The sequence below is a fragment of the Mucilaginibacter yixingensis genome (genome assembly GCF_041080815.1).
Taxonomy (GTDB): domain Bacteria; phylum Bacteroidota; class Bacteroidia; order Sphingobacteriales; family Sphingobacteriaceae; genus Mucilaginibacter; species Mucilaginibacter yixingensis.
Window position 1 is genome coordinate 1,326,444 of the sequence record NZ_CP160205.1, and the last position, 57,671, is coordinate 1,384,114.

36 protein-coding genes (2 of these 36 cut by a window edge) are annotated in these 57,671 nt (G+C 48.6%); 21 read left to right on the forward strand and 15 right to left on the reverse strand.

Features of this window, described 5'->3' with window-relative positions:
- The 5 genes from ABZR88_RS05505 to ABZR88_RS05525 form a co-directional block, all read left to right on the forward strand.
- A protein-coding gene (locus ABZR88_RS05505) for a sulfite exporter TauE/SafE family protein (protein ID WP_107828415.1) crosses the window boundary here: on the forward strand, positions 1-198 show its 3' end. It extends 549 nt beyond the left edge of the window; the window shows 198 of its 747 coding nt (coding positions 550-747); its start codon lies off the left edge, out of view; the stop codon is at positions 196-198.
- Between the two features lie 336 nt (positions 199-534).
- The gene (locus ABZR88_RS05510; protein ID WP_107828414.1) at positions 535-1,743 is read left to right on the forward strand and encodes an MFS transporter; all 1,209 of its coding nucleotides are present in this window, start codon (positions 535-537) and stop codon (positions 1,741-1,743) included.
- A 48-nt stretch (positions 1,744-1,791) separates the two neighbouring features.
- Positions 1,792-2,439 carry an START domain-containing protein gene (locus ABZR88_RS05515; protein WP_107828413.1) on the forward strand — a complete coding sequence of 216 codons (648 nt, stop codon included), beginning with the start codon at positions 1,792-1,794 and terminating at the stop codon, positions 2,437-2,439.
- 297 nt (positions 2,440-2,736) lie between these two features.
- Complete coding sequence (locus tag ABZR88_RS05520; RefSeq protein WP_107828411.1) at positions 2,737-3,555, forward strand: SDR family NAD(P)-dependent oxidoreductase; 819 nt, start codon at positions 2,737-2,739, stop codon at positions 3,553-3,555.
- 66 nt (positions 3,556-3,621) lie between these two features.
- On the forward strand, positions 3,622-4,512 hold the full coding sequence (locus ABZR88_RS05525; RefSeq protein ID WP_107828410.1) for an AraC family transcriptional regulator: 891 nt from the start codon (positions 3,622-3,624) through the stop codon (positions 4,510-4,512).
- Between the two features lie 23 nt (positions 4,513-4,535).
- Here the strand turns inward: ABZR88_RS05525 and ABZR88_RS05530 are convergent, their stop codons facing one another.
- The 7 genes from ABZR88_RS05530 to ABZR88_RS05560 form a co-directional block, all read right to left on the reverse strand.
- Positions 4,536-5,888, reverse strand: a complete 1,353-nt coding sequence (locus ABZR88_RS05530; protein ID WP_107828409.1) for a sensor histidine kinase KdpD — start codon at positions 5,886-5,888, stop codon at positions 4,536-4,538.
- Between the two features lie 67 nt (positions 5,889-5,955).
- Positions 5,956-6,615, reverse strand: coding sequence for a response regulator transcription factor (locus ABZR88_RS05535; protein WP_107828408.1), 660 nt, complete (start codon positions 6,613-6,615; stop codon positions 5,956-5,958).
- A gap of 12 nt (positions 6,616-6,627) precedes the next feature.
- Positions 6,628-7,428, reverse strand: coding sequence for a sensor histidine kinase (locus ABZR88_RS05540; protein WP_107828407.1), 801 nt, complete (start codon positions 7,426-7,428; stop codon positions 6,628-6,630).
- Positions 7,365-8,024: a hypothetical protein gene (locus ABZR88_RS05545; RefSeq protein WP_107828406.1), complete on the reverse strand. Its 660-nt coding sequence runs from the start codon at positions 8,022-8,024 to the stop codon at positions 7,365-7,367. Before ABZR88_RS05545 ends, ABZR88_RS05540 begins: the two co-directional genes overlap by 64 nt.
- An 11-nt stretch (positions 8,025-8,035) precedes the next feature.
- Complete coding sequence (locus ABZR88_RS05550) at positions 8,036-8,677, reverse strand: hypothetical protein (RefSeq protein WP_146166522.1); 642 nt, start codon at positions 8,675-8,677, stop codon at positions 8,036-8,038.
- A 125-nt stretch (positions 8,678-8,802) separates the two neighbouring features.
- A complete protein-coding gene (locus tag ABZR88_RS05555) occupies positions 8,803-18,204 on the reverse strand; it encodes a neuraminidase-like domain-containing protein (RefSeq protein ID WP_107828404.1) in 9,402 nt (3,133 codons plus the stop codon).
- 75 nt (positions 18,205-18,279) lie between these two features.
- Positions 18,280-25,989 carry a SpvB/TcaC N-terminal domain-containing protein gene (locus tag ABZR88_RS05560; protein ID WP_146166521.1) on the reverse strand — a complete coding sequence of 2,570 codons (7,710 nt, stop codon included), beginning with the start codon at positions 25,987-25,989 and terminating at the stop codon, positions 18,280-18,282.
- A gap of 271 nt (positions 25,990-26,260) precedes the next feature.
- Here ABZR88_RS05560 and ABZR88_RS05565 point away from each other — a divergent pair, with 271 nt between their 5' ends.
- The 10 genes from ABZR88_RS05565 (at position 26,261) to ABZR88_RS05610 (ending at position 37,157) form a co-directional block, all read left to right on the forward strand.
- Positions 26,261-28,654, forward strand: a complete 2,394-nt coding sequence (locus tag ABZR88_RS05565; protein WP_107828484.1) for a heavy metal translocating P-type ATPase metal-binding domain-containing protein — start codon at positions 26,261-26,263, stop codon at positions 28,652-28,654.
- Positions 28,651-28,812 carry a cbb3-type cytochrome oxidase assembly protein CcoS gene (ccoS, locus tag ABZR88_RS05570; RefSeq protein ID WP_107828402.1) on the forward strand — a complete coding sequence of 54 codons (162 nt, stop codon included), beginning with the start codon at positions 28,651-28,653 and terminating at the stop codon, positions 28,810-28,812. The genes ABZR88_RS05565 and ccoS overlap by 4 nt, the downstream gene beginning before the upstream one ends.
- A 95-nt stretch (positions 28,813-28,907) precedes the next feature.
- Positions 28,908-31,037: a cytochrome-c oxidase, cbb3-type subunit I gene (gene ccoN, locus ABZR88_RS05575; protein ID WP_107828401.1), complete on the forward strand. Its 2,130-nt coding sequence runs from the start codon at positions 28,908-28,910 to the stop codon at positions 31,035-31,037.
- A gap of 4 nt (positions 31,038-31,041) precedes the next feature.
- Positions 31,042-31,230 (forward strand): hypothetical protein, encoded by a 189-nt coding sequence (locus ABZR88_RS05580; protein WP_107828400.1) that lies wholly within the window; start codon positions 31,042-31,044, stop codon positions 31,228-31,230.
- Positions 31,227-32,162 carry a cbb3-type cytochrome c oxidase N-terminal domain-containing protein gene (locus ABZR88_RS05585; RefSeq protein WP_107828399.1) on the forward strand — a complete coding sequence of 312 codons (936 nt, stop codon included), beginning with the start codon at positions 31,227-31,229 and terminating at the stop codon, positions 32,160-32,162. The genes ABZR88_RS05580 and ABZR88_RS05585 overlap by 4 nt, the downstream gene beginning before the upstream one ends.
- A 151-nt stretch (positions 32,163-32,313) precedes the next feature.
- Positions 32,314-33,699 (forward strand): cytochrome c oxidase accessory protein CcoG, encoded by a 1,386-nt coding sequence (ccoG, locus tag ABZR88_RS05590; RefSeq protein ID WP_245917030.1) that lies wholly within the window; start codon positions 32,314-32,316, stop codon positions 33,697-33,699.
- 7 nt (positions 33,700-33,706) lie between these two features.
- Entirely contained in the window at positions 33,707-34,129 is a 423-nt protein-coding gene (locus ABZR88_RS05595) for a FixH family protein (protein WP_107828398.1), read from the forward strand.
- On the forward strand, positions 34,117-34,812 hold the full coding sequence (locus tag ABZR88_RS05600; RefSeq protein ID WP_107828397.1) for a sulfite exporter TauE/SafE family protein: 696 nt from the start codon (positions 34,117-34,119) through the stop codon (positions 34,810-34,812). The genes ABZR88_RS05595 and ABZR88_RS05600 overlap by 13 nt, the downstream gene beginning before the upstream one ends.
- A 161-nt stretch (positions 34,813-34,973) precedes the next feature.
- Positions 34,974-35,318 carry a hypothetical protein gene (locus tag ABZR88_RS05605; protein ID WP_107828396.1) on the forward strand — a complete coding sequence of 115 codons (345 nt, stop codon included), beginning with the start codon at positions 34,974-34,976 and terminating at the stop codon, positions 35,316-35,318.
- Between the two features lie 63 nt (positions 35,319-35,381).
- Entirely contained in the window at positions 35,382-37,157 is a 1,776-nt protein-coding gene (locus tag ABZR88_RS05610; protein WP_107828395.1) for a hypothetical protein, read from the forward strand.
- Positions 37,158-37,394: 237 nt separating this feature from the next.
- Here the strand turns inward: ABZR88_RS05610 and hemN are convergent, their stop codons facing one another.
- From hemN to ABZR88_RS05640, 6 genes are all read right to left on the reverse strand, one after another.
- Complete coding sequence (gene hemN, locus ABZR88_RS05615; protein ID WP_107828394.1) at positions 37,395-38,762, reverse strand: oxygen-independent coproporphyrinogen III oxidase; 1,368 nt, start codon at positions 38,760-38,762, stop codon at positions 37,395-37,397.
- Positions 38,759-39,814 carry a 2-hydroxyacid dehydrogenase gene (locus ABZR88_RS05620; protein ID WP_107828393.1) on the reverse strand — a complete coding sequence of 352 codons (1,056 nt, stop codon included), beginning with the start codon at positions 39,812-39,814 and terminating at the stop codon, positions 38,759-38,761. Before ABZR88_RS05620 ends, hemN begins: the two co-directional genes overlap by 4 nt.
- A 79-nt stretch (positions 39,815-39,893) precedes the next feature.
- The gene (locus tag ABZR88_RS05625; protein ID WP_107828392.1) at positions 39,894-40,943 is read right to left on the reverse strand and encodes a response regulator; all 1,050 of its coding nucleotides are present in this window, start codon (positions 40,941-40,943) and stop codon (positions 39,894-39,896) included.
- Positions 40,921-42,129, reverse strand: coding sequence for a PAS domain-containing sensor histidine kinase (locus ABZR88_RS05630; RefSeq protein WP_107828391.1), 1,209 nt, complete (start codon positions 42,127-42,129; stop codon positions 40,921-40,923). Before ABZR88_RS05630 ends, ABZR88_RS05625 begins: the two co-directional genes overlap by 23 nt.
- Positions 42,130-42,237: 108 nt before the next feature.
- Positions 42,238-43,029: a DUF4249 family protein gene (locus ABZR88_RS05635; RefSeq protein WP_107828390.1), complete on the reverse strand. Its 792-nt coding sequence runs from the start codon at positions 43,027-43,029 to the stop codon at positions 42,238-42,240.
- Positions 43,020-45,830: a carboxypeptidase-like regulatory domain-containing protein gene (locus ABZR88_RS05640; protein ID WP_107828389.1), complete on the reverse strand. Its 2,811-nt coding sequence runs from the start codon at positions 45,828-45,830 to the stop codon at positions 43,020-43,022. Before ABZR88_RS05640 ends, ABZR88_RS05635 begins: the two co-directional genes overlap by 10 nt.
- Positions 45,831-46,064: 234 nt before the next feature.
- Here ABZR88_RS05640 and ABZR88_RS05645 point away from each other — a divergent pair, with 234 nt between their 5' ends.
- From ABZR88_RS05645 to ABZR88_RS05665, 5 genes are all read left to right on the forward strand, one after another.
- Positions 46,065-47,144 carry a sensor histidine kinase gene (locus ABZR88_RS05645; protein ID WP_107828482.1) on the forward strand — a complete coding sequence of 360 codons (1,080 nt, stop codon included), beginning with the start codon at positions 46,065-46,067 and terminating at the stop codon, positions 47,142-47,144.
- On the forward strand, positions 47,141-47,869 hold the full coding sequence (locus ABZR88_RS05650) for a LytTR family DNA-binding domain-containing protein (RefSeq protein ID WP_107828388.1): 729 nt from the start codon (positions 47,141-47,143) through the stop codon (positions 47,867-47,869). The genes ABZR88_RS05645 and ABZR88_RS05650 overlap by 4 nt, the downstream gene beginning before the upstream one ends.
- Positions 47,870-47,987: 118 nt before the next feature.
- A complete protein-coding gene (locus ABZR88_RS05655) occupies positions 47,988-48,257 on the forward strand; it encodes a UBP-type zinc finger domain-containing protein (protein ID WP_107828387.1) in 270 nt (89 codons plus the stop codon).
- Between the two features lie 119 nt (positions 48,258-48,376).
- Positions 48,377-49,798, forward strand: a complete 1,422-nt coding sequence (locus ABZR88_RS05660) for a sensor histidine kinase (RefSeq protein ID WP_107828386.1) — start codon at positions 48,377-48,379, stop codon at positions 49,796-49,798.
- The gene (locus tag ABZR88_RS05665) at positions 49,799-51,457 is read left to right on the forward strand and encodes an FAD-dependent oxidoreductase (RefSeq protein ID WP_107828385.1); all 1,659 of its coding nucleotides are present in this window, start codon (positions 49,799-49,801) and stop codon (positions 51,455-51,457) included.
- A 185-nt stretch (positions 51,458-51,642) separates the two neighbouring features.
- On the opposite strand, the gene ppsA is transcribed toward ABZR88_RS05665, so the two are convergent.
- Both ppsA and ABZR88_RS05675 read right to left on the reverse strand, forming a co-directional pair.
- Complete coding sequence (ppsA, locus tag ABZR88_RS05670; protein ID WP_107828384.1) at positions 51,643-54,255, reverse strand: phosphoenolpyruvate synthase; 2,613 nt, start codon at positions 54,253-54,255, stop codon at positions 51,643-51,645.
- Positions 54,256-54,685: 430 nt separating this feature from the next.
- A complete protein-coding gene (locus tag ABZR88_RS05675; protein ID WP_107828383.1) occupies positions 54,686-55,702 on the reverse strand; it encodes a LacI family DNA-binding transcriptional regulator in 1,017 nt (338 codons plus the stop codon).
- Between the two features lie 364 nt (positions 55,703-56,066).
- Here ABZR88_RS05675 and ABZR88_RS05680 point away from each other — a divergent pair, with 364 nt between their 5' ends.
- A protein-coding gene (locus ABZR88_RS05680; protein WP_245917029.1) for a glycosyl hydrolase 115 family protein crosses the window boundary here: on the forward strand, positions 56,067-57,671 show its 5' portion. 1,278 nt of this gene lie beyond the right edge of the window; the window shows 1,605 of its 2,883 coding nt (coding positions 1-1,605); its start codon is at positions 56,067-56,069; its stop codon lies off the right edge, out of view.

Sequence of the window (57,671 nt, forward strand, 5' to 3'; positions counted from 1 at the left end):
TTAGTTAAAGGTTTGGTTACGGTGCAATTGGGCTGGTATTTTCTAATCTCGTTACCTGTGGTGGTGCCCGCAATTTTTCTGGGTCGATACCTTAATCATAAGTTAAAAGACGGTGCTTTCTTTAAATATGTTTACGCGGGTTTGCTGCTCATTGGGTTGAGCCTTATTGTGTTTAGCTTTTTGGGCGTTAAATCATAGTAAAAAAGAAAGCCGGCGACTGCCCCATTAGCCACCGGCTTATGCAGATTAATTACTTAATCAGCAATGACCAAAATACGATAAAATATAGCTATTGGTTTTTTAATAGTTAAATATTTCTCAATGGTTAACTGTAAGCTACACCAATTCCACTTGTTTAATAAATGACTTCGTGTAGTTAATCTGTCTTAACTATGGTGTAAATCTGTTTTAGTTCGATATAATTATCATACGCATCTCATAAAGCTGTCTGTTTAATATCATAAACCATATTACGGGTTTGAACACCATTTTTGAGGTTTTAATTTTGGCTCCTCAATCACTCCACTCAAACTTATGAATTCAACAGCTGTATTATCTGCCAAACCCATCAAAGAGCATCACCAGGGCATAGCCACCATATTGGCGTTTGCGCTGCTGCCTTTGTCGGGTTTTGCTACCGATATTTATATCCCGTCGTTACCCAGTATGGCGGGCCAATTGCAGGTTAGCAATATTCAGGTGCAAATGACCCTGACGCTGTTCCTGATCAGCTACGGTGTTACGCAATTGTTTATTGGCAGCTTGCTGGATAGTTTCGGTCGTTATCATATTGCACTCTGGAGCCTTATTCTGTTTGCCGCTGCCAGCTTTGTAATTGCACTAACGCACAACATCTGGGTAATTTACCTGATGCGCATTGTGCACGGTATTACAGTAGGAGGGGTTATTGTAGCCAAGCGGGCCTATTTTATAGATCTTTTTAGTGGCGAAAAGCTGAAAGGCTACCTGAGTATGTTCTCCATCATTTGGTCTACCGGGCCTATTGTTGCACCGTTTATTGGCGGCTACCTGGAGACTGCTTTCGGCTGGAAATCAAACTTCTATTTCCTCGGTGGATTTGCTGCCGTGCTGGCCCTGCTGGATTATGTTTACAGCGGCGAGACCCTCCAGAATATATCAGCTTTTAAGCTGAAGAGTATTGCCAAAACCTATGCCACCATGTTTAGCACCGTGAGTTTTACCATCGGGTTGATTATGATTGGCCTGGCCTATTCTATGGTGATGATTTACAACATGACAGGGCCGTTTATTATTGAGCATAAGTTTCACCAGTCGCCGGTAGTTGCCGGTTATAGCTCGCTCATCCTCGGCCTGGCGTGGATGACGGGCGGCATTATTGGTAAGGCCACCATCAACAAGCCTTTTATGGGGCGTATGGCGGTCAATATTACTATCCAGGTGGTGCTATCAATACTGATGCTGATTACCATTCGCTATGTTTCGGGCATTGCGGTAATGATTTTGTTCGCCTTCTTAATTCACGTGGCGGCAGGTTTCACTTTTAATAACTTTTTTACTTATTGTTTGAGCCTGTTCCCTAAAAACGGGGGCGTGGCCAGCGGGTTGTCTGGTGGTGTGAACTATGTAATTGTATCGGTAATGAGTTATAGCATTGTGGCCGCTTTGCCGGCTAAAGATGCCACCAACCTGGGCTGGAGTTACCTGCTGCTCATCATTGCATCGGTGTTGGCTATGTTCGTCCTCAAACTTAAAAAGGCCTGACGCTGGACCGGTTTTTGGAATTTGCTTAAAGGATATTATTGATAAGAGATGAAGATTAAATTTCAATGGTTATTTGTTTGCCTGTTTTGCCTGTCTGTTGGTTTGGCCAACGCCCAAAGCAACTGGACGTTGAAAACTCAGAAGGATGGCATTAGGGTTTACATGGCACCAGTGGCAGATTCTAAGGTAAATGCGGTTAAAGTGCTGTGCGAATTTGAGGCAACGCCAGCCGCATTGGTTGCGGTTTTAATGGATGTTAAAAGCTGTACCGAATGGGTTTATCATACCAAATCATGTACGCTGGTAAAGCAAAACTCACCCTGGGATGTGGTTTATCACTCAGAGATTAACCTGCCATGGCCTGTAGAAAACAGGGATTTTGTTGCCCACCTTTGGGTAACGCAAGACCCAAAAACCCATACGATAATAGTTGATGGCCCCGCTATTCCCGGTTTTGTTGCAGAAAAAAAAGGAACTTTCAGAATAGCTCATTCTAAGGGCCGCTGGGTTATCAATGCTATCAACTCACACACCATAGCTGTAGAATATACTTTGCAGGTAGATCCGGGTGGTAATGTACCCGCCTGGCTGGTTAACATGTTTGCCGCCGAGGGACCGATACAAAGTTTTAAAGGCTTGCGCCTGCAGTTGCAAAAGCCACGGTATCAAAATGCCCGTTTGCCAGAGGAGATTTAAGATAAATAATTACGTCATTGCGAGGAACGAAGCAATCTCTGTACATGCAAATCAGACATGCTTATCTATCATGTCCTTTGCAGAGATTGCTTCGTTCCTCGCAATGACGTGTTGGATTTATGATGAGAGGAAACAAGTCTATCTTGTTCTACTTTCCTGACGCCCTGCCCTCGATATGACACTGCGTTTACCAAATAACCGCCACCTGGTAAAAACGTATCAATCTTCCCCACTTCTGTATAAACCTGCCCGTGTTGGCCACCGTAATTTTGTTTCAACATTTAACAAAAGACAACAATGGCAAAAACAGTTTTTATTACCGGCGCCTCACGTGGTTTCGGTAAATTATGGGCCGAAGCATTATTGCAACGCGGCGATAAAGTAGTAGCAACAGCACGCGATTTAAGCGCGCTGGACGATCTGGTAACCAAATACGGCGATAACATTTTACCCCTGCAACTCAATGTTAACGACCGTGAGGCCGACTTTGCGGCCATAACCAAAGCCAAACAACATTTCGGCAGCATTGATGTGCTGATCAACAACGCCGGTTACGGTTTATTTGGAACCGTAGAAGAAACCACCGAACAACAGGCCCGCGAGCAAATGGAAACCAACTTCTTCGGTTTGCTGTGGTTAACCCAGGCGGTATTGCCGGTAATGCGCGAGCAGGGGCATGGTCATATCATCCAGCTATCAAGTGTGTTAGGGCTGGTTACGCTACCGGTATTGGGCCTATACAACGCCTCAAAATTTGCGGTAGAAGGTTTAAGTGAAACCCTGGCTGCAGAGGTAAAAGGTTTCGGTATTAACGTTACGTTGATTGAGCCAAACGGTTTTGCTACCGATTGGAGCGGCGCATCTGCCCTGCAAACCGAAGCTATGCCAGCTTATGATGCTGTGCGTGCGGCTTTCCAGGAAGGAGTGAGCGGCGATATTTGGGGTGTGCCAGAGGCAACTACCCCGGCGGTATTGCAGTTAATTGATGCAGAAAATCCGCCGCTGCGTTTATTTTTGGGTAACCAGGGCTACCCTTGGGTTAAACAGGTTTACCAGGGCCGTTATGCCGAGTGGGATAACTGGAACGAGGTTTCAACCGCGGCGCACGGTAAATAATTAATGGTTTGATGCTGACAAATCTACACCTGTTTTTGGTGTAGATTTGTTTTGATTTATAAAGCGATGAAGCACTATAAAACGATAGCCGATATGCACCGGGACAATGGTTACCCGGCACCCGAAAACCCGCTGTTCAGCGTTTTCAGGTGTACACGCACTTGCTCGTTGGGCAATACCGAGTTTACGACCGATTTCTACATGATCGGTTTTAAAAAGCTGAAATCGGGCCATATTTTATACGGACGCACTAAGTACGATCATGATACCGGTAGCATGATGTTTATCAAACCCCGCCAGGTGATTGAGTTTATGAGTCCGGAATTTGAGGAAGATGCTTTCATGATTTTAATTCATGAGGATTTTTTGAACGGACACGCGCTGCACACCGAGATGGGCAAGTATTCTTTTTTTGATTACGAGGCTAACGAAGCACTGCACCTTTCGCCGCGTGAGGAGAAGATTGTTTGGGAGCTTTATTCAAGCATAGAGGGCGAGTACCAGGATAATCCGGATGAATACAGTCGCGATATCATCCTGGCGCATATTGATTCGATGCTGAAGTATTCGCAGCGCTTCTATAAGCGTCAATTCATCAATCGTACTGAATTATCGGGAAGGACCGTGTCAAAGTTTAATGATGCTTTGGGTACTTATTTTAAAAATGGGTTGTTGCAAACCCAGGGATTGCCAACGGTAAGTGCATTGGCAGCACAACTAAATTTGTCGTCGCGTTACCTGAGTGATCTATTGAAACAAGAGACCGGGAAGACGGCTATAGATTTGATCCATATTTACCTGGTTAAAGAAGCCAAAAACCGGTTGATTGGCCAGGAGTTGAGCGTATCTGAAATTGCTTATGAATTGGGTTTTGAAAACCTGCCGTATTTCTCCAGGCTTTTTAAGAAAGAGACCGGCGTAAGCCCGAATCAGTTTAAGAAGCAGTTGTTAAATTAACAAACTGGGGCTGCTTAATCAGTCTAAGCTACTTTAGATTGGAAGGGAACTATTTTGGCGTCAGTGGCCGGGGCTGTGGCGGTTTGCACCAGCGGCAATTCAATGGTAAATACCGATCCTTTACCTAAAGTACTTTCAACTGAGATGCGGCCGCCTTGTCGTTCCATAAATTCGCGACAAAGTATCAGGCCCAAACCTACGCCCTTTTCATTTGCAGTGCCATAGGCGGGCACAATATCTCCGGAAAACAGGCTGGCTAATTGATTTGGCGTGATGCCTGTTCCGCTATCGCTTACATGCAATTGGCAGTAAGTTTCATTTACGTCGGTGCTTACGCTAATCAGGCCATTCTTCGGGGTGAACTTGATGGCGTTCTGCAATAGATTACGCACCACCAACTGCAGCATGTCGGCATCGCCAAGTATTTGAATAGCCGGATTGATATAGGTTTCAATTTCCACTTGTTTTTGCGCTGCCATGCCTTTTTGTATGGACAGCGTACTATCCAGCGTTTCTGCTAAATGTAATCGGGTCAGGTGCACGGCTGCGCCGTCCAATTGCGAGCGCGACCAGTGCAGCAGGTTGGTCACCATATCCAGTGTCTGATCATTGGCTTTGCGCAGGGTATGCTCCAGTTGCGCGCGTTCTGCGACCGACAACTCCGGGTCGTTCAGTAACTCAAGGTACTGGCGGATCTGGATAAGCGGTGCCCTGAAATCATGCGAGAGGATGGATAGCAGCCTGCTTTTTTCAATGTTCCGTTGTTCTGCTTTTGCCCTTTCTCGGTCATAACTTCGTCTAAATAAGCCAATAACCACCGCCATGCCCAAAACCGGCATAGGAAAGGCAGTAATGCGATCTATAAATTGCCCTTTACCCGGGCGAAACGGATAATGCACCAGCTCTGGATGCAGATGCTCCAGCAGATGCACCAGCCCAAACACCACCAGATAGGTAATTACCCAACCAATATGGTGCCTGTACGGACAAATAGTAAGCAGCAAAAGCAGGTAAACCGGCCATATTAAATCTGTAGACCCATTAATCCCCGAGTTGCAGAAATAGTTGACAGAAAATAGCGCCAGTCCTACAAAACCGAAAATAAAACTCCGGTGCGGATGCCCGCAATATCTGGAACGATAATACTCATACAGAAAGAAACCCGAAATGATAACGCAGGATGCAGCCGCTACATACAACCCGGCAAACAAATCATACGGCACATAGCACCACGCCAGCAATACAATACCCAGACTGATAGAGTGAAATATCCGGGCCTCAAGCGAGAATCCCGCAGCGCGGCCCGTTAGCACATGCCACTGCCTGCTTATACGCATAATTAAGGTGCGGGCATAGGTAAGTACAGTGTAGGGCATGTAGTAAATACTGGTTTAACACTAATTACGGAATAAATACCCAAATAGATGCTATATCTTTTTTATGTTACATAGCCTCGCCCAGTTGCACAATGTTTCTGCGCAGCGCCTCCAGTACCAATCCTACCCGGCTTTGCACATTGAACTTGCGGAACAGGGCCTCGCGGTAGCCATCAATGGTGCGTTCAGACAGGCACATTTCTGATGCTATTTGCTTGTAAGTAGCGTCTGAGCTGGCCAGTTGAAGAAAGCGTTTTTCGCGCTCATTGATTTCCGGCGCATCCTCCATTTTATATTTCAGTAGTCTGCGGAAGTTAACGTTGGCCGCATCGGCGTTATAAAATCCATTAGCGTATACCTCATTAAGGGCTTTTTCCAACTCATCAGGATGAATGTCTTTGAGCAGATAAGCGCAACAGCCGGCTTTCAGCATGTTGATGATGCTGTAGCTATCATCTTGCATAGAGAGCGCTATTATTTTTGTTTTGGGGAGTTTTTTGGAGAGATGTTTGGCCGTATCCTCGCCGTTCATCACCTGCATATTTACGTCTAATAACACAATATCGGGGATGAGCTGCTGCTTTTCCAGTGTATCTATCAGTTCTTTGCCGTTTATGGCTTCGGCAACTACGTGGAAACCAGCAAAGCCGCTCACCAGCATACTCAATGATTTTAAGAATAACTGATGATCATCGGCAATGGCAACAGCGACATTTTCCGGGTTCATAGGCAATGGTTTTTATAAAGGTAAAGTAATTTCAATAGTTGTTCCGCGGCCAATTTCAGACCGCCACTCTACGCGTCCGTTCAGCAGTTTTACACGGTGGCGCATGTTCATCATCCCCACGCCGCCGGGGCGGGCGTTCATATCAAATCCCTGCCCATCATCAGCAATGCTGATCTTCAGGTTGTTTCTACCCGAGCTGATAGTCATCCAGATGTTTTTTGCCTGCGCATGTTTGATGCTGTTATTCATGGCCTCCTGCACAATACGAAACAGCATCAATTGCTGATCTGCCTGCATAGAGAGCTGCTCGGCATCACTCTTAACATGTACTTGTAATTGACCGGCTGCATTTATACGTTCGGCCTCAACGTGCAGGTTCTCAATCAGGTTAAACTGACTAAGCCACTCGGTATTTAACGATTTGGAGAGCGATCTTAAACTTTGCAGCGCCTGGCCCAGAGTGTCTTGTGCTGTCATCAGTGTTTCGGGCGGGTCGCTTAGCTTTCTTTGCGTAATGCCCAGTAAAAGCTTGGCGCTGCTCAGTAGCTGACCAACATTATCGTGCAGCTCGCGCCCTAGTTCGCCAAAAGTTTGTTCCTGCACTTCTACTTTGGCCTGCATCAGCTGGTTATCAAACTCTTTCTGCATATGTTTTTGCCGCACAACCAGCCGGTTCTGCTGTCTTCGCGAAAAGATGAAGAACACCAGGAACGCAATGGCAAAGGTGGCAATCAGCAATCCGGCAATCCCTACAATTTCCGGAAAGAGCTTTCCCTGCGCGATAAAATTATACCTGATATGAACATACAACATAATAGTAAGTAATAAGAGGCATCGGTAATCAGTTGTAAAAAGAAGAACACCTTTTTGGCGTCGGTAAAGTGCCAGTACTCAGCATCAAGCCTTAAGGTAAACGTGAGTATCAAAATGCTGTGGTACAGTATACAGGCTGCACACATCCAAAACACCGGATCGACCGTTAGGTTGTAGTACTCTTTTTTTAATATCTCGTATAGGTAGATAATAGCCAGCAGAATAATAAAGCTCTCATAAACCCTGAATGAGTCTACATGCAGCACGTGCCAGCCTTTAAAAAAACATAACTCTACAAACGAGTACGCAAAGATGACCACGGTTAACGGCAGTATCAGCTTTTGCACCCTTCGCCCGGCATAGATCCTAAAAAATATATAGCACCAGATACCCATATCTATCAACGAGAACAGGTTGTAGGCAATATTTAGATGGATATGCAGCCGGCCGATAAGGTATACCGTAAACACCTGCTCATTAAACAGCGTAATGCCCAGTAAAATAACAATCAGCCTGAAATAGAATGGCCGGTAATAGCAACAGGCAATCAGGCCGGTAATAAACGCAACATAGGTAAAGCTATCATACAACCACATGGGCGCGTGTGTTATTGGCCGGTATCACACGTGTTTGGCGGACAAGTGCCGTTGTAATTGTACGCTTGATCTGATGACTGCGCAAGACTTAAACTACGCACAGTTGGCGTGCCAGATGCTGGCGGCGTGGCCGGTGCTTTGGTGCCATAAAAAACATCGTCATGCAAAGCTGCCGATCTTGCAGCCGGTTTGGTAGTGAAAATAACGATGGAGTTATGATTGTCCAATGCGCCACCGTCGGCTCTTCGCGGGTCTGGGTCTGTTTTTAATACCGGGTACCTGGAGTAGTAAACCCTGATGCCATCGCCATTGTTTTCAATAATGGTTTTCATCATGCTGCTTAGTGATGCGGCATCTACCCATATACTATTGGTTAAATTGGCGGCATTGTCTTCCATGCGCAGGGCTGTGCGCTGGTAATTGGCAATATAGCGTTTGGCAACGGCCACATTGATGGTGGTGCCGCCCTCGGCCGCTTGTTTGGGCCAGGTGGTGGCGCGCTCGTCAAAACGCTTTTCGAGCGAGTCGATTTTTTGCCATTTGGCAGCAGCAACGGTCAGATCTGTTAGGCGCGAATGGTCGCGGTACCATAAAACCGCTAATACAATGGCAACAGCCAATAGTATTAAACTAAATAGTGAAGAAGCTTTCATAAAGGTGTAGAAGGTTTTAGATGATTGATAGGATTGTTAAGCCAAGTTAATAAATATTAACTTTTAAATATATAATAATATCGCCGGCGTTGCCCGTAAAGCAACGCCGGCGATATAAGGAACCGTTAACCAAGGGTGTAGTTAAGCACCACCCACGCATCGGTAATCTGGCTTTTAATGGCTGCAAAACTTTGCACATTAAAAGAGGCCGTGATCTTATCGTCTGCACTCAGCAGGTTGCCGGTGATGGTATCAACCGGGTCAATAAACTGGATTTGGCTGCCAAAACGGGTGGCGTCTTTACCCAGTGGTGCGGCCGCCCCACCGTTAATGCTTACGGTGATTGGCGTGCTGCCGGTAGTGAGCACAAACAACGCCGCACTTTGTACCGTAACCTTTAAACCACTGTTTTGAGTATAGAACGGCAGGTTAGCCTTGCTGATATCGGCACTGAAGGTGGCCGAGCCATCGTTCATAAACGCGTACCAGTTGTTTGGCATTTCGTGTTTCAGATCAAACATGCGGTACAGACCGGCTACAGGTACGCCAGCAATCAGTTTTTTGAACAGCAGTTTCAGGTAATCTGTAGTGGTTTGTTTGAACGCGCCACCGCCTGGTCTTGAGGTGTAACCAACGTTAATGATCACATCGGTAATAGTCTGATAGTCAAATTGCGACAGTACGGATGGATCGGTCATTTCCAAATGCCATGAGCTTACGGCACCGGTGCCTTCAAACGGCAGGTAACGCTCATCGCGGAAGTTTACTTCAAACATGCCGGCATCATTTTGAGCGTGACTGGTGGCAATTGATTGGATGGAACCGATGTTGTAAACAAAGCGGTCATCGCCCTCGGTGTTTTCGGCATATTTGTCGTACGCGTCTGCTCCTGATGCTTTGAGCAGCGTGTTTTTGCGGTACTTGTTGCTTACCTGCGATAGGGTACAAGCTACCGTAGTGAGCGGACCGGCAACGCATGGCACCGTTAATGATACCGTTTTAATGCGACGCAGGTACTGGCCCGGATAATCCATATCAAACAGCATTTCGGGGATGCTGAAATCGCACTGGCCGGTATTGCGTAACTGCATCAGCGCTTCTGGCGACAGGGATGCTAACGAGACGCTCTTGGTCAGCTCAAACTCGCGGCGGTTGTTATCATAGTAGGCCGATTCCATTTTTTTGATATCGGTCAACAGCTGATCGCCGGAGAGCAGGCCTTTCTTCATGGTATCCCAATAACCGTACTGGATAAAAGTGCTATCATTAGCCAGTTCATACTGGTAGCATTGCTGTGCCTTTTGTGCCATATCAAACGCCAGTTTGTAGCTCTGATAGTAAACGGTACTCAGCTGACTCAGCATCCATGAGTACAGATCTTTATTGGTATACTTGGTTTTCAGGAAGGTATCTACCTCCTGAGCCTGACTGATGCGCGTTTGTTGCGTGCCGAACTCTTTGCTGGCAATATCCTTACGGATGTTGGCCACCACAATCTGCTGGTCTATCTGCGCCATATCGCCCGATGCAATATCGCGTTGCAGGTGCCAGTCGTCCATACGGCGTTGGTAGCTGCCAATGTTGCCTATCAAACCGGCGGTGGAGTGCAGGATACCTGCAATGCCACGGAACAAACTGGCAAAGCTGGCGGTTGAGCTACCCACATTATTACCACCAAAAGATACCGTTACCACCGGCGAGCCGCCGAAGCCTGCACCACCACCAGTGATGATTGGAATCATGTGTGTGCCGCCTGATGTGGCATCTAACACGGTTGCCACGATCTCTGAGATGATGGCACCGCCAGAGATACCGGCCTGTGCAATTTCCCAGCCGTTCATAAAATCGCGGCTATCGTAGAAATTAAAGCGGGTTTGGGCAACATCTTTGGTTTTGTTCAGCACCTCGATGGATTGCTTAGCCTCATCAATTTGCGATTGACGGATTTGCAGCACCTGCTGTTGCAGCTTAATTTCCTGGGTCGATTTCAGCAGCGCCAGGCTTTCGGCATCTTTCTTCTCCAGAACAGAGAGCAGCAGGTTGCCCAGCGCTTTTACCTGTTCGGTAAACTCGGTAGCTTTTTGGATCAGCACGGTAAAGCGGTAGATAGGCAGCGGCGCGCTCAACATGCTCAGCACAGAACTGATGTCCAGCCCGGCTGCAGTAGCACGCACCAGCATCCCCGGATCAATTGGCGGAGCAAACAATGCCAGCACACGGTGCACGCCGTTAATATCCTCGCTGTTGCGAATCTTGAACAACCTGTCGGCAATGGTATCCCAATAACCCAGCAAATTAGCGTTGGCAGGGATGCAGAAGTAAAGCGAGGACAGGGTGGCCGGTGGCGGCGGCAGTTCTGCGCCTTTGTGCGGCAGCAGGTTCAGGTCTGGCACCAGGTTTTCCAGGTCGATCAGCGCATTACTGAACGAGTCGAGCTTGCTTTCCAACTGATTGTAGGTTTCATCAGGCACCGGCACGGCAGGAGGGATGATCTGTGGTTTTGGTCCCAGCAGTTTATCGGCCAGTATGTACATCTGTGTTGCCTGCACCAATGATTCCATGGTGTTTTGCATAAAGAGGTTGTCGCCCCAGGCAATCAGGTTGTCCAGGTAGTTCATCAGCAGGGCTTTTTGATAAGCCAGCGGACGGGTGCGCGCCACTTCATGCGGCATAAACGGATTTTCGCGCCAGCTTTGTACCGCCTGGGTCAGATCGGTATAAACGGTACCGGTTGGATCACTCGCTATATCGTTCATAATGGTATCGATGCGCTGATCGGCATAATCAAAAAACTCATGGAATGGTTTAGTGATCCAGTATTTCTGCGGAGCGCTGCCGCCTGCGCCACCAATCGGGTTAAAAATGTAGTGGTACCATTTCCGGGCCTCTTCAAATTGCTGGTTAAGGCTCAACTGATTGGCTACGTAGAACGGCAGGTGATAAAACAGCTCCCAGTTATAAGAAGAATAGCTGCCTTCGGCGGTAAAATCAATGTCCTCAACAGGGTATGGGTGCGCCACTACTGGGGTAGGCTGATAGGTACTGTTGAAATTGAAGCTGTTCACTTTAGATTGCACCTCATACGTCATAATTGATTGGATGCCGCCATTGTAAACCGCGCTCTTGATATAACATACCAGCGGGTGGTAGAAATTGCGGAACATCATTTGCGGCTTGTGGTTTTTGTAATAATCCCACTCGGCAGCCAGCTTGGCGTATTCGGGATCGGCCAGGTATTCCTGTTTGATCTTGTTCAGGTCGTGAGCCGGATCTGCAATCAGCATCAGCAGATACTTTTTCACAAAAGCAATCAGATCTGTCAGGAACTGGTAGATATCGCTGAAGGTGCGTTCATTAGAGCCGTTTTCGTCAAAGAAACCCGGGATGATCACGTACTCTCTGTCGTTATCAGCATAGAAGAACGGCATAAAGCTGGCCATTGGCAATACAAAGCCGCGCTCTTTTACAAAAGAAGCTGACATATGCGATTGTTGCAGCAGGATGGTTTCCAGCGCCACATAGATCCAGTCGATCAGTGAGAACTCATGCGGATAGGTGATCCTGAACGTGCCTGGTGTGGCATTGAGAATAGTTTCATATGCAAACGGACTAAAGATATCTCTTGCCGCCAGTGTATCGGTTTCGCGGTTGTTTTTTTCTTTATACTGCATCTGCAGGAACGAGGTGTCCTTAAAATCCGGAATGAAATCAAGGTAAGGCATATCCTCGCTCCAGTTGGCTACCTCCGGATAACCCTTGCAGCCTGCCAGGTTGAACATGCCGATAGGGTAATCATTAAACGTGCACAAAATGCCATAACCAACGGTGCCCATACTGAAGTCGATCATTCGGAAAGTGTCTTTCTGGTTGTGCAGGTCCTGCTCATCCATAAAGTCAGTCACCAGGTAATCTTGCGAGGTGCGTTTGGGTTGCCATACGCCATCAATCAACTCGCTCACGGCCAGTTGGATCTGGTAGCGTTTTCTTGGCACCGGCGCTGCCTCACTGATTGGGGTTGACGGGATATCGATCTGCTGGGTGCGCTCCACCTCTTCAGTTGGCAGGTGCCAGGCAATAAACAAGCGGTTACTGTGCATATAAGCCAGCAGGTGATCGCCGGAGATATCTACATCAACCTTGGTCCACGGTTCCCATTTGCGTTCTTTGGTGCAGGTGCGGTAGTAGTAGGTGCTGCCGCCCCGTACACGGGCAATAACATGGGTGGTGTAGGTGTTGATGTCATAGTAACAAGCGCGTACATCAAGCGTGGCCACATCGTCTAGTTTTTCCAGGTAATGGATGGCGGCGGTTTCCACGTTGTTGTCGGTAATCTCGTTTTGCTGCAGTTCTGAGATGAGGTCTGAGAAGAAGTACGACTTATCTGTGCGCAATTCCGGCTCTATCCAGTTTTCCGGATAAAGGAATATTTTGCGGTTGGCCACCCAAACCTGGAAGTTCTTCATCCAGTCCCACTGTGCCCAGCCGTCATCGTCGGTAACATCGGCAATGGCATCGGGTTCCAGCGCCATCAGGCAGCGTTGTACAAACAGTTGCACCATGCCATGCGCCATCACAATGCGCGAGCTTGGCTGACCCGGCTGCATTTCTACATCCATCAGGAAGTAATCATACAAGTCATCGGTACTGGTCAAATCCGGGTTTGAGGCCAGCAGGTAGGCCACCAAGGCATCCCGTTTTTGCGGACGCAGGGCATCTTCTACCGGTTGGATAACGTTGAGCCATTGCGCCTCGTCATACTTGTTGCGCAGCGCCTGGGTAATCAACCCGGCCTCTGTTGCGGTTAGCACTGGTTTGATGAATTGCGATGCAATAGCAATTGGCACGCCCAGCAAACGTAGTGCAGCGGTAGCCTTATCTAATTGCAGGTAGGTTGATGAATCTTGATAAGCATCAGGGAATACATAGCCGAAGTAAGTATCCAGGTCGCTTACATCAGCCGCATCCCAACCGGTAAATTGTGCCAGCATGGTTTGCAGACCGGCTTTTGGGGCGCCGGTTACTACCAGATTCCAAACATCGGTCCATGACCAGATTATGGTGGCATCTGCCGGGTTAGGCGAGGTACCGTAGGTTTGCATCAATTGCAAAGCCTGCTGCAGTTTTACCCATTTCTGGTAATCAGCGGCGGTTACATCGCTTTGATACCTCAGGGTATCCAGTTCCAGCCAGCCCATGGCGGCGTTGTTTTGCAGCAGCCATTGCAGGTCTTTTGCGCTAATGGTAAGCTTGTTGATGTAGGTGGTCATCAGCTTCAGCAATCGCACGGCGCGGTACTGGCGATCAAACGCGGTGGCGTTTACAGCAGGTAATACCGGTGGGGTATTGGCTTGATCTACCAGTGTATCGGTGGTTAATACGCTAATCAGTTTTTCAACCGGCAGCGGTTCTTTTAACGAGGCATTATTGAGCAATACCTGGGTAACCACATCGGTGCTGCCAAAAGTGGCCCCGGTAGCGGCGTAAAGCGCGGTTTGCTTGGCCTGGGTATACAGGTAGGCAGATACGCTTGCGGCTAACGATGCAACCAGATTATTCTGTGCAGCCGGGATACCCGGATCGCCGCCTGGCAGGGCCAGCAGTGCAGTGATCTTGTTCTGTGCATCGGTGGTGTCAAAATAGGTGTTCAGGTTAGCAGCAACATATGCTTGCGGGGTAAGCACATCTGTAAACTGACCGCTGATGATGGCCATAATTTTGCTAACCACTTGCGCCGTAAGATTTGGCAATAAGGAGATGCTTTGTTTCAGTGCATCGGCATTTTGACTGGCAGGTAGCGTAGCATCAAAGGCAGATTTGTTAGCGGTATAAGCCTGTTGATAGGCCGCCTGCAAACCTTTAAGCCAGGTAGTAATGGTATCATCTGTTAAAGTTAACAGACCGGTGGTATCATCGTTCTGCAAGTACCAGCGTAGGTCTGCCGCGGTAAAGCCAGCCGATTGGATGAATTGTATGGTGCTGATGAAGGTGTTGGTATCTGCCGGAGATGTAAACAATGGCTGACCAGCAATTGAACTCAACTCATACATATCCTGCACCTTCAGCCCGAAAGTTTTGGCCAGCAAAGCATTGCGGTATAAGAAGGCCATGTTATCGCGGGTGAGCGTGGTATCGCCGCCGCTTATTTTGCTGATGAGGAAAGTTACATCATCTGGTTTTAACTTGAGGCTTAGCGCCAAATTGGTTAAATGGGCCGCCAGTGTATCGCGACTGGCAACAGGCAAGGCCTCGTTAGCGGCAATCTTAATCAGTGTAAAGGCATCATCAACCGGCTTGGTAACACGGCGATTGAGGTAAACTGATTGATAGAGCGCGGTATCGCTATCATCAGCCATGCGGCCGTAGAAAGCAATGGCTTGCTCTAAGGTGCCGCTCAGGCTGTTTTGCAGGTGCAGCAAGCCATAAAGCAGTACTAGTGTGTTGTCATTCAGTTGTTGGGCACCCAGGCCATCGTCCATAATAACGCGGTTCAGGTTAGCCATATCAATGCCGGTTCTGCGCATCAACCGCAGGAAACGGTGTATCCGGTCAAGCGCATCCAGATCAAGGTTGGCTATCAGTTTTTTGGCGGTATCGCAAGAGCTATCCAGGTGCTGGATAAACATGGTATCGCCCGGGTTGATAAAGCTTAGTGTCAACAATCGTTGCAAGTCTTTATACGTCAATCCGCTTTTGTTAAGGAAGATATCAACCTCTTGCAGGAAGGGGATTGGCGGCTGTGCGCCGGTACTCCAGAAAATGGTTTGGCTGGCGGCAGAGTTATCGGCATTAACAATCAGCGCTCTTTCTGCCGGTGGGATTTTTAGATAGACGGCCGCTATAGATGTGGCATCTGGTCCGGCGCTGTTAGCCAGGGTGTTCATCAGGTCGGCACGATTAACGCCCACTACCTGTAGTAAGGCATCAGCCTCTTGCTGGTACAGGTCAAATGGCAGACCGAAAGAGATGTTTGAGCTTTGCAGTGTTTGGTAAGCCAGATCGTTCACATACTCTGGTGCAGCGTTCAGTTCGTCGGCTGTCAGGTGTGTTTGTTTCAAACGGGTGGCGCGCCAGCCGGTGCCCTCTGCGGCTATTTTGGTGGTGCTTTTAGCATCGCGCAAAATGAAGGTGTCTACACCGGCCTCGTTGTATTTAGGATACAAAATGGCCGACGCAGTGATGCGATCAAAAGCATTGGTGGTTAAACCGCTCAGTAAATGCGGAGTGATCAGGCCCGCCACCATATCTGGGGTGTAGGTGCTGTCCAGCAGTACGCCTTCTTCGGGTGCTACAGCATCTTCCAATACCTCGCAAACCAGGTCTATGTAGGGGATAGGGGTGTTGGCGTTGTCGCAGTTCAGGTCTAGTTCTCCAATATCCGGGCGACGTTTAAATAGCACATCCTTAGCGGTTTTAGTGCCATTGGCCAGCATCCGGTTCTTCAAAAACTGCAGCACATCTGCCAGGTAAGCGGCCGGGCCATAAACTGAGCGGCAGTCATCGCATTCGCACAAATCAATCTCGCTGAACAGCGATTTCAGGTTAGGGAAATCTTTGGAGATCTGCTCAATTTTGGCCATGAGTACCTGGCCATTAAGTGCCTGCACACCGCCAGATGAAGCATAGTCTTTCAATTCGGCACCCAGGTGCATGGCGGCGGTATGCACATTTGCTGCTTTTTGATAAAGCGCCGCTGCTTCCTGCTCGCCAAAAGTGTTGTTGGCGGTATATTTTTTTACAAACTGTTTCTGGCCCATGCCCACCACCTGGTAGGCAGAGTGCAAGCCATCACTGTGCAGTTGTTTGGCTTTGGCATAATCAGGCGTAAGCTTGTACAACCTTTGCAGGGCGCGTAGTTGCTGGCGGGTGTCGTCATCCAGTTGCAGATGTTTCACCTGGGTGTCAATTGGTTTGCCGCCAAGGTCAACTTCCGGTGCTTTGTCAAGCGCGGCCAGCATGGTATCTTTTGAGCTGAACAGGTGGTTGTCATCGCGTTTAAAGCTGGCTTTGAACGCCGCGTTAGGGTATTGTTTGGCAAAGCGATTGCTGAGTATATTGGCATAGCTATTCAGTTGGTCTGCATTGGATGCAACACTGGCACGTAATTCCGGATCGGCTATGTTGGAGAGCATTTTTTTCCAGTCGTCTGCATGTAGCTCGGCCAGTTTGGGCAAGTCTTTTTCGTCGGTGATACCGGCCGCCGTTTTTACGTGGTTGATCACACGATCATCGGTACCCAAAATTCCTGCCAGATTAATGTTTATTTTGGTGTCTCCGGCCGACTGCGCGTCTTTAAACGGATTGGCCGCCAGAATGCTATTCAGTAGTTGCGGCAGGTTGCCGTAAGCATTTTTGCTGATGAGTTGTACCACGTCCTGGTAACTGCCTTTGTCAATACTCTGCATCACCAGGTTGGCCCATTGTTGCGGGCGTTCCTGCTGGATGTATTTGGTGGCTTCGTCTTTCAGTGCAGTTACAGCCTTCAGCATTTCGGGCAAACGCTTGCTGATATCAGGGATGATGTTGGCTTTGATGGCGTTTGCAATATCGGTTTTAATGGTTGCTTCTGGCATTAAAGCGGTCTCGTAAACCAGTTCCTTAATGTCTGATTGTAAAGTGATCAGCACGCGGGTGGTGAGCCACTGGCTCAGATCAGTTTTTAGTAAAGAGCCTTGCCTGAAGATGGCGTAAAAAAACTGAGGCAGAAATTTAAACTGCTGTTCAATTTTAAACGATAGCACCAGGTATTCCAGATAGGCATAATCCAAGCCGGTTTCTTTAGAAAGGAAGGTGATATCAGCATGAGTAGTTGTTTCCTCCAACTGGTCAAAGCTGATTTTGCCGGTTAGGGGAGAGATGCGTTGCTGATAAGTTTCAAACTCACTTAGTTTGGTTACCGGATCTTGCGTAAGGCGGATATCGATCTTAACCTTCTGTGCAGCGTTGTATAAAATATCGCCGGTTGGTGTTTCAAACAGTTGTTTATCGCCATCGTAAACGCGCATCAGTATATCGGCAGTATCATACTCGTTATTGGCAAAGCGCTCGCGGGTATAGCTAATGCGGTAGGCGCCTTTTTTGTCGGTAACGGCTTCGCCAAGCGGCTCTTCGCTGCGTAAGTCGCGGTCAAAGGCTTTTACCTGCAGGCCGCTCAGTTTTTCGCCGCGAGAGCTGTAAACCGTACCTTGTATGGTACAGGCCGCTCGCGTTGCACTCACTGATGATGCATCTACTACGAGGTGAATTTCTTCTTTTAATTCCAGCACGTTCCACGTTTGGGTAGTGTAGCTGCCGGTTAAAATTTCATTGTTCAGCGATACGTTGAAGCGGATGTTTGGAAACTGTTTGACCACCTCCGGCGGGATGTTTGCCGGAAATTTAAGTTCAAAACGGCCGTTTGCATCGCTTGTTGCTGTGGCCACCGGCGCATTAAGCGCGGGGGAAGTGCTCCAGGCTGCTACGTTAGCGCCCGGCACTGGTTTGCCTGTTTGGGCATCGGTTACAATACCGAGCATGTTATCTGCTTTCATAACTGATTGATGTTAGGTGTGGATGAATTGTCTGGTTATAGATTTGATGATTTATAATGATTTTACAGTGATTGACTAGCTGAGGAGCCATCTGCCCAGGTGGAATAACCCCACGCCGAGTGCCGCAATAGCACCCCCGATAAGCAGGGCCGGTGCGCTGAAAACAACGCCTGCCACAATGGCTATGCCGGCTGCAACGCCTATCAGGTCTACCGTGCCGCCCAGGTTATCGCCCGCTTTAAACTCGCGGTAGGCTGATATGCCCGAACCTATGGCTATGCCCGCGCCCGCCAGCACCATGCCCGCGCTTGCGGCGCTCACCCCGGCCACTGTTGCGCCAGAGGTGGTAAAGGCATAGATTTCCAGTCCGCCACCGGCGGTAGTCAGCGTATCTGCGGTGGCCATTGGTGCGTCTCCGGCCCTGATATCGCGATAGAGCGAGTAGGCCGATAAACCGGTGCCCACTACTGATAAACCTCTGGATGCAGCGCCCCAACGGCCAGGTAAACCTCTTACCTGCTCTGGTGGCAATGTTGGGTTGTTCAGCGTTCTTCTGCTGCGTGCCATTGCACCGGCTATATCCGCATCTACCGATGCAGGTGCATCAGTTGGGGTAATGATAATGGCCTGCGCACTTTTGCCGCCCATGGTGCCGGTTGGGTTGGCGGTTATGGCCACGTCGGCATCGCGGGTGGCATCTCTTACCGTTTGGCCAACGCGGCCATAGGCGTCGGTTGATTTGATTTGCTGAACCGCTGTGCCTGTTTCTATATCATAATTGGCGGTGTTGCTGCGCCAGTCGTTACCATACATCCATTCCAGGATCTGGCCGCGACGGCTACCGGGAATGCCCTGGTTAGGGAAGTCATAATCCCAGATAAACCGCTCGCCTGCCGGGCCTGCTATGCTTTCGCCGCCGCCGGTTGGGTTGTCAGCAGGGGGCTGACTGCTGTTGGCATCGGCCGGTGTTGCGCTGGCATCGCCTTGCTGTGTGCTGCTCCCATCACCAGTACCTGTGGTTCCATCACCACTGCCCTGACCGGAGCCGGTGGTATCTCCTGTGCCGCTACCAGAACCGGTACCATCTCCATCGCCGTCCCCTTCGCCGTCACTATCGCCGCTGCCATCTCCGGTGCCGTCACCATCGCCAGTGGCGGTCGGGCGGTCAACCAAATGGAAGGAATCTACAGACCACGAGCGTGTTTGGGTAACAAAGTGCATGCGGTCTATCACCATGTTTTTGGTCTGGTCACGCAGCCTGGCACTGAATACGCGTTCCAGGTAAGCCCTGGCTTCGGCCATTCTGGATGGATCGCGCAGGTACTCTGTTTCTGGTGTTGCGCCTACCAGGCTATTGGGGTTATCATCTTTCCCGTTAGGATCTTGAAACAAGACGGGACTGTTAGAGCAGTATTTGAACAGGTTGAACCCGCTTACAAACCCGCCCGGGTCACTGCTGGTCCACCGGCCCAGCCAGGCTGCATAATACCTGGCGCCGAAGTAGTAGAACCCGGTTTCGTCATCGCGCTCTTTACCGCTAAAGCGATAGCGTTTCAGGCTGAAATCAGTCCCCGGTTTTGATACCCGGTAGGCCGAGGTGCCGAAAGGATGGTACTCTTCATAAGAAATAATATGACCGGCATCATCGGTTTCCAGCGTGGCCGAACCCATGTGGTTGCTCAGCTGGTAACGGATGCTATTCTGGTTAAGCTGATTGACGGTATCTTTATGATTAACGTCGATGGTTTTGGTATCTACCTGGGCAATGTTGCCGGTATTGTCTGAGATGTGGAGCGTGTATCTTTCCAGGTCGGGCGCGTTATTGCCTTGTCTTTCGCGATAAATTTCTACAGCACCTAGGTAAATGCGTTCTACCTTCAAACCGCCCTGGCGTTCAATTACTTTACGTGTGCGCTGGCCATTTACGGTGTAAGCATAGTAGGCCATGCCGCCGCCGCCCAGGTTCACTGATGTGAGCTGATCAAGGAAATTCCACTGCATACTATCGGCTGCAGAGAGGTGCGGCATCGATGTAAGATTACCATGCAGGTTATGCGTATAGGTGGCAGAAAAAACACCATTGGCATCGCCAGGCAAACTGGTTGCTTTCAGGCGGTTGGTGAGATGGGTAGGGTCAGTTTCATAGATGTATTGGTAACGCCTGTTCCAATTGGCGTTGTTGGCTATGTGTTTTAGTAGTTTGATATTGCCGCAATCATCATACTCGTACTTTTCAGTATAGTTGCGTACGGCTGTGGTATTGTTGGCCTCTGGCAATTGATTGATGAAGGGGAAGTCTGAATGGTCAGATTGATTGTCTGTAGAAAGGCTCACATGCTCGCGACCAGTAGCTTGCACCAGTTGATAAAGGGCGTCATATTGATACCTGGCTTCAGGATAAACTACCGCGTTTTGGAAGAAATGCGTTTGCTGTGCATCATCCCTGATCTGGGTAATGTTGCCCACGGGGTCAAAGGTGTAGAACAGATCCTGTATGCTATCGGTATCTGCGTCGGCCTGGTGGAGTTTGGTGATGAGATTGGTTAGGCGGAACGTAAGCGGATCATAAAAGTAATTGGTTACCGTACCATTACCATATGCCGCAAACTGTCGTTGGCCTTTTGCATCATAATCTTGCCCGGCCAGGAAATTGACAAAGCTGCCGACCCCGTGTATCTGCACATCCAGCGAAGCCAGAAAATTAGCTTCGTTATAGATTGGGCGGATGACCGAATGATCGGGCAAAACTACGGTAATTGGCCGGCTCAGCGCATCCAGCGCTGCTGCTGATTCAAATACCTCGGTTTCCAGGAACGGTGCGGCAGCCAGTTGGATGGCAGTAATATCAGTCAGGCCGTGCAGGGGGCTCCAGTCAACCAGTTGTTTATATTCTGTAGCCAGCTGCCGGTTGGCTGCGGTAACATTACCCTTAAAGTCCACGCCGGTAACAGTTACCACGCCAGACTGGTCATAAAGCTGATAGGCTTTTCCCTTCAGGTTTTTGGCAGTAGCGTCGGCATCGGCAAAAAGATCACCGTAAACAATGTGCGAGAAAAGCGTGCGATTACCACTCTGGGTTACATAGGTGCTTACCGGCCTGTGCAGCTGATCATAATCGGCATCAATTTCGGATAGATCATTGTCCCAGGTTTTCACCATGCGGCCCATTACATCGGTAAACACCCAGCTTTCGCCCTTCTCTGCAGTAACCGTATAGATGGCTTGTTTAACCAGATTAACATGGCCCCGGCTGATGTTGCGGCCCAACTGATCATACAGTTTTGAAAAACGCTGAATCAGATCAGTCTCCACAAAAACGGCCGAGGTTTTGCCATTGCCATGATCGGCCATGGTATGTATGGTACGACCAATGGCATCGTTAAAGTTTCTGGCCGGGGTGTTGGCATGTGAGGCAGCCAGCCAGGCGGCACGGGTTTCGGGGTCGGCAGGCTCAGGATCAGCAGGGGCGGGGCTGCCACGATCTGCATACCACTGGCTTTCCAGTACGGTATCGTTGGCATCATAAGCGGTGCTTCTCCAGGTATCAAACTCCACTTTTGAGAAGGTTCCGTTGGGCATATCCGTGCGGATGTTGCGGCCAACGGCGTCATAATAATTGATGGCGGTAACACCGGTTTCTACCAGGTCGCTTTCGGTTTCATAGTTAAAATTGTCGCTGAAGTAGGGTTCGTATCTTTTTACCACATTCCCCTTGTTGTTTACAATGGTGCGGCCGTTGCCCATCCAGCGCGGGTTGGCATTTATGTTTATTACCGTTTTGGTAGCCTCATCCCACTTTTTAGCGATGCCGGGATTGGTCTGCGTTTTAGTCATGATGGCGCCGCCGCTGCCATCGGCATAACTAAAGCTTTCCTGCCAGCGGGGATTGGCGGCGCCATGTTTTTCGCGGGCGTAGGTATGGACGTAGTTGGGCTTGCCGTTGGTTTGCCAGTTAAACAGGTTGTACTCGGTTTTTACGGTAGGATCGTCAAGCGTATCGCCCTCACCGGCGCCTTGCTTGCCCATTACCGCCGATTTGATGACCATCCCCAACTCGTCTGTTGTTACAGCTGTACGGTTTTGGTTAATGTCGGTTACTATGGCCGTGTTTAAAACCCGGTAATCATTCTGGGCAGTGGTGACATGATTGAGCGCATTAGTGGAGGTATGGATAAGCAAATGATAGGCATCCCACTCCACATGGCTCTCATTGCCAAATACATCTCTTGAGCCCACCGGCATATAGAAGCTATCTTGTGGGTTTGCCGGAAAAATCCTGTCGCCGGGTTGTGTCCACCAGTTGGTGTCGCCTTCGCTGTGCACGTATTTGGCGTCCTGCAGCATGGTATCGGTCACTTTGGTGCCGTAATGTTGGGTAACCAAGCCCGGCGTAAACGCCAGTTGATAGGATTTATGAGTGATGCCAATGGCAGATAACTGCCCCAGCGCCAGCGGGCCGCTTAGGTCGTCTTTATAAAAATAGCCCCTGGCATGCATGCCCAGCCTTTTTTGGAGCGAGCCATTAAACTCATCTTCAAATGAAACAATGGCGGCAGTGTTTACTGCGGTACGCAGATCATTAGGCTTAAAAAAGAAAGTTGCGGGTTGTGCCAGGCCATTCAGCTCGTATGAACGGTTTTCATAACCGGCCCGTAAACGATGCGCGTCATCTGTAGAAATATCGTTAGTGTATAATGCCTCGTTGCAAACAATATGCAGTTTATCCTGCTCAGTCCATACCTGATCTGGAATGGCATCGGCACCGGTAGGGCGTTGCAGGCGCGGATAAACTACGGATGCTGCCTGAAGGATATTGCCCAACTCATCGGTATCTAATGTAAACGTTTGGGCAATGCTCGGGTCTGCCGGGTTTCTCTCATAGCTGTAAGAAATACTTTCTGAAGGCACCACCAGGAACGACGCATATTGCTGGCCGTTGCGGGGCTGTACCAGCTTAATTTCAATGTTGGTTTGGGCTGCGTTGTAGGGGAAATCCTGTTGAGCCGAACCATCTGCCGAGTAAACTTCTGTGCGTAGGGTCAAGCCTTTGCAGGCGCGCAGGGCTTCATGCAGTTCGTCCGGCGATAAGTTATCAGGTAGTATCGGCTCAGGTATTTCATATTCGGTAAATGCAGGGTTTTTGAAATATTCTGACTGGCATTGGTGCAGCAGTTTCTCATTCATTAAATAAGCACCGGTATGGAACCAGGAGATGGCTTTAACCGGCGGCTGATGCAGGTCTGCTTCCACCACGTTTTTGGCAGCGTTGAGTGCAAAATCGGCAAAGCTTTCGGTGTCGTTTTGTTCAACCCGGGCAAAGCCGCGAAACTCTTTTTCGGTAAAATCATAATACCCGTGGCGGTAGCTGTAGGTATTGATAAACACGGTTTCGCGCACCAGATCGCGGTTGGTGATGCGTGAAATACAATGTACCGGGAACGGTAGTTTGGTGATCCAGGGGATGCCGGCCAGTTTATCATCCAGGTAATATTGGGTTGACGAGCGATACTCAATGGCTACTTCTTTACCGCAATTATTTTTGTAGCCGATAAGTAAGGCTGGTTTTTTGCTGCCCATCAGGTCAATGTACTGCAGTGGCTGACTGGCAATGGCTGATGAATAAACGATGGATGCTGTGCCGGTGCCCAAAAAGTCAAATACAGCCACATCGGCCACGTTATCCAACTGCGGGAAACTGCTGATCACTTGTGGTTGGGCCGACCATTCGTTACCGTTCTGGTTCATCCATACCCTGAAATTGTTTTTGCCCAGGTAGATGACATCTATGGTCCCCGAACCGTCAATATCTGCCAGACGCAGGTAGGAAGGATTGAAATTGTCCGAATGATCAAACACCGGTGCATTGTCCATATTCACCTTTGCGCCGAAGTTGCCATAGCCTTTGTTGGGCCAGTAACAAATCTCGCCGTTGCGGATGCGAACAATATCGGTCAGGCCGTCGCCACTCATATCGGCCAGGAAGATGCTTTGGCTGGCATCGGCAAAAACAATGGCGGGGCCTTTTTCCTCGTCAACGGCTTTGGCAACAGTTTGCGATACGCCGAAACCTTTCTCGCCCAGACCATGATACCAGCGTAGCCTATCGTCCTCTGTTTGCAAAATGTCCGGACGGCGGTCGCCGGTCAGGTCAATAAATCTCAGGTTGGGGTCGGATGGATTTACATTGGGGTTGTTTTCAAAATACTGCATTGGCTCCCATTCATCCTCCTCGTTCAGTTTAAAAAATCCCTGAAGCGAGGCATCCATCTGTACCAGATATTTTGTTCCGTCGCCTTCCAGTTCGGTTAAGGCCATTGATTTACCCAAGCCAGAGAATGATGGTTTTACCCCCAGTTTTTCAGCCGGTGTAAAGTGTCCCTTACCCAGGTTTGATTTATAATACCAGGCGTTATTCTGTTCGGTAAGTATACCGCCAATGCCTTCGTTAAACAGATCAACCCATAGGTAACTCTTATCATCAATACCAACAGGTGCGCCGGCCAGTTGGTCTGGCGCTACGGTTTGGACGGTGGTATTCCACTCATGCTGTTGATACTGTAATTCAGTTTCGGGCAAATACTTGGTGCTGTAGTGCCCGGCATCGGCATCCCACAGGTGGCCGTTTTGCCTTATTTTCACCAGGAAGGAGAATCCGTTTTCTGTGCCCGTGTTACCTTCCAGTGCCAGCGTTTCATCATAAAATAACTGTAATGATCTGACCAGGTAAGGATTTAGCGGCAACTCGTTATCAAAACAATGAAACATCATAATGCGCTGGCAACGGCGATAGGTGCGTACCTCAAAACCGGAGCGGTATGACGAGAACGGATCTTTTCTACAGGCCCAGGGCTGTATCTCGGTATCGATATTTTGATGGATGTTGACAGCCGGGTCGTGCTCGCCGTAATCAAATACGGTTTTAAATAAAAAGTCACTTTCGGCGGGTAAAGTATCGCCGTTATAATATGGCTGCTTGTTGCCATACATTATCTTTTTAAGATACAGCTGGGTGCAATTATCAATGCGGTTGGTCTCGTTCATTTTGCCGGCTGCGCCTGCAAAATCCTCTTTCTTGTAGGTTAATAAAGTGAGGTTCCCCTTATCGTCATGCAAATAACTCAAGTGCCATTCAAACACGCGGGAGGCATCTGCCGGATCGCTCAGACGACTTTCATCTGTCAGGCCATAATAGGCAGTCAGGTTATCGCGGGTAATGGTTCGCCAGTAAACTTCGGCGGTGGTATTGTTTTGCCATTTTTCTATGCGGGCAAAGCTGCCCTCGGTGCGGGGGCGGTATTGCGTAATGGTGTAATTTACGCCGTTCAGCGTTCTTTGCTTTACGGCTTTTTGCCAGTTGCCGCCCTGCTTTTCCAGCAGCGGTACCAGGTCTTCCGAGCCGGAAATAATAAAAGTATCGCTTTCCAGCGCATCCTGGTAGGTAGGCAGGCCATTCTCCGTTTTGCGCGAGATGGACGGAATATCCATTTGCCAGCCCAACCCAAATGCGCCATTACCGGCGCCTGAGTTATAGGTTAAGGCGAACGATGGCGCCACGCCACCCCGGCCGGGACTAAAAGGTATAGGGATACCCATAGACGAGGTGCCTGTAATGGCATTGACGTTAAATTTTTCTTCGATGCCTTTGATGGCGCCCCCGCCTGTGGGTAAACCAACAGTGGGCAATGCGCCGGTAATGGCACTGTTTTGGTCTGCACCTTTATCATTACTTTGAAAAGGGCCAGATGGCTGAGGTTGGGATGTTGAGCTTTTAAATAGAGGGTTCATAACTGAGCCGGTTTGATGCTTATTGAACAGGTTGAACACTGGGTTAAGCAAGAGGCTATGAAATACATGGATACCTTGCGTCGTGGTATTTCTCGCTTGCTTATAAAGCAAATTTAGGCCGGCAGCAGGCCCTCCATCAACGGGAAATTTCCCGTATTTTCGGGTGTAAATTCCCCCGGAAAATGACGTTGGTCACATTTTAGCAAAATCACGGTCATTTAGTTTGGGGGCCGTGGGCTGCACCTTTGAGTATCAAAACATTGATACCATAATGGCTGCCAAAACACTTACCCTAACCACCTGTTACCACTGCGGTAACGACTGTGCAGACGAGCACCTGCTGCTTGACGATAAAGACTTTTGCTGCAATGGCTGCCGCGAGGTTTACCGCGTTTTGTCTAAATCGGGCCTCGATAATTATTATGCTTATAATGATCACCCCGGCGCCAATCGTACAGCCAAAGAAACCCGGTGGGATTACCTGCTGGAGCCGACCATTGCGCGCGATCTGGTGGAGTATACTGATGATCAGCTAACCATTGTTACATTTTACATCCCGCACATCCATTGCTCATCGTGCATCTGGTTGCTGGAGCAATTGAACAAGTTTAATCCGGCTATCGCTTATAGTAGGGTAGATTTTCTGCGCAAGCAAGTCAACATCCGTTTTAATAACCAGGATATCAACCTCAAGCAGGTGGTAGAAGTGCTGAATAGTATTGGCTATGAACCGCTCATCAGCCTGCAGGATGTGGTGAAGAAGCAAACCCTTAGTCAAAAGGATGACCTGGTGCGCAAAATTGCCGTGGCCGGTTTTTGTTTTGGTAACGTAATGCTGCTCAGCTTTCCTGAGTACCTGGGTATCTCATCGTTTGAGGAATCTTTTAAGGTCTTTTTTGGCTGGCTTAATATGGCCTTTGCCATACCTGTGTTTTTTTACAGTGGTTTTGGCTATCTGCGCTCTGCGTGGACAAGTTTGAAACACCGTACACTTACCATAGATTTTCCGCTGGCACTGGGCATTATTGTGCTGTTTGTGCGTTCATTTATTGAGGTATATACCCATGCCGGTTCTGGTTTTGTTGATACACTTTGCGGACTAACGTTCTTCATCCTGGTGGGCAAGTTTGTGCAGCGCAAAACCTATTACCATTTATCGTTCGAGCGTGATTACCGTTCGTTTTTTCCGGTAGCGGTGCAGGTGATTGAAGAGGGAGGCGAACGCCCCGTTCCGCTGGCAGATTTGCAAGTAGGGCAGCGCATCCGTGTGCGTCATCAGGAAATTATTCCTGCTGATGCCATTTTGCTGAAGGGTGAGGCCATGATAGATTTTAGCTTTGTGACCGGCGAATCTATCGCCGTCAATAAAACTCTTGGCGAGGTGATCTATGCTGGCGGCCGCCAAACCGGTGGTGCGCTGGAATTGGAAGTTGTTAAACCTGTATCTCAAAGTTACCTGACCCGCTTGTGGAACAACGAGGCTTTTACCCGTAGTCAAGATCAGCGTATAGAAACCTTTAGTCAGCGCGTTAGCAAATACTTTAGTGTGGCTTTGTTGCTGGTAGCCTTTAGTGCATTGGCTTACTGGATGCCTACTGACACTACCCGCGCCTGGGCATCGTTCACAGCAGTGCTGATTATTGCCTGCCCTTGTGCGCTGGCGCTGAGCACGCCGTTTACTATGTCGGCAGCGTTAGGCATTTTTGACCGAAACCTATTTTACCTCAAAAATGCGGCAGTGGTAGAGCAAATAGCAGCTATTGATACCATTGTGTTGGATAAAACCGGAACCATCAGTCTTAACAGTGCCAACACGGTACAATTTAGCGGGTTTTTAAATGATGATGATAAACGATTGATCTGCTCTTTATGTGCCAACTCATCGCACCCTTTGAGCCAGCTGATTAGTCGCAATTGGGTGTGTGCACATCCGGCTTTTGTGAGTTCTTATTATGAAGTACCTGGCCGTGGTATCCTTGGTGAGATAGAAAACTGCGAAGTAAAAATAGGCAGTGCCCGTTTTGTGTTGGATCAGGATAAAGATGTCAATCAATCTAACAACACCGAAGTGCACGTAAAAATTGCTGGTCATTACCGCGGCTATTTCAGCATCCAGCATCATTACCGCGATGGCTTTGCCGATCTGAAAAAACTCAGGCAGCAATATAAGCTATACCTGCTCAGCGGCGATCATGGGCATGAGCGGCAAGCGCTATCCGACGTGTTTGAGCTGCCGGGAACCATGTACTTTGAACAAACTCCGCAAGATAAACTGGATTTTATCAGCACGCTGCAAACCACCAGCCACAAGGTAATGATGCTGGGCGATGGCTTGAACGATGCCGGTGCCCTGAAACAAGCCGATGCCGGCATAGCCGTGACGGATAACGTCAATAATTTCTCGCCCGGTAGTGATGCCATTTTGGATGGGCGGTCATTAAAAAAGCTGCCTGCGTTTCTTAAGTTTTCTAAGGATGCGGTGCGGGTGGTGTATTGTTCGTTCGGGATCTCGTTAACCTACAATGCGGTGGGTTTAAGTTACGCGGTAACCGGCAGACTCTCACCGTTAATTGCAGCCATTTTGATGCCTTTAAGCACGGTAACCATTATATCATTCACCAGTTTGGCCACACACCTGGCCGCCAAAACCCGAAAGTTGTTATGAGCATTCTTTATTTCCTTATTGGGTGCAGCGTATTGCTGGCCCTGGTATTTCTGTGTGCATTTTTCTGGGCTCAGCGCGATGGGCAGAATGACGATCTGTACACCCCGTCGGTAAGAATACTGTTGGACGATAAGCCTCCGGCCGGAGAAGAAAAATGATCATCGTCATGTTTGGCAGAAACGGCCGTCATTCCGCAGGTTAGGGCCTGCGGGTAATTTTACCGCATCAAGAATTCACACCCTTTTTAAACAATATGCAACCCGAAAAATTTTACTACGACAACAAGATTGTTCGCAATTTCGGTATCGCCACCGTAGTGTGGGGCGTCATCGGTATGACGGTGGGCCTGCTGGTGGCTATCCAGTTGTACCATCCCGGCGCAAACATGGGCAGCCAGTACACCACCTTTGGCCGTATCCGTCCGCTGCACACCAACGCAGTTATTTTTGCCTTTGTGGGCAACGCCATTTTTATGGGCGTTTATTACTCTTTGCAGCGTCTGCTCAAAACCCGCATGTTTTGCGATGCGCTGAGCAAAATCCACTTTTGGGGTTGGCAGCTCATCATCATCTCGGCTGTAATTACGCTGCCGCTGGGTTTTACCACATCACATGAATATGCCGAGCTGGAGTGGCCTATTGATATTGCCATCACCATTATTTGGGTAGTGTTTGGCATCAATATGTTCGGCACTATTTTCCGCCGTCGCGAGCGGCATTTGTATGTGGCCATCTGGTTTTACATTGCCACGTTTGTTACCATTGCGGTGTTGCACATTGTTAACTCTTTTGAGTTGCCAATATCTGCCTGGAAAAGCTACTACCTGTTTGCCGGTGTGCAAGATGCGCTGGTGCAATGGTGGTATGGGCACAACGCGGTAGCCTTCTTCCTCACCACGCCTTATCTGGGGATGATGTATTACTTCCTGCCCAAAATGGCCAACCGGCCGGTGTACTCTTATAAACTGAGTATCCTGCACTTCTGGTCGCTCATATTTATTTACATCTGGGCCGGTCCGCATCACTTGTTGTATACCACGCTGCCGGGCTGGGCACAATCATTAGGCGTTGCCTTTTCAATCATGCTCATCGCGCCAAGCTGGGGCGGTATGATTAACGGTTTGCTCACCCTGCGCGGCGCATGGGACAAAGTGCGCGACGACGTAACCCTGAAATTTATGGTGGTTGGTTTAACCGCCTACGGTATGGCCACTTTTGAAGGCCCTATGCTGTCACTCAAACAGGTAAACGCCATTGGTCACTTTACCGATTGGATCATCGCTCACGTACACGTTGGCGCTTTGGGTTGGAACGGTTTCCTCACCTTTGCTATTCTGTACTGGCTCATTCCGCGCATTTATAAAACCGAGCTGTACTCTAAAAAACTGGCTTCGTTCCACTTTTGGATCGGCACATTGGGTATCTTGTTTTATGCGGTGCCAATGTACTGGGCTGGTTTTACTCAGGGACTGATGCTGAAAGAGTTTACGCCAGAGGGCATGCTGAAATATCCAAACTTTCTGGAAACCACCATGCGCATTATACCTATGCACGTAATGCGCTCTATTGGTGGGGGTATGTACCTGTTGGGTGTCATTGTAATGGCCTTTAACCTGTGCAAAACCATGCTGGCCGGCAAACTGGTAAGCAATGAGGCTGCCGAGGCCATGCCGCTGGAAAAAGCACCAGCCGTTATTAAAGGCGAAACCTGGCACGGCCGTTTAGAACGCATGCCTATCAAAATGATGATTGTGGCACTGATCACTATCCTCATCGGTACATTCATTGAGCTGATGCCAACGCTCACCATCTCATCAAACATCCCAACCATTGCCAGCGTGAAACCATATACGCCGCTGGAGTTGCAGGGCAGGGATATTTACATCCGCGAGGGTTGTGTAAACTGTCACTCACAAACGGTGAGGCCTTTTCGCTCTGAAACCGAACGTTATGGCGAGTACAGCAAGGCCGGTGAGTTTGTGTACGATCACCCATTCCTTTGGGGCTCAAAACGTACCGGACCAGATCTGGCGCGCGAGGGCGGTAAATACGGCAACTCATGGCACTATAATCACCTGATGGATCCAAGGCTGATGTCGCCGGGCAGTATCATGCCAAACTATGATTGGCTGATTACTCAAAAGCTGGATACCAGCACAACGGCCATCAAAATTGCCGCCATGCGCAAACTGGGCGTACCATACCCTAAGGGTTATGAGAAACGTGCCAATGCCGATCTGGACAAGCAGGCCACAACCATTGCCACCGATCTGGGCGCGCAGCACATCAAGGTGATGAGTAACAAAGAGATCATAGCCGTTATTGCTTACCTGCAGCGCCTCGGCACAGATATTAAAGCTGATAAAACCGCTAATAATCACTAAAGCCATGTTTAAACAATTTACAGAGCACATTAACGGTAACCAGGTTTACCTGCTATGGTCTTTAGCCATATTCTTCGTCTTTTTTGTAGTGGTAAGCGTGCTGCTGGTGCGCATGCGTAAAACTTATGTGAACCACATGAGCGATATGCCCCTCAATGATAGTGTTTCAACTCTTGATCCAGCCAAACTATGAAAAAGAAAGCTTTAGTATTTACGCTCGGGCTGCTACTGCTTAATCTGTCAGTTTTTGCAGAAGACGGCGACCCCGAACTTACCAGTGGCCAGTTAATGAATTACGTGGGCTACGGTGCCATTATATTTACCCTGCTGCTGTTTGTGATAGCCATGCTGGTACTGCTGCGCACCTTTAAGGTGATGACCAAAGTGCTGATGGGAGCCAAAGCTTACAAAGCTATGCTGGTCGATGAAGCCGCCGAGAAGGAAGCAAAGAAAGCCGCCCGTAAGAAAGAGAAGGGCAGTTGGGCGCTCCGCTTTATGTCGCTCAAGCCAATGTCTGAAGAGCATACACTGGTGATGGAACATAGTTATGATGGCATTAACGAGTTGAATAACGCTACACCAAAGTGGTTTATGTACCTGTTTTATGGTTCCATGCTTTTTGCAGCAGGTTATCTGCTTAACTATCACGTGTTCCATTTTGGGCAGTTGCAGTATGAAGAGTATAAAACCGAGGTAGCCCTTGCCGATAAAGCCAAAGCCGCCTGGCTGGCCAAATCTGCCAACCAGGTAGATGAGAAAACGGTGAAACTCACTACAGATGCCGCGGTGCTGGCCAGTGGTAAAGCCATCTTTACCGAGCGTTGTTCACCCTGTCACGGTGACCACGCGCAGGGTGTGGTTGGCCCAAACCTGACCGACGATTATTGGCTGCATGGCAATAAGATTAACGATGTGTTTAAAACCATCAAATACGGTGTATCTGCCAAAGGCATGCCTACTTGGGAGAAACAGCTGTCGCCCAAACAAATTGCCGATGTGGCTAACTACGTAAAATCACTGCATGGCAGTAATCCGGCTAATCCAAAAGAACCGCAGGGAGAAAAGATGGCCGAAGTGGTTGATAAGGGTGAGCCGGCTAAGACGGCGATGGTGATCAGAAAGTAATGATTTGAATATGTCATTCTGAGCGATAGCGAAGGATCTCTGTAGGTATGTCAAAAGGAACGTCCTCAGAGATGCTTCGTTCCTCAGCATGACAAGATGGAGATTTACATCGGAATATAATATAATACATTCCCCAAACCCCCAAAACACCATGATACCCCAGGTAGATACAGCCGACCCGCAGATGGAAGCGACGGAGAGCAACAAGCGCAAATGGATCTATCCGCTGATACGGAAAGGTAAATTTTATCATTATCGTAGTTGGCTAAGCTACGGTTACCTGGCACTGTTTTTTGCTGGTCCGTTTTTGCGGATTGGCGGGCAGCCCTTGTTGCTGCTCAACGTAATGGAGCAAAAGTTTGTACTGCTGGGTCAGGTTTTCTGGCCTCAGGATTTCTTTCTGTTTGTGCTGGGTATGCTGGCCTTTATTGTCAGCATTGTGCTGTTTACCATAGCGTTCGGGCGCATATTTTGCGGGTGGATCTGTCCGCAAACCATTTTTATGGAGATGGTTTTTCGCAAGGTAGAAGAGTGGATTGAGGGCGATGCCCGTAAACGTAAAAAGCTGGACGATGGTCCGTGGGATTTTAACAAACGCTGGCGCAAAGCGCTGAAGCATGTGGTTTTCCTGTTGATCTCGTTCCTGATTGCCAATACGTTTCTGGCCTATGTTATCGGCAGCGAGGGTTTGCTGCGCATTGTTACCGAGCCGGTAAGCAGGCATTGGAGTGGTTTTGCCAGTATCTGGGTATTTACGCTGGTTTTCTATCTAGTATATAGCCAGGTACGCGAGCTGGTTTGCACCATGATTTGTCCGTACGGTCGCCTGCAAGGCGTGCTGACCGACAAGCATACGCTCATGGTGGCCTACAACTACCTGCGCGGCGAGCCGCGCGGTAAGGTGAATAAAAAAGACACCCAACGCAAAGGCGATTGTGTGGATTGCGGCCTGTGCGTAGATGTGTGCCCAACAGGCATCGATATAAGAAAAGGGCCTCAGCTGGAGTGTATCAATTGCACTGCCTGTATAGATGTTTGCAACGAGGTGATGGGCAAAATAGAACGCCCGTTAAATCTCATCGGTTTTTACTCAGAAGAGCAGATCAAAGAAGGTAAGCCGCCACGCTTTACCGCCCGCATGGCAGCCTACGGAAGCGTGATATGTGTGTTGATGGGTGTGCTTACCTTCTTTGTATTGCAGCGCAGCGATGTGGATGTTACCGTGATGCGCTCGGCAGGCTTGTTATTTCAGGAGCAGCCGGGGGGCTATATCAGTAACCTTTACAATGCAGATCTGATCAATAAGACCGATCATCCGCAGCAAATTGTGATCAAACCTGTTGATCCTGCTATCCGCTTAAAATATGTACAGGCACCCGGTGTGATTGATAGGGCGGGCAGTGCTAAGGCTATCTTCTTTGTAGAAGTGCTAGGCAAAAACATTCATCAGCCTAAAACAGAAATAAAGCTGCAGGTAATTACCCATGGGAAGGTAATAGCCACCATCAGCACCAATTTTATAGGTCCCGTAAACTAATAATACAATGAACTGGGGAAAAGGAATTATTATAGGGATGGCCATTTTTATGGCATTTATTCTGGCCATGGGCGTGCGCATGTTCAACAATCCGACGGATGATTACGACCATGATTATTACGAGAAAGGCCTGCGCTTTGATGCCGATTACCGCAAAGAAAAACAGGTAACGCTGGATGACGCCAAACCCAAAATTACGCTGACTGCATCTGCAATCGACATTAAATTTAAGACAGCGGCCACTGGTCAGATCCATTTTATGCGCCCGGCCGACAGGCGCCTGGATCGCCAATTGCAATTTAAAAGTGATGCTACAGGGGCCTACAACGCCAGCCTTGGTTTACCTGCCAGCGGCCGCTGGCAAGTGCAATTGAACTGGCAAAGCAACGGCAAACAATATTTATATCAGCAAGAAGTATGGGTCCCTTAAGTGATAATGCGGTGGCCTTTTACATTGGGCTGTTTGGCAGCATCCATTGTATAGGCATGTGCGGGCCGCTGGCTTTCGCTATCCCCGCAGGGCAGGGCAGCAAATGGCTGCTGGTATGGGATAAGCTGATTTATCAGTTTGGTCGTGTTTGTAGTTATGTTTTGTTGGGATTGATCATTGGTTTGATGGGTAAGCAACTGTGGTTGCTGGGCCTGCAACGCGGACTTAGTTTACTGAGCGGAATGCTCATTATTTTGGCGGCCATGGCGCGTTGGTTAAAACTATCCATCTTTCATCCGGCTAAACCCAACCGGGTACTGGGCTCTGTTAATAAGCTGATCGTTTATGCGTTGCAGCATCGCTGGGGGCATTTTGCCGTTGGTGCGCTTAACGGTTTGCTGCCTTGCGGGTTTGTTTATATAGCTCTGCTGGGTGCCGCAAATACCCATGGGGTGGTGGCTGCCGGTAAATATATGGTCAGTTTTGGCGTGGGTACGGTGCCGCTTATGTTGCTGGCAACGGTGGGGGCCGGTTTTATTAGTCAGCCCTTGCGACGCAAGCTAAACAGGGTGATCCCTTATTTTATGGTATGCCTGGGTTTTTGGTTTATTTTAAGAGGGCTCAATTTGAATATCTCGTATTTAAGTCCGCGGATTGAGGCGGGGGCGGCGGCTTGTCATTGAATCTTTTGTCAATTGCGAGCAGGATTGCGGGAACAGGACTGAGCGCGAAGCAATGACAAATGGGGGTAGAATTATGATATCCGTCATATTTCCTTCTGACCCCCATCATGGCGCGGGTAGTGCTTTTGGCGGAACTTTGAGGTATCAAAAAACAAATAATTATGGCAACCTTAATAAATACTCCCGCCGTGTGGACCGCTCAAATGAGCACCGAGGAAAAAGTTACTGTATGGACCAAACTGGTAAACTTTGTAGCCACTCAAAAACAAAATCACACACTTTGGTTCTTTATTAACCTGGTGGTACAGGGTGTGCTGGTATTACCCATCCCTGTGGCATTGATCTACTACTTCAACGCGCCAGATTGGGTGCTGGCAGTAACCATGATCTGCTTCTTTGCCAACATCATTGTTAATATGGGTGGCGAGGGCATCAAAACCACCATTGGCTTTTTTGCTGCATCTATTGCCATCCACCTCATCATGATCCTTGCATTTGTACTTTAATAATTAATTTAAACACTCCGCGGCGGCTCTCTGGTAGAGCCGCTTTTTTTATCCCGCTGTTTTATGCATCAATTTCATATCCCTGTTTTAGGACTGGGTTTCTCTATTGATACCCCGCTCAAAGTTGGGCGCTATGGTATATCATCGGTAGTTTCGGTTGTGGATGATGAACTGATTGAGCGTATGCGCAAACATCATTGCCGCCAAAGCCAGTTACCTTTTGAGCCCATCCATAAAAATGCGCCCGATAGCCGTGCCCGCCGCATTACCGCTTACCTTAATCTGTTAAAGTATCTGGTTGATGAGCAATTTGACGAACTAAGGGCACAACAGTTTTATGCCGATACCGATCTGGACAGATATTTTAACCTGCTGCCGGATGACAGTCAGCTAAAGCAAGGCTATGACTTGCTGCGCGAGTTTCCGGTAAATGTGCCGCAGCGTGCCATTTTTGAAGCAATCTTACGCGGCATGATGCGCCCTGGTGCTATCGACGTGAATATTATGGCCAAGATTGACAAGATGAACTTTGACGCCAAAGGCCATTATACTGGCGATGCCAATACCGATGCGCTGGCCGCATTGCGTGGTTTTGCCGAAAGTAATCTATCATCATCGGTCATCTTATCAGCCGGACTAAATCAGCGCCTGTATGGCTACCTGGAAAGCTTCGAAGATTTTTATCCCGATGAAAACGGTGTGCTGAAAAAGAAGATCATCTTGAAGGTAAGCGATTTTCGCTCGGCACAAGTGCAGGCCAAGTTATTGGCCAAGAAAGGCCTGTGGGTGTCAGAGTTTAGGATTGAATCTGGTTTGAATTGCGGCGGCCACGCCTTTGCTACAGATGGTTTACTGTTGGGACCGATATTGGAAGAATTTAAACAAAAGCGCGACCTCCTGCAGGCTGAGCTTTTTAACTTATATCAGGATGCACTGATAGCCAAAAACAGGCTCACCAATATCATCCTTGATCAGCGCATCAGTGCCCAGGGCGGCATCGGTACAGCCGCCGAGCAGCAGTTTCTACGTAGCCATTACAGGCTGGATGCTACCGGCTGGGGCAGCCCTTTCTTGTTGGTGCCGGAAGCTACTAATGTTGATGACGAAACCTTGCAGCGTTTGACCAACGCCACGCACGATGATTTTTACGTGAGCAACGCCTCGCCGCTGGGTGTGTTGTTCAATAACTTCCGCAATAGCACGGCAGAGCAGCAGCGGCTAGCACGTATAGCTGCCGATAGGCCAGGCAGTCCCTGCACCAAGCGATTGCTGGTTAGCAATACCGAGTTTACGTCAGCACCGTTGTGTACGGCGTCACGGCAATACCAGGCGTTGAAGATCTGGCAGCTTAAAGCATCAGACCTGCCTGATGATGAGTTGCAAAAGCAAATTGAGGCCGTTACCGAGAAGCTTTGCCTGTGCGAGGGCCTGTGCGCATCAGCCTATATTAAAAATGATATGCTCAAGGCGCGCGAGAACAAGGCTGTAGCCATTTGTCCGGGACCGAACCTGGTGTACTTTTCTAAAGTGTACTCGCTGGATGAGATGGTAGGTCACATTTACGGAAAGACTGATTTGCTGCAAGGCATAGAGCGCTCGCACGTATTTGTTAACGAGTTGAAGCTCTATGCTGATTACCTGAAAAAGCTGATAGGCAACCTGGTTACCAATGCCGGCGATAAACAGTTAAAATACATCCAAAAGTTTAAAGCGCAGATGCTGGACGGCATCGGCTACTACCAGCGCTTGTTTGCCGACGTGGCAGACGCAGCTTTGGCGGAGATTGAAAATTTGAGGAAGGAAATCGCAGGTTTTGAGACGATGCAATTGGGTGATTGATAAGAAGATAGGTAATTATCAAAAAAAGTTGTCATTTCGATGAAGCAGCGGAGGGTGTGAGGGCTGGGGCGACTGAGAAATCTTTTCGGAGCGATTTGCCGGGATGCATGATCGAAAAGATTTCTCCTCATTCCAGGCTCAGCCCACCTCTTCATTCGTCGAAATGACATGGTTTCAAAATCGAAGAGCCACAAAATTTTGTGGCTCTTCGATTTTGCAGATATTACTATGGCAACCTTACCCCGCCAAGCTAAATAACTGCGTAGCTGGCTTATCTGCCCATAAACGCGCATCAAGCGCCATGCAGATATTGCGAAGAAAACGTTTACCCGTGTGGGTTACTTTTAACCGGTGCGAGTCCAGTTCTATCAGTCCGTCATCGGCCAGGTTTTGCATGCGTTCAATGCTGTCAAACAGGGCCATAAATGGCTCCTGGTGGAAGTTCCAGCTGGTGCGGCCTTTGCACATAATATCCAGCATGTGGCGGCGGATAATGAGGTCTTCACGGTTTAAAAAATGGCCTTTTGCTACGGGGAGGATATCGTTATTAATCAACTCCAGGTATTGCTCTACCGTTTTTACGTTTTGCGCATAGGCACTCCACGCATCGCTGATGGATGATACGCCCAGGCCAATCAACAGTTGGGTATATTGATGGGTATAACCCATGAAATTGCGGTGCAGATGCCCATTGGTTTGGGCCTTGTACAGGTTGTCGGTTAGCAAGGCAAAGTGGTCCATGCCAATTTCGGCATACCCCATATTGATGAACGCGTTGCGCCCAAATTCATACAACGCTGCTTTCTCCATCACGCCGGGCAGATCATGCTCGGTAAACTTGCGCTGTCCGGGTTTTATCCAGGGCACGTGCGCGTAGCTGTAAAAGGCAATTCTGTCTGGTTTTAGCTGCTTTATTTTGGCAAGCGTATCCGCCAGTCCGCACAAGGTTTGCAGCGGCAGGCCATAGATCAGATCGAAATTAACGGATGTATAGCCAATCCGGCGGGCTTGCAGCGTTACTGCTTTTACCTGTTCAAAACTTTGTATACGATTAATAATGAGCTGTACCCGCGGATCAAAATCCTGTATCCCCAAACTCAACCGGCGGAAACCCAGATCATAAAGCGTTTGCAAATGATCAACGGTGGTATTGGCCGGGTGAGCCTCAAAGCTGAACTCGGCCTGCGGGTGGATGTCTGCACCGTTCAGTATGCCATCCAGCAAAAGTTTCAGGTTGGTCGCCTTAAAAAACGTGGGAGTGCCACCACCCAAATGAATCTCTTTGATCACCGGTCGCGCGCCCAGTGCTTGCTTGTACATGGCCCATTCTTTTAGCAGTGCCTTGATGTATGGCGTTTCTACTCCGTGGTTTTTGGTAATGCGGGTGTTGCACCCGCAATAGGTACAAAGGTTCTCGCAAAAGGGGAGGTGCAGGTACAGGCTGATGCCATCGCTGGTGTTACTTTTTTCAAAAAGGGCTTTTACCGTTTGCAGCCATCGGGCTGGGTCAAACTCCTGCTTGTCCCAGTACGGTACGGTAGGGTAGCTGGTGTAACGGGGGGCGGCTACCGCATATTTTTTAATCAACTCATCCTGGCTTATCATAGCAGGTAATTGTTAACGTTATCTTCCTGAGGTTTTGAGGTGGCGGGTGTTGCGGTGCGACAGCCGCGTGCACAGGCACAGGCGTCGCCTACACATTTCTTGTCTTGCCACAAGTCCAGGTTTTTGATGGTTTGCTGGGTGATCTGCTGCAGCGCCTCTTTGGTTAAAAATGCCTGATGCGGTGTTACCAGCACGTTGGGGTGGTTAAGCAACTGCTGTAGCAGTGGGTCCTTATCGCGGTCATACTCATGATCGTCAAAAAATAGGTTCTTTTCGTTCTCGTAGACATCCAGGCCCAGGTAGCCAATGTGGCCGCTATAAACGCCTTCCACTACATCCACTGTTTTCATGAGCCCGCCGCGTGAGGTGTTGAGCAACATTACGCCTTCTTTCATGGCGGCAATGGCCCGGGCGTCTATCATGTAGTAAGTTTCGGGCGTAAGGGGGAGGTGTAGTGAAATGATATCAGCCTCATGATAAAGGGTTTGCAACGATACTTTCTCTACAAAATTCAGCTCCTGGGCGGTGTTGGCGTCATAGCCAATTATCCGGCAGCCAAAGCCTTTAAAAATAGCAGCCGTGGCGCGGCCGATGTTGCCCAGGCCAACGATACCCACCGTTTTCTGGTGCAGGTTGAAGCCCATCAGGTCATCCAGCCTAAAATCAAAATGATGACTTTGTTTGTCGGCACGCGGCAGACGGCGGTTTAGCGCCAGGGCCAGGGCAACGGTATGTTCTGCAATGGCTTGCGGTGAGTAAGCCGGTACACTGGCCAGCTTAATGCCGTGCAGGGCAGCGGCCTGTTTATCAATATGATCTGTACCTGCGCTGCGGGTGGCTATAAAGCGTACCCCCAGTTTGTTCAGCTCCTGTATAACGGGGGCCGAAACATCATCGTTTGTGAAGACAATCACGGCGTCTTTACCCTCGGCAAAGCCAACGGTTTCTGGTGTAAGCCGGTTAGATATCAGGGTGATATCGTGTTTCTTCTGATTGGCCTTGATTAAGTATTCTTTTTCAAAAGGCTTTATACTGTAGGCAACCACTTTCATGTTCTTTTGCTTTTATACAAAGCTACGGTGATGGTTGCGGGTGGGCCATGCGCGCCGTCAGCCCAAAAAATGATCAATATCAGTTTTTCATGCGGGCCAGCCGCTGCAGGTCAAGTATGCTGATGGTGCTACCTTTCTTTTCAATCAGTTTTTCGTCTTTAAAATCGCTCAGCGTACGGCTCACGGTCTCTGTAGCCATGCCGGCCATAGCGGCCAGCTCATCGCGAGAGATGCGGAACTGGTCTGGCGACGGCAGCTGATTACTCAGCCTTACCAGTGTTTGTGCCAGGCGCTTGCGTACAGAGTTGTAGGCCAGCTCCAACAGTTGCTCTTCTTTGTCTTTGATATTGTTAGCCAGTAGTCGAATGAATTGCCCGCTCACATCAGGGTAACGATCCATCAGGCCAATTACTGCATCTTTGGGCAGCAGGCAAATGGCGCAATCTTCCAGCGCTTCGGCGGTTTCGGTATAAGGCTCGTCTAACAGCAGCGCGTGGATGCCCAGGTAATCATCAGCACGGTACAGATTCATCATCAGTTCGCGCCCGTCTTCGGCCATTTTGTAGGTGCGCACGGCGCCTTCCATTAGCAGGTAAAGGCCTTGCGGCATGTCGCCCTCATAAAAAAGTACCTGTTTTTTCTTGATCTGACGGATCTTTCTGCCCGCAATCAAGTTCTTCAGCTCGGCAGCACCTTTGCCCTGACCTGCGGCCAGTTGCTCCAGGTTTTGGAGTGATTTACTGTAAAACTCTTCCTGCCGTTGTTTTTTTGCCAGGCGGCTTTCAATCGCGTTGAGCAGTTCCAGATCGTCAAAAGGTTTGGTCAGATAGTCATCGGCACCCATTTCCATTCCTTTCCTAAAGTCAACACGCTCGGCTTTGGCAGTCAGAAAGATAAAGGGGATGTTCATCGTGTCGGTGTTCTTACTCAGCAGGTAAAGCACACCATATCCGTCCAGCTCAGGCATCATAATATCGCACAAAATCAGATCGGGTTTGTGCTGGGTAGCCAGGTCTACACCCGTGCGACCGTTATCGGCTTCCAGGACGCGGTAATCGGCCAGGGTAAGTATTTCGGCTGTGCTTTCGCGGATGTCGGTATTATCCTCAATGATCAGTATTGTTTTCATGACGATTAGGGAAAGAAAGTGTAAATGATGTGCCCTGGTTCAGTTTGCTTTTAAAATCTATTTGTCCGTCCATCAGCGATGCATAGCGCAGCACAATGTTCAGGCCAAGGCCGGTGCCCGGAATGCTACCGGTGTTGTGCGCACGGAAGAAGGCCTCGAACAAATGCTTCTGGTCTTCATCGGGGATGCCGATGCCGTTATCTTTAATAATAACGATGAGCCGGTCTGCAACCAGCTCGGTATTAAACTCAATAAAAGTGTTCTCGCCCGAGTATTTGATGGCATTGCCAATAAGATTGATGATACAGTTTTTAAGTAAGCTTTGATCAAGCATTACAGAGCGTGCCGTGCCGGTATGCTGATAAACAATGTTTTGGTTTTGCTTGGCTATCAGCTGCATTTCTTCGGTAATTTCTTCGCCAAACTTTACCACATCAAATGCCTGAAACTGGGGTTCAACCTTGCCGGCTTCCAACCGTTCTAACGAGAGAAAATCATTCAGAATGGCGGTAAGGTTGCTCACCGAGTTTTTGATCTTGCCGATGTGTTTGCTGATAGCCGCCTGGTCATTCTGCTGTACGTATTTATCAATCAGTACGGCCGATAGCTGGACGGCGCTCAGCGGCGTGCGAAACTCGTGCGAGGCCATTGACACAAAGCGACTTTTCAGGTTGCTCAGTTCTTTTTCTTTTTCCAGCGATTGGCTTACCTCTTCTTTGGCCAGTTCCAATTCGCGCACGGTTTCTTTGAGTGAGAGGGTGCGCTCTTCTACCTGGTCTTCCAGGCGCGAGGTGTATTCTTTGAGTTTTTCTTCGGCTTCTTTTTCGCGGGAGAGATCATGGATAAAACCCGTGTAGATCTTCCGGCCAGAGAATTGTACCTCGCTCACCCCCAACCTGAAGGGGAACACCGAGCCATCTTTTTTCAAGCCTTTTACCTCGCGGCCTATGCCGATGATATGCGGCCGGCCGGTGTGCTGATAGCGTTGGATGTACTCATCATGATGCTCCTTGTCTGGCGGCGGCATCAGTACGCTCACATTTTTGCCAATTACCTCATGCGGTTCATACTGAAAAAGCGCACAAGCCGATGGGTTGATGGTCTCGATATACCCGCGGCCATCAATGGTGATGATACCGTCAATGGCATGCTCAATAATGGCTTTTAATAAGGCTGTATTCTCCATCGGCTATAAAAATGATCTTCATCACAAATATGCTAAATGAGGCCCTGATAATAAAATGACGGGCAACGGATCAGGGTGTGACGAAGATCATTTTTATAGTTCAAATATTTATTGTACAGAAATGGCCAATGTATCTGTTTGGGCTGATGCGAAGATGCCATAGCCGTTCACCACGTTTGTTGGCGGGTCTGTCAGTTCTTGTGAGGAGGTGTTGGCGTTGCTCTTTAGTGCATCGGCATAAACTTTATCTACGCTGTAAAGTATAGCGCGATAGGTGCCATAGTAGTTAAAGCTACGCGCATATACCGCCAGCGATGAGGCTTGCTTGGCATCAATGGTAAAGTTAACCGGCGCGTTAAAGCCCCGCCCGCTCACACTTGGCGGACTAGCCTCATCATTCATGAAAACCACCACATGGTTTAACGAGTCGGGGTTATCCCAATGCAAGGTAAATGCCGGCGGTAAAATAATACCGGGACTATTGGTGCTGCTGGGGTAAGCATAGTTAAAGTCTGTAGTGTAACCGGTAGGTTTGGCAGGCATCAGCGTGCTGGCGGTCACGGTTTTGCCGTCGTAGGTAAAGCTCAGTTTGTAGGTTTTTCCAGCCGATAGGATAGATGCATCCGAATAAGTATAGGTGCCGGTTGCGGTCTCGCTCAGTGAGTAGCTGCGCGTGCCATCGTTTATTGATAGTTTGAGCCCTGCAATAAGCGGCCCGTACACAGCGGTATCGGTAATGTCTTTCTGTTCGTAAACTTTTACGCTGATGGGCTGACCGGGAATGAGGTAGCCCACTACCACCGGTAGCACGCTGTTATCAACCGCTTGTTTGCGGCATGCAGTAAGACCGGCAAGCAACGCAAACATCAGTAATGTTGCTCTTTTTATAGTTATTTCCATTTTAAGCTGAGGGTGATGTTGGGGGTAAAACCTAAATATTTAACCACGGTGGTGTAAACCTGATTGTTGCGGATGTAGTACTCGTTATACCAGGTGTTTACGTGGTTGTAAACGTTAAATAATGACAGGCCGATGCTCCCGGTTTTGATGCCGTCAATCCGCAGCAGATCATAAGTGGCCGATAGATCAAGGCGATGGTAATCAGGCAATCTACCCGCATTTTTGCCACTGATGGTGAGGTAAGATGTTTTGTTGCCATCGAGCGTTTGCACCGTGTAAGCGCCCAGCGGAGCGGTATACGGGTGCCCGGTGCTGAAGATGAAGACTGCCGAGAAACTCCAACGCTGCCAATGATACATGTTGATGGATTTTACCTCGTGGCGGATGTCCTGATCAGAGTCGTAATAATCGCTTCCATAAACCGGGAACTTATTTTTGGCTTGTCCCAGCGTATAGCTGAGCCAGCCGGTGTAAAGTCCTGCCTTTTTCTGTAGTAAAAATTCTATGCCCTGGGTATAGCCTGATCCCTGGTAAAAATTCTCGGTAAGGGTAGTGGTGCTGCTACTGCCGCCGAAACCGCCAGGCCCGGCGCCGCCATCCTGCCGGATGGAATACTGGGTTAAGCCATCAAGTCTTTTATAATAGCCTTCTACATCAAACAGAAAGTCATCGGTTTCATAACTGCCGCCGGCAATAAAATGGTAGGCACTGCTCACAGGGATGTTGCTGTTGTTGGCCAGCACCCAGAAGTTGCGGTTGCCGCCGGTTACGTCCTCGCGCACCACCTGGTTGGTAAATTGGTAAAAGCGACCGGTGGCACCCTTCAAGCTGAACTTGTCATTCAGGTGGTAAATAAAGTTTAGGCGCGGCTCGGTATAGGCTTTGCCCGTGGGGCCATAGTAAGTGGTACGCAGTCCCGGTTGTACGTGCCATTTACTGTTCGGGTCATATTGCAGCTCAACATAGCCGCCGCCGGTCAAACCCTGGTTATGCTGATTGATGAGTTGGGTGGTATCGCTCTGGTAAGTATAGTCTATATGCAGTTGCGAGGAGAAACCGCCAAACAACCATTTCATTTGCTGGTTGGCCCGCCATTCCCAATCAGATTTTAGGCTAACATCGCTCAGGTGATTGTTTTCTACCGTTCCATTCAGCACGTTGCGGGTGGCACCGCTGTCGGTCAGCATGGCGTTGGTACCGCGGGTACGGTCGCTGTTAAAATCGGTGTAGCTAAAGGTGGTGTTGGCAAACAGCTTACTGCCAATGGTGCTGCCCCATTTAAGGCTGGCGCCGGTATTGCCCGATTGCTGATTATCGTTAATCTTTAAACTGGTAGCGTTGCCCGTAGCCATTGATGGCAGGTTCATTTGTCGGCCGTTATCAAGGTAGTCACTGCCATTATAGAAACTTAGTGCCAGGTTGTTGCGGGACGAGAACGTGTACGTGTACTTGGCGTTCACATCGTAAAAATAAGAGGAAGGGGTAGTTTGATTGCGGAAGCCACCACCACCAAAACCGCCACCACCAAAGCCGCGACCGCTCAGGCCGCCGAAGCCACCGCCAGACGGGCCGGTGGCTTCGGTAGTGGTGTTGAATTTGTTGAAGATCTTATCGTACAGCGGCCCCTGGTATGAGCGGCGCACCGCCACAAACACCGAGCTGTTTTTACCCACTGGTGTTTCTGCAAACAGGTTGGTACTGAGCAGACTGATATCGCCGCCAAAATTGGTTTCGTTCTTATTGCCGTCTTTACCGCGGATGTCTGTAACGCTGGACAAGCGGCCACCGTATTTGGCAGAGAAGCCACCTTTCATCAAATCCACATCGCGTACGGCATTGCTGTTAAACGCGCTGAAGAAACCATACAGGTGATCTACCTGGTAAACGGTAAAGCCATCCAGCAGCACGAGGTTTTGATCTGGCGTACCACCGCGTACATAAGCGCCGGATGACGACTCATTGGTGGCGCTCACCCCCGGCATCAGCTGAAAGGCGCGCATAATATCACGCTCGCCAATGTTGGGCAATTTATCCAGTGCCGATGGGGCCAGTTGCAGTACGCTTACCTGTTTGCTATCGGTATTAAGTACCCCGCTTTTTTTGCCGGTTACGGTTACCTCGTTCAGCGCATTCATGCTGGGGTAGAGGGAGAGTACCAACGCACTGTCTATCATCTTACTGTTCAGCCTGAAGGCATCGGGTTGATAGCCCACAAAAGATACATCAAGCGCAACCGTGTCTGATGGTACATTAAGAATGGTAAAGTTACCGCTGGTATTGGTGAGGGTAACCAGGTTGCTGCCGCGCACTTTTACGGTGGCGCCAGGCAGGGCCTCGCCGGTGTTCATATCCGTTACCTTGCCGGTGATGGGGAAGCTGAGGCGCTCCGGAGGTCCTTTAGGAGCCTCTAAGGTTATCACGGGTTTAAGGGCAGACGCCGTTCTGGTTAGCTCTTTCAGTCGTTTAAGCTTAGGCAGATCGTCCGGGCTTTGCAGCATGTAAATGGTGCCATCGTTCTCAATCCAGTATTGCAGCTTGTTAGCCCGGCAAACGTTCTGGAAAACTTCTTGCAACGATTCATTGAAGAAGTGGTTGGATACATCCATCTCATGCAGCGGTTCGCGCTCAAAAAAGATGGGGATGTGGTAGGTGGCAGCAATGGTATCCAGCATCTCATCCAACCGGCAGGTATAAAAATGATCGATAATGGTGTTCTTCAATACCTTTTTAGTGTGCTGTGCACTGGCGGTAGAACAGGCCAGAAAAATAAGCGGATAAAGGCAATAGTAAATTTTCTTCATACAGGGGTAATAGGCAAATAGTGACGTTTAGTGTTGATTCATACAGTGCAGTAAACAGTGTCTTTCGGGCTTTATTATGGGGGCGGGAGGATGTATCGACGTAAACCGGAAATTTATCGACAGGAACTAAAAATGGCGCTCACAGTGCGGCAAATGGCCCATTCGTCGACGGATTTTGCCTAACCGTAGATGCCTGTTTGCGGGCTATTGTCAATAAGCGTAACCTTGCCGGTAATGCAACAAACGCTTTCTTTCAGTCCGGGTAAACCCATCACCCTGATGAGCCATATTTTGGTATGGGCCATTGTGGGAGTGGGCTTGTTTTTTGATCAGCCCATGTGGCTCAATTCTATCATCCCGCTTCAGTTCTGGATCAAAAACTTCGTATTGCTGGGTTTATTGGTAGCTGCTTTTTATTTGAACGCCTATGTGCTGGTGCCCCGCTTTTTATTTAAAGACCGTACGCGTGAATTTGTAGCATTGCTGCTGCTCACACTTGCTGCTGTGCTCTTGCTGCTGAGCGTTACCGATACCGAGTTACGTATCCCGCAGTTAGTAGAAGCAGCATTTAAACAACATCGCCCGCCGCCGCACGCGCATGGGCGGCATTTTGATTTTCCGCTGCTGGTCATCACCGCGCTCATTTTGGGGGTAAGCACCACCATTACCGCTATACAAAAATGGCAGACCGATCAGCAATTGCGCCGGGAGTTGGAGCAGCAGAAAACTATTTCAGAACTCTCGTTCCTCAAAGCGCAGATCAACCCGCATTTCTTTTTCAATACGCTGAATAATATCTATGCGCTTACGGCGGTAGATGCTCAAAGCTCGGGCAAGGCGATCCATAAGTTATCGCGCATGATGCGCTACCTGCTGTATGAGACCGAGCATCAGTCTACGCTGCTGAGTAAGGAGATTGGTTTCATTAGTGATTATATCGAATTGATGCAGCTGCGTCTGAGTGATAAAGTGAGCCTCCTGTTTGACACTCCTGCCCGGTTGAATGATGTAGAACTGGCGCCCATGCTGTTTTTGCCACTGGTAGAAAATGCCTTTAAGCACGGTGTTAGCAGCCTGCAGCCCAGCAATATTCACATCAGCATTAAGCAAGATCAATCGTTGTTGATACTAAAAGTACGCAATACACTGTTTGCAGACTTGCCGTCAGGACGTACCACTGAAAGCAGCGGCATTGGTTTGGCTAATACCCGCCGCCGGTTAGATCTGTTGTATCCAGAGCGGTATCGTCTGGAGGTTAATCCCTGTACCACAGATCTGCATTATGAAGTTCAACTAACCCTAAGTTTACAATGATACTGCGCTGCATTGCCATAGATGATGAGCCACTGGCGTTAAACCTGCTTAAAGGATTTATTGAGCGCACGCCGTTCCTGGAACTGGAAGGCAGTTTCCTGAGTGCGGTTGATGCGCTGAATTTTGTGAGGCGCACGCCGGTTGACCTGATATTTTCAGACATTCAGCTACCGGATATGGACGGTATTGAACTGGCCCGGGCTTTGGAGGCCGAGTCTCACATTTCTCGCGTCATTTTTACCACGGCCTACAACCAGTTTGCATTGGAAAGTTATAAGGTTGATGCGCTGGATTACTTGCTCAAACCATTTGATTATGATGACTTTTTGAAAGCAGCACAAAAGGCAGAGCGATATCAATCATTACTTAACCGGGCCGGCGGGGCAGAAGAGGAGCAATACTTGTTTGTGCGTGTAGAGTATCAGCTGGTGCGCGTGCCGCTGAGCGATATTCTGTTTATTGAAGGACTAAAAGACTATGCCAAAATCTCGCTTAAAGATACGCCCAAACCCTTGCTTACGCTGATGAGCCTTAAAGCGCTGGAAGAAAAGCTGCCGGCCAAGCGTTTTATGCGGGTGCACCGGTCGTTCATTGCTTCGCTGGACAAGATCAGTTCTGTTACCCGTAATACCCTGCATATTGGCGACAGGCAGGTGACCATTGGCGAGGTGTACAAAGAAGCTTTTAACCAGGTGACCGGCAAATGGCTGGAAAAGGCCGATTAGCATCGTTTTTTAATCGTTAGCTTTTTAGCAAAAACAAAGTTAATTTTGGGTAGATAAACTACCCTGGCTGGAAGATAACCCCCTCATCTCCGCCGAAAAACTTTTAACGATTAATACCATGGAAACAAAGATTTGCGAGCACCTCAATAACATTGAAGAAGTTAAGATTGGTGATGATTACGTGTGCGAAGAGTGTGTTAAACACGGCGGCCATTGGCTGCACCTGCGCACCTGCCAAACCTGCGGTATTACGTTGTGTTGCGACTCATCGCCTATGAAACATATGACGGCGCATTTCCATGAAACGGGGCACCCCGTAATTGCTTCGGCCGAGCCGGGAGAACGTTGGTTGTGGTGCAATGCAGATGGTATTATGGTAGAGTATTAAGCTTTACAATTTTACCGGCTTACCTTGCCCGTTAACCAGGAGGCAGGGTTATTGTTGTTGCATCGCAAGCAATAACACGCTATCTTAGATTAACATTTTACCTCAAAACAAATCTTGCCATGCCCCAAATTACTGTCGACCGGTTACAGGCGGTAGAAGCTTTACATGAAGTGCCGCCAGAACAGCTGGAATGGATGATAGCCGCCGGCAAAGCCCGCCAAATTGCTGCCGGCGAAATATTGTTTAACATGGATGCCGCGTTGGATAAAACCTATTTCCTGCTGGAAGGCAAGGTGCGCCTCGGGCTCATCCAAAAGAAAAATTTTAAAGAGGCAGCCATTATGGAGCCCGGCGCAGTTATGGGTTATCTGCCTTTCTCGCGCGGCAAAACCGCTGTGGTAAATGCCGAGTGTATTAAAGATTGCCTGGTGCTGGAAGTGCCAGCGGATGAGATCAGGAAGGCCATCCGCCTGCACTTTGAGCTGACCGAAGCCCTGGTGCACGTAATGACTAACCGTGTGCGCATGTATACCACCCAGCAGCAGCAGATTGAAAAAATGGCGGCCCTGGGTAAACTGTCTGCCGGTTTGGCGCATGAGCTGAATAACCCGGTAGCGTCTATCATTCGTAACGCGGCGTTTTTGTTAGATAAGTTAGACCATTTTGCGGAGATGTTTGAGCAATTGGCGGCACTATGTATCGATCCGGAACAGGTAAAAGAACTGGAACATAAGGTAACTGCTCTGCTGAAACAACCGGAGAGACCTGCGCTGTCTATGATGGAGCGTGCCGAACTGGAGGATGAGCTGAGCATGCAACTGGAAAGCTACCAGATAGCCGACTATTGCCTGGTAGAAACATTGGCCGATTGTGGCTTTCAGCCGGATGAAATTACGTCTGTAACCGACCTGGTGCCGCCCGAAAGCGTGGAAACCGTATTGGGCTGGGTGAACCATCAGCTCAATGTGCGCAAAACAGTTAAAGATATTAAAGAGGCTTCCGAGCGTATCTCGGGACTGGTGACGGCCATTAAAGGTTTTAGTCACATGGATCAGGGTACGGACAAGCAGGCGGTAGATATTCATGCAGGCCTGGAGAATACCCTCATTATTATGGAATACAAACTGCGTAAATCTAAAATTGAAGTAATACGTGAGTTTGATCAGGGCTTGCCGCGCGTAATGGCCGTGGTAGGGGAGATGAACCAGGTGTGGACCAATATTATAGATAACGCTATTGATGCCATGGAAACTAACGGTACTGGCAAGCTCACCATAAAAACCGGAAAGGACGCGCGTAACGTTTACGTACAGATCAGCGATAATGGTCCCGGTATTCCCGAGGATATCCAGACCCGTATTTATGATCCGTTTTTTACCACTAAAGAAGTGGGCAAGGGTACCGGCCTGGGGCTGGATGTGGTGATGCGCATTGTTACCCAGCACCGTGGTGCTATCAAACTAAAAACATCTGATCAGGGCACTACATTTTTTATCTGTCTGCCCGTTCAGGATAACTTGAATCAACATTTATCAGTTTAAATGAAATTACCCATCATATTTGTTGTAGATGACGACCAGTTTGTGCTTCGTGCTATCAGTCGCGATTTGCGCACGCAGTATCATCAGCAATACCGAATTTTAAGTACCACCTCTGTTAAAGAGGCTCTGGATAATCTGCTCGAACTTAAAAATAAGGGCGAGGAGATTGCCCTTTTTGTATCAGACCAACGCATGCCCGAAATGGAGGGCGTTGATTTTTTATGCAAGGCGATGGATTATTACCCCAACGCCAAACGCGTACTGCTAACGGCCTATTCTGATACCCAGGCGGCCATCAAGGCCATTAACGAGGTAAAGCTCGACTATTACCTGATTAAACCCTGGGACCCTCCGCAAGAGAAACTATACCCGGTAATTGACGATCTGCTAGACGATTGGCAGGGCAGTTACGTTCCTGATTTTAAAGGCATCAAGCTGATTGGCTACAACTTTTCACCGCAAACGCACCTTATCAAAGAGTTTTTGTCTGGCAATCTGGTGCCTTACAAGTGGATTGAGCAGGACGCAGAGGAAGCACAAAAGTTAATGCAATTTAATAGCATCTGCGGTGCTGATTTGCCGGTGATGTTTTACGAAGATGGTAGCTTTTGCAAGCAACCACGTGTGCCGGAAATTGCCGAGAAGATAGGGTTGAGCCCGGAGATTAAGAACGAGATGTACGATGTGGTGATCATCGGCGCTGGTCCGGCGGGTTTGGCGGCATCAGTTTATGGTGCATCAGAGGGATTGAAAACCCTGCTGATAGAGCGCCATGCACCAGGCGGACAGGCCGGTACAAGTTCGCGCATTGAGAACTACCTGGGTTTCCCTAACGGATTGAGCGGCTCTGATTTGACCCGCCGTGCAATTACCCAGGCTACGCGTTTCGGTGCCGATTTTCTGGCACCACGCGAGGTAAAAGAAATTCGCCTGAAAGATGGTTACAAAACGCTGGTAATGGAGGACGATGCCACCGTATCAACCCGTGCCATTGTAATTACCACCGGGGTAGATTACCGAAAGTTAGAGAACAAAGGTATTGCCGATTTTACCGGTGCTGGCGTTTATTACGGTGCAGCCACTACCGAGGCGTCATCCTGTAAGGGTAAAGATGTCTACATTGTAGGCGGCGGTAACTCTGCCGGGCAGGCGGCCATGTATTTGTCTAAGTTTGCCAAACAGGTATATATCATTATCCGCAAGCCAGATCTAACGTCGAGCATGTCATCGTACTTGATTGATCAGATTAAGCAGGTAGAGAACATTACCCTGTTGCCCAACCGCGAGATTGGGGAGGCCTGTGGTAGCGAAAAACTGGAAAACCTGTCTATCCATGATTTTGAGCGCGATGTAACCGAAGTAGTAAAGGCCGATGCCTTGTACGTGTTTATCGGTACCCGGCCGTTTACAGATTGGCTGAGCCAGGTGATTATCAAAAACGATAAAGGCTTTATTGAGACCGGCCGCGAGCTGAACCGTTACGAGCAGTTTAACAAAGTATGGAAAACCCCGCGCGATCCGTACCTGCTGGAAACCAGTTGTCCCGGCATTTTTGCCGCAGGCGATGTGCGTGCCGGCACCATGAACCGAGTGGCATCAGCCGTAGGCGAAGGCTCTATGGCCATCAGCTTTGTGCATAAGTACCTGGCTGAGGTATAACAATTGCAAGAAATAGCCGGGTTATTGCACGGGAAAACTGCTTTTAATTTTTTTGTGATAAAAACAGGTCATCCCGAACTTGTTTCGGGACCCCATCATGCCTGGCAACCAAGACGGTTAGCTTTGCATGTGGGGTGCTGAAACAAGTTCAGCATGACTTCAGGACAAAAAGTGATTTTCCTAGTTTATTGTCCGGCTATTTCTATATATCCATCCGTTCCGTTTATGCAGATGCGCTGGCCGTCTTTAATTAGTTTGGTAGCGTTCTCTACGCTCACCACAGCCGGTAGACCATATTCGCGGGCAATAACGGCGCCGTGGGTCATTAAACCGCCAACTTCGGTAACCAGGCCTTTTATGGCTACAAACAATGGCGTCCAGCTGGGGTCTGTAAATGGAGGGACTAAAATATCGCCATCTTCCAGGTCGGCCTCTTCTATATTTAATATCACGCGCGCGCGGCCTTCAATAATTCCTGATGACACACCGATACCTGCCAGCGCTCCGGCAGGAAGATCCTCGCAATTGTATTTGCGGGTAATGATTTCGCCGTCGCCGGTAAAAACGCGGGGCGGCGTTAGTTTTTCATTGAGCGCGTGTTCTTCTTTTCTTCTGTTGATGAGTTCATGGTCCACTTTCTGTGTGCGCACCACCTCGCGCAGTTCTTCAAATCGCAGGTAGTAAATATCAGTTACCTCATCAATAATTCCGGCCTGTACCAATTGCTCAGCCTCTTTAAGCAGCGCCTGTTTATAAATAAAATAGCGATTGACAATATTGTATTTAGGATACTCGCGGTAGCCGGCAAAATTTCTGAGCAGGCTGATCATCTTTCGGGTCTCCTCGGCTTTTTGCGCGCCGTCGGGTAATTGCCTTAGTCGGTCTAGTAATTCTTGTTCTTTTCTTAAAGCTTCGTGTCGCCCTTGTTCAAACTTTTGTGCGGCAGCACCGGGTTCGAAGTTTTTGATGTTATTCAGAATCAAGGGGATCAGGATAGCTGGGTTTTCGCTCCACCGGGTTCTGGTGATGTCTATTTCGCCTACGCAGCGCATGCCGTATTTGTCCAGATAGTTTTGGATGGCTTTTTGGGTTTCCTGTCCGCCTTTAAGTTGTGGTAGCTGGTCCAAAAAATTAGCGTCTTTTGTTTGTTTCAGGTATTCCATAACCTCGGGATAAGGACGGATAACGTCTGCCACATTCAGCAATTCCAGCCCCATTTCCGAAGTAATATTGTTGGCGACCGACTGGGCCAGGGCATCAGCCGGATTGGTTTCATCCAACCATTCTTTTAGATTATCGTTAATCCAGGTTGCTGCATTCATGGCGGTCATCACTGCGGCAAAATTTCGCGGATCAGTTAGCAGTTGCTTACGCTCCTGGATATCAGCTTCGATAAGGTCAAATACTTCCAATCCTGTCAGGGATTGAATGTTATGCCGTAGTGCTTTGATGGCCGCCTCTTTTTGGCTAATAAGCTCAGTAACAATAGACGGATCGTCATCAAGCAACGCCTTATAGTTGGGCATTGTGGGGGCTTTGGCAGTTTCGTCTGTCTGATTATCTGGCGATTGTTTAATGATATCATCCCGCTCAAGAATAGCCAACAACGCATCTTTAATAAACGGGTCGGATTTGCCTAACACATTCAACAGGATGTCTGTTTTGGCGGGTTGGGTAAGGTCTGCTGCTACGTCAACAAATAACCGCCCCCCGGCCTCATACATTGGTCGGCCCGCTGTGAGTTGCCAGATGGAGAGGCCCAGTGGTTTCATCGCGTCGGTCATCATTTGCTGATAGCCTACTGATATGTAAACGTGGTTTTCATGATCATTTAATTGCGGAATAGGGTAGAGCGTGGTGATAGCCCGGCTTTGAACGATATAAAACTGATTATCGGCCAGGCACCATTCTATATCCTGAGGCGAGCCAAAATGTGCTTCAATCTTTCTGCCGATGTCAGCCAGTTGTAGTATCTGCTGGTCAGCAAGTGCTTGGGTATTTTGTTGGTCAGTCTCTAGTTCCTCTTCCTGTGTACCACCGTTGTCTAGGGCATAGATGGCCAGTTTTTTAGCCGATATTTTTTTACCGATGATCTCGCCGTTACGTACTTTATAGTTATCGGCACTTACTAAACCTGATACCAACGCTTCGCCTAAGCCAAAGCCCGCATCGATAGATAACACTTTTCGGTTTCCGCTCACAGGATCAGCCGTAAACATAATCCCCGAAGCCTGAGAGAATACCATTCGCTGCACCACTACGGCCAACCGCACTTTATGGTGATCAAAGCCGTTTTGGATGCGGTAAGTCACCGCGCGATCTGTAAACAACGATGCCCAGCATTTGCCAACGTGTTTCAGTACGGATGCAGTACCGATAATATTAAGATAAGTATCCTGCTGCCCGGCAAAAGAGGCCGAAGGCAAATCCTCTGCCGTTGCACTTGACCGTACGGCAAAGGCGGTGTATTCATCAAACTTAGAGAGACGGGCTGCAATTTCATCTGTGATAGCTTGGGGGATCGGCTGGTTTTCAATAAGGTTCCGAATATTCAAGCTAATCGCGCTGATCTTTTCTCTGTCGTCAGCTTTAAGATCAGTGAGTTCATTGAGTAGGTTACTCAGTTCAACACAATCTTCAGTTATCGTTTTGTAGGCTTCTGTAGTTACGCAGAAACCTGACGGAACCTGTATTTCGTCAATGTGTGTTAGTTCGGCAAGGTTTGCGCCCTTGCCGCCAACTTGTGCTGTAGAAATGTGGTTTTTACTCTGAAAATCAATGGTGTAATTGCTCGTCATGCGTGTTTTTCGATGGGTTTGATGCATCGAAAATAAGGAGCCCATGTTTCCTTTGTGTACGTTTTAAACTATATTTTTTCAGACGAACTATAGTCGTATTTTTTGCGTTAACCACATATACGCGGTGACTAACTAGGGCTTGCTCTCATCCCGGAAGCGGTCATTATTTAAGAAGTTTGTCATGCGGAGTAATAGAATCCCGGCGGCGGGACTATGAAGGTGCAATGACAAACGAGAGGGCTGTCAGTCTGAGCTTGTCGAATACTCGAGCGGAGAGGCCCACCCACCATGCTTCGACGGGGCTCAGCATGACATCCTTTTTTAACATGTCATGGGTAAGAACAAAGCATCTCGGAGACCCTCCAATTTGCTTGTCCTCAGAGATGCTTCGTTCCTCAGCATGACAAACTGGATCTCCTGCTTTCCTTAATCACCCTCTCATAGACGATTGCCTCACCACCAACGATGATTTGATAATGATGTTCTCTGTCAGGTTAATATCGCTTTGATTATTCAAATGGCTCAGCATACTTTTGGCCGCCAGTTCGCCCATTTCAAAGCCCGGGTAATCTACGGTAGTTAGCGGTGGGAATACATTCCTGGAGATCATATCGTTATTGAAGCCCGCAAACAAAATATCACCGGGTACTTTAAAGCCGCGCCGCTGTACCTCATTCATCAGGCTGGCGGCACACACATCGTTAGATACAAATACGCCATCGGCTTTTAAATCAATAATTGTACTTGCTGCTGCAATGCCGGCGGCTTCGCTCAGCTCGCTTATTATCAGTTGTTCCTCTGTAAATGGTAAGCCGGCTTCTTCAATCGCTCTTTGAAAGCCCGCGCAACGGTCGGCATAAACATTTCGTAACTGGTTCCCGGTAATGTGTACCAATTTTTTCGCACCCTGTTCTATCAAATGCCGGGCAACCTGGTAACCGGCTACTTCGTTGTTGATGGATACCGACGGAAAATCGTGCCCAAACGGAACGCGGTCAAAAAACAGCAGCGGGATACTCTTTTCTTTGAAAATGTTAAAGTGATCAAAATTGGCAGTGTCTTCGGCAAGCGAAACCAGCAAGCCGTCAACACGGTTACTTAGCATCGTTTTTACATTTCTCACTTCCTTCTCCATGTGCTCTAACGATTGGCTGATGATGAGGTTGTAACCAGCATCATTAGTGGCCTTTTCAATACCGGCAATAACCTGCGATACAAATAAGCTATTCAAACGCGGCACAATAAGCCCAATAGTATTGGTTCTGTTTTTCCGAAGATTGGCCGCAAAAGTGTTGAAACGATAGCCCATGCTTTCGGCAGTTGCGGCAATTTTTCTTTGCGTTTTCTGGCTGATGGTGGGATGTCCTTTTAAGCCCTTACTGATAGTTGAAGGCGATAAACCTAGCTGCCGTGCTATATCATAAATAGTTACTTCTTTTTTATCCATTGTTTGGCAGCGTCTCTAGTTGGGTTGATAATTGGTAATGCAATATTAGATAAAAAATCAACAGGTTGATATTTTATCCACAATATGGATAATAATTGGCTGGTTTTGTTTGATGGGAACTAAGTTTGATAGGGTTCATATACTATCAAAAAGGTGCTTTGCTTGATAAAATAGGAAGTATTTGCTTGTTTTTATTTAATTGCTGTAAAAGTTATGTTAGGATATCCACCGATTGATATTTTAATATAACTTTGAAACGAACCGAATTATAAACCAAGAGAATTAATTGATGATCCCAGCATCTCCACTTTTAGCCTTTCGGCCCAAACGGCCAGGATTAAGTAAACTGTTGCACCGATGCGTTGTGTCGCTTTCAGCTGCATCCGCTTTTGTTTTAGTTTGCGCAAGCACTGCTTTTGCAGATCAGTTTCCGCTGGTAACGCCGCAATCAAAAATTGCTATTGTGTATGATGCAGCAGAGTGTAAGCTTGATTCTATTTCGGCCAACTTGCTGGCTGATGATATACAGCGGGTTAGCGGTTACCGGCCGGTGGTGTCTCCAGATCTGTCGACCGTTAAGGGCGATGCTATCATTATTGGTAGCATCAACTCCAAACAGGTATCAGCTCTTAAACAGCCCGCCATGGTGCCGGCTTTAAAAGGTAAATGGGAGAGTTATGCCTTCAGGCTGTTAAATCACCCAACCCCCAATATCAATAAAGCACTGGTGATAGCAGGGAGCGATTACAGGGGTACGGCCTACGGCGTTTTTGAAATTTCGGCACGTATTGGCGTTACGCCGTGGTACTGGTGGGCCGATGCTACCCCCACGGTAAAAAAAGAGCTTTACGTAGACATCAATAACGAGGTATCTGCCGAGCCATCGATTAAATTTCGAGGCATTTTTATTAACGATGAAGACTGGGGCCTGCAGCCCTGGGCAGCCAAAACTTTTGAGCCCGAAACCAAGGATATCGGCCCGAAAACCTACGCCAAAGTTTTTGAGCTTTTGCTGCGTTTGAAAGCCAACCTGATCTGGCCGGCTATGCACCCCAGCACTAAGCCGTTTTATCATTATCCGGATAATATTAAAGTTGCCAAAGATTACCAGATTGTGATAGGTTCATCGCACGCCGAACCCATGTTGCGTAACAACGTAGGTGAATGGAACGAGAAAACTATGGGAGCGTTTAATTACCTGACCAATAAGGATAAGGTTTATGACTATTGGGAGTCGCGCGTAAAGGAAAGTAAGGGGGTTGACGCGATTTACACCGTAGGTATGCGTGGCGTGCATGACAGTGGCATAGAAGGTGTTAAAACACCAAAAGAAGCGGTGCCGTTGCTGCAACGCATTTTTGATGATCAGCGTGCGTTGTTTAAAAAATATATTAACCCCGATGCTACCAAAGTCCCACAGGCTTTTACTGCTTATAAAGAGGTGTTGGATGTTTATGACGCGGGGCTAAAGGTGCCTGATGATGTTACGCTGATTTGGCCCGACGATAATTACGGTTATATACAACGCCTCAATAATGAGCAGGAGAATAAGCGTAGCGGCGGCTCTGGTGTATATTATCACGTTTCTTACTGGGGGCGCCCGCACGACTATATCTGGCTTTCTTCAACTAGTCCGGGATTGATCCGCGAAGAAATGAGCAGGGCTTATGAAATGAATGCCCGCAATGTTTGGGTGGTTAACGTGGGCGATATTAAACCGGCAGAGTATGATATTCAGTATTTTCTGGATATGGCTTATAACGTTAAGCCGTTTTTAAATACACAGTTTGTTAAGCCTCATTTAAAAGCCTGGGTTGCAGATAACCTGGGGGCAGAACACGCTGATGAAATTACCGATGTGATGTGGAAATATTACCAGTTGGCATTTGAGCGTCGCCCCGAGTTTATGGGTTGGAGCCAGACCGAGCCAACCACTCCGGTACATCCAACAGCCTACAATCATTTCAGC

What these genes read in the sequence shown, in the direction of transcription:
- ABZR88_RS05510 (WP_107828414.1), top strand. Translation starts at nt 535, where the DNA reads ATGAATTCAACAGCTGTATTATCTGCCAAACCCATCAAAGAGCATCAC.
- ABZR88_RS05515 (WP_107828413.1), top strand. Translation starts at nt 1,792, where the DNA reads ATGAAGATTAAATTTCAATGGTTATTTGTTTGCCTGTTTTGCCTGTCT.
- ABZR88_RS05520 (WP_107828411.1), top strand. Translation starts at nt 2,737, where the DNA reads ATGGCAAAAACAGTTTTTATTACCGGCGCCTCACGTGGTTTCGGTAAA.
- ABZR88_RS05525 (WP_107828410.1), top strand. Translation starts at nt 3,622, where the DNA reads ATGAAGCACTATAAAACGATAGCCGATATGCACCGGGACAATGGTTAC.
- ABZR88_RS05530 (WP_107828409.1), bottom strand. Translation starts at nt 5,888, where the DNA reads ATGCCCTACACTGTACTTACCTATGCCCGCACCTTAATTATGCGTATA.
- ABZR88_RS05535 (WP_107828408.1), bottom strand. Translation starts at nt 6,615, where the DNA reads ATGAACCCGGAAAATGTCGCTGTTGCCATTGCCGATGATCATCAGTTA.
- ABZR88_RS05540 (WP_107828407.1), bottom strand. Translation starts at nt 7,428, where the DNA reads ATGTTGTATGTTCATATCAGGTATAATTTTATCGCGCAGGGAAAGCTC.
- ABZR88_RS05545 (WP_107828406.1), bottom strand. Translation starts at nt 8,024, where the DNA reads ATGTGGTTGTATGATAGCTTTACCTATGTTGCGTTTATTACCGGCCTG.
- ABZR88_RS05550 (WP_146166522.1), bottom strand. Translation starts at nt 8,677, where the DNA reads ATGAAAGCTTCTTCACTATTTAGTTTAATACTATTGGCTGTTGCCATT.
- ABZR88_RS05555 (WP_107828404.1), bottom strand. Translation starts at nt 18,204, where the DNA reads ATGAAAGCAGATAACATGCTCGGTATTGTAACCGATGCCCAAACAGGC.
- ABZR88_RS05560 (WP_146166521.1), bottom strand. Translation starts at nt 25,989, where the DNA reads ATGAACCCTCTATTTAAAAGCTCAACATCCCAACCTCAGCCATCTGGC.
- ABZR88_RS05565 (WP_107828484.1), top strand. Translation starts at nt 26,261, where the DNA reads ATGGCTGCCAAAACACTTACCCTAACCACCTGTTACCACTGCGGTAAC.
- ccoS (WP_107828402.1), top strand. Translation starts at nt 28,651, where the DNA reads ATGAGCATTCTTTATTTCCTTATTGGGTGCAGCGTATTGCTGGCCCTG.
- ccoN (WP_107828401.1), top strand. Translation starts at nt 28,908, where the DNA reads ATGCAACCCGAAAAATTTTACTACGACAACAAGATTGTTCGCAATTTC.
- ABZR88_RS05580 (WP_107828400.1), top strand. Translation starts at nt 31,042, where the DNA reads ATGTTTAAACAATTTACAGAGCACATTAACGGTAACCAGGTTTACCTG.
- ABZR88_RS05585 (WP_107828399.1), top strand. Translation starts at nt 31,227, where the DNA reads ATGAAAAAGAAAGCTTTAGTATTTACGCTCGGGCTGCTACTGCTTAAT.
- ccoG (WP_245917030.1), top strand. Translation starts at nt 32,314, where the DNA reads ATGATACCCCAGGTAGATACAGCCGACCCGCAGATGGAAGCGACGGAG.
- ABZR88_RS05595 (WP_107828398.1), top strand. Translation starts at nt 33,707, where the DNA reads ATGAACTGGGGAAAAGGAATTATTATAGGGATGGCCATTTTTATGGCA.
- ABZR88_RS05600 (WP_107828397.1), top strand. Translation starts at nt 34,117, where the DNA reads ATGGGTCCCTTAAGTGATAATGCGGTGGCCTTTTACATTGGGCTGTTT.
- ABZR88_RS05605 (WP_107828396.1), top strand. Translation starts at nt 34,974, where the DNA reads ATGGCAACCTTAATAAATACTCCCGCCGTGTGGACCGCTCAAATGAGC.
- ABZR88_RS05610 (WP_107828395.1), top strand. Translation starts at nt 35,382, where the DNA reads ATGCATCAATTTCATATCCCTGTTTTAGGACTGGGTTTCTCTATTGAT.
- hemN (WP_107828394.1), bottom strand. Translation starts at nt 38,762, where the DNA reads ATGATAAGCCAGGATGAGTTGATTAAAAAATATGCGGTAGCCGCCCCC.
- ABZR88_RS05620 (WP_107828393.1), bottom strand. Translation starts at nt 39,814, where the DNA reads ATGAAAGTGGTTGCCTACAGTATAAAGCCTTTTGAAAAAGAATACTTA.
- ABZR88_RS05625 (WP_107828392.1), bottom strand. Translation starts at nt 40,943, where the DNA reads ATGAAAACAATACTGATCATTGAGGATAATACCGACATCCGCGAAAGC.
- ABZR88_RS05630 (WP_107828391.1), bottom strand. Translation starts at nt 42,129, where the DNA reads ATGGAGAATACAGCCTTATTAAAAGCCATTATTGAGCATGCCATTGAC.
- ABZR88_RS05635 (WP_107828390.1), bottom strand. Translation starts at nt 43,029, where the DNA reads ATGGAAATAACTATAAAAAGAGCAACATTACTGATGTTTGCGTTGCTT.
- ABZR88_RS05640 (WP_107828389.1), bottom strand. Translation starts at nt 45,830, where the DNA reads ATGAAGAAAATTTACTATTGCCTTTATCCGCTTATTTTTCTGGCCTGT.
- ABZR88_RS05645 (WP_107828482.1), top strand. Translation starts at nt 46,065, where the DNA reads ATGCAACAAACGCTTTCTTTCAGTCCGGGTAAACCCATCACCCTGATG.
- ABZR88_RS05650 (WP_107828388.1), top strand. Translation starts at nt 47,141, where the DNA reads ATGATACTGCGCTGCATTGCCATAGATGATGAGCCACTGGCGTTAAAC.
- ABZR88_RS05655 (WP_107828387.1), top strand. Translation starts at nt 47,988, where the DNA reads ATGGAAACAAAGATTTGCGAGCACCTCAATAACATTGAAGAAGTTAAG.
- ABZR88_RS05660 (WP_107828386.1), top strand. Translation starts at nt 48,377, where the DNA reads ATGCCCCAAATTACTGTCGACCGGTTACAGGCGGTAGAAGCTTTACAT.
- ABZR88_RS05665 (WP_107828385.1), top strand. Translation starts at nt 49,799, where the DNA reads ATGAAATTACCCATCATATTTGTTGTAGATGACGACCAGTTTGTGCTT.
- ppsA (WP_107828384.1), bottom strand. Translation starts at nt 54,255, where the DNA reads ATGACGAGCAATTACACCATTGATTTTCAGAGTAAAAACCACATTTCT.
- ABZR88_RS05675 (WP_107828383.1), bottom strand. Translation starts at nt 55,702, where the DNA reads ATGGATAAAAAAGAAGTAACTATTTATGATATAGCACGGCAGCTAGGT.